52 protein-coding genes, 2 tRNA genes and 2 pseudogenes (1 of these 56 only partly in view) are annotated in these 56,607 nt (G+C 67.2%); 33 read left to right on the forward strand and 23 right to left on the reverse strand.

The genetic code is table 11. From position 1 onward, the window contains the following. Together GPY60_RS12440 and GPY60_RS12445 are read right to left on the reverse strand one after the other, a co-directional pair. Positions 1 to 366: pseudogene (locus GPY60_RS12440) on the reverse strand (hypothetical protein); the annotation flags it as partial. A 141-nt stretch (positions 367 to 507) separates the two neighbouring features. After that, on the reverse strand, positions 508 to 1,005 hold the full coding sequence (locus tag GPY60_RS12445; protein WP_156687986.1) for a MarR family winged helix-turn-helix transcriptional regulator: 498 nt from the start codon (positions 1,003 to 1,005) through the stop codon (positions 508 to 510). A gap of 175 nt (positions 1,006 to 1,180) precedes the next feature. Between GPY60_RS12445 and GPY60_RS12450 the strand changes: the two genes are divergently transcribed. From GPY60_RS12450 to GPY60_RS12475, 6 genes are read left to right on the forward strand one after another with little or no spacing between them, the layout of a single operon-like run. After that, positions 1,181 to 3,160: a DUF2232 domain-containing protein gene (locus GPY60_RS12450; RefSeq protein WP_156687987.1), complete on the forward strand. Its 1,980-nt coding sequence runs from the start codon at positions 1,181 to 1,183 to the stop codon at positions 3,158 to 3,160. After that, the gene (locus tag GPY60_RS12455; protein WP_156687988.1) at positions 3,157 to 4,008 is read left to right on the forward strand and encodes an energy-coupling factor transporter transmembrane component T family protein; all 852 of its coding nucleotides are present in this window, start codon (positions 3,157 to 3,159) and stop codon (positions 4,006 to 4,008) included. Before GPY60_RS12450 ends, GPY60_RS12455 begins: the two co-directional genes overlap by 4 nt. Before the next feature lie 50 nt (positions 4,009 to 4,058). Further along, complete coding sequence (locus GPY60_RS12460; RefSeq protein ID WP_156687989.1) at positions 4,059 to 4,511, forward strand: SRPBCC family protein; 453 nt, start codon at positions 4,059 to 4,061, stop codon at positions 4,509 to 4,511. After that, complete coding sequence (locus tag GPY60_RS12465; protein ID WP_156687990.1) at positions 4,504 to 6,306, forward strand: sulfatase-like hydrolase/transferase; 1,803 nt, start codon at positions 4,504 to 4,506, stop codon at positions 6,304 to 6,306. The genes GPY60_RS12460 and GPY60_RS12465 overlap by 8 nt, the downstream gene beginning before the upstream one ends. A 5-nt stretch (positions 6,307 to 6,311) precedes the next feature. Further along, positions 6,312 to 7,754: an amino acid permease gene (locus GPY60_RS12470; RefSeq protein ID WP_156687991.1), complete on the forward strand. Its 1,443-nt coding sequence runs from the start codon at positions 6,312 to 6,314 to the stop codon at positions 7,752 to 7,754. Next, complete coding sequence (locus GPY60_RS12475) at positions 7,751 to 8,629, forward strand: universal stress protein (protein WP_156687992.1); 879 nt, start codon at positions 7,751 to 7,753, stop codon at positions 8,627 to 8,629. The genes GPY60_RS12470 and GPY60_RS12475 overlap by 4 nt, the downstream gene beginning before the upstream one ends. A gap of 52 nt (positions 8,630 to 8,681) precedes the next feature. Here GPY60_RS12475 and GPY60_RS12480 read toward each other — a convergent pair whose 3' ends face one another. Genes GPY60_RS12480 through GPY60_RS12490 form a run of 3 tightly spaced genes read right to left on the reverse strand, consistent with a single transcriptional unit; the run spans position 8,682 to position 11,700 of the window. Beyond that, entirely contained in the window at positions 8,682 to 9,998 is a 1,317-nt protein-coding gene (locus GPY60_RS12480) for an ABC transporter substrate-binding protein (protein WP_156687993.1), read from the reverse strand. Positions 9,999 to 10,010: 12 nt separating this feature from the next. Further along, complete coding sequence (locus tag GPY60_RS12485; protein ID WP_156687994.1) at positions 10,011 to 10,835, reverse strand: carbohydrate ABC transporter permease; 825 nt, start codon at positions 10,833 to 10,835, stop codon at positions 10,011 to 10,013. Next, positions 10,822 to 11,700 carry a carbohydrate ABC transporter permease gene (locus tag GPY60_RS12490; protein WP_156687995.1) on the reverse strand — a complete coding sequence of 293 codons (879 nt, stop codon included), beginning with the start codon at positions 11,698 to 11,700 and terminating at the stop codon, positions 10,822 to 10,824. The genes GPY60_RS12485 and GPY60_RS12490 overlap by 14 nt, the downstream gene beginning before the upstream one ends. Before the next feature lie 46 nt (positions 11,701 to 11,746). On the opposite strand from GPY60_RS12490, the gene GPY60_RS12495 reads away from it, so the two are divergent. The 9 genes and pseudogenes from GPY60_RS12495 (at position 11,747) to GPY60_RS12535 (ending at position 18,829) form a co-directional block, all read left to right on the forward strand. Then, positions 11,747 to 13,264, forward strand: coding sequence for a TldD/PmbA family protein (locus GPY60_RS12495; protein ID WP_156687996.1), 1,518 nt, complete (start codon positions 11,747 to 11,749; stop codon positions 13,262 to 13,264). Continuing rightward, positions 13,261 to 14,634 carry a metallopeptidase TldD-related protein gene (locus tag GPY60_RS12500; protein WP_156687997.1) on the forward strand — a complete coding sequence of 458 codons (1,374 nt, stop codon included), beginning with the start codon at positions 13,261 to 13,263 and terminating at the stop codon, positions 14,632 to 14,634. The genes GPY60_RS12495 and GPY60_RS12500 overlap by 4 nt, the downstream gene beginning before the upstream one ends. Positions 14,635 to 14,674: 40 nt before the next feature. Continuing rightward, positions 14,675 to 15,502, forward strand: coding sequence for a carboxymuconolactone decarboxylase family protein (locus tag GPY60_RS12505; protein WP_156687998.1), 828 nt, complete (start codon positions 14,675 to 14,677; stop codon positions 15,500 to 15,502). 50 nt (positions 15,503 to 15,552) lie between these two features. Continuing rightward, positions 15,553 to 16,020 carry a nitroreductase family deazaflavin-dependent oxidoreductase gene (locus tag GPY60_RS12510; protein WP_156687999.1) on the forward strand — a complete coding sequence of 156 codons (468 nt, stop codon included), beginning with the start codon at positions 15,553 to 15,555 and terminating at the stop codon, positions 16,018 to 16,020. Between the two features lie 35 nt (positions 16,021 to 16,055). Then, positions 16,056 to 16,129: transfer RNA gene (locus GPY60_RS12515), tRNA-Ile, on the forward strand. Between the two features lie 1,155 nt (positions 16,130 to 17,284). After that, positions 17,285 to 17,821, forward strand: coding sequence for a PE family protein (locus GPY60_RS12520; RefSeq protein ID WP_156688000.1), 537 nt, complete (start codon positions 17,285 to 17,287; stop codon positions 17,819 to 17,821). A gap of 349 nt (positions 17,822 to 18,170) precedes the next feature. Further along, positions 18,171 to 18,250: transfer RNA gene (locus GPY60_RS12525), tRNA-Ile, on the forward strand. Positions 18,251 to 18,361: 111 nt separating this feature from the next. Next, a pseudogene (locus GPY60_RS12530) lies at positions 18,362 to 18,492 on the forward strand (helix-turn-helix domain-containing protein); the annotation flags it as partial. A 67-nt stretch (positions 18,493 to 18,559) separates the two neighbouring features. Next, positions 18,560 to 18,829, forward strand: coding sequence for a hypothetical protein (locus GPY60_RS12535; protein ID WP_156688001.1), 270 nt, complete (start codon positions 18,560 to 18,562; stop codon positions 18,827 to 18,829). Between the two features lie 539 nt (positions 18,830 to 19,368). Here the strand turns inward: GPY60_RS12535 and GPY60_RS12540 are convergent. From GPY60_RS12540 to GPY60_RS12550, 3 genes are all read right to left on the reverse strand, one after another. Continuing rightward, a complete protein-coding gene (locus tag GPY60_RS12540; RefSeq protein ID WP_156688002.1) occupies positions 19,369 to 20,751 on the reverse strand; it encodes an aromatic ring-hydroxylating oxygenase subunit alpha in 1,383 nt (460 codons plus the stop codon). Positions 20,752 to 20,770: 19 nt separating this feature from the next. Further along, complete coding sequence (locus GPY60_RS12545; RefSeq protein ID WP_156688003.1) at positions 20,771 to 21,676, reverse strand: SDR family NAD(P)-dependent oxidoreductase; 906 nt, start codon at positions 21,674 to 21,676, stop codon at positions 20,771 to 20,773. A 78-nt stretch (positions 21,677 to 21,754) separates the two neighbouring features. Next, positions 21,755 to 22,651 (reverse strand): enoyl-CoA hydratase/isomerase family protein, encoded by an 897-nt coding sequence (locus tag GPY60_RS12550; RefSeq protein ID WP_156688004.1) that lies wholly within the window; start codon positions 22,649 to 22,651, stop codon positions 21,755 to 21,757. A gap of 76 nt (positions 22,652 to 22,727) precedes the next feature. Here GPY60_RS12550 and GPY60_RS12555 point away from each other — a divergent pair, with 76 nt between their 5' ends. Genes GPY60_RS12555 through GPY60_RS12590 form a run of 8 tightly spaced genes read left to right on the forward strand, consistent with a single transcriptional unit; the run spans position 22,728 to position 31,459 of the window. Beyond that, the gene (locus GPY60_RS12555) at positions 22,728 to 23,159 is read left to right on the forward strand and encodes an SRPBCC family protein (protein WP_156688005.1); all 432 of its coding nucleotides are present in this window, start codon (positions 22,728 to 22,730) and stop codon (positions 23,157 to 23,159) included. A 42-nt stretch (positions 23,160 to 23,201) separates the two neighbouring features. Further along, complete coding sequence (locus tag GPY60_RS12560) at positions 23,202 to 24,512, forward strand: amidohydrolase family protein (protein WP_231639598.1); 1,311 nt, start codon at positions 23,202 to 23,204, stop codon at positions 24,510 to 24,512. Beyond that, positions 24,509 to 25,705, forward strand: coding sequence for an acyl-CoA dehydrogenase family protein (locus tag GPY60_RS12565; RefSeq protein WP_156688007.1), 1,197 nt, complete (start codon positions 24,509 to 24,511; stop codon positions 25,703 to 25,705). Before GPY60_RS12560 ends, GPY60_RS12565 begins: the two co-directional genes overlap by 4 nt. After that, positions 25,695 to 26,780 carry an acyl-CoA dehydrogenase family protein gene (locus tag GPY60_RS12570; RefSeq protein WP_156688008.1) on the forward strand — a complete coding sequence of 362 codons (1,086 nt, stop codon included), beginning with the start codon at positions 25,695 to 25,697 and terminating at the stop codon, positions 26,778 to 26,780. Before GPY60_RS12565 ends, GPY60_RS12570 begins: the two co-directional genes overlap by 11 nt. A 32-nt stretch (positions 26,781 to 26,812) precedes the next feature. After that, positions 26,813 to 28,906 (forward strand): CoA transferase, encoded by a 2,094-nt coding sequence (locus tag GPY60_RS12575; protein WP_156688009.1) that lies wholly within the window; start codon positions 26,813 to 26,815, stop codon positions 28,904 to 28,906. After that, a complete protein-coding gene (locus GPY60_RS12580; protein ID WP_156688010.1) occupies positions 28,896 to 29,126 on the forward strand; it encodes a hypothetical protein in 231 nt (76 codons plus the stop codon). The genes GPY60_RS12575 and GPY60_RS12580 overlap by 11 nt, the downstream gene beginning before the upstream one ends. Further along, positions 29,123 to 30,241, forward strand: a complete 1,119-nt coding sequence (locus GPY60_RS12585; protein ID WP_156688011.1) for a thiolase family protein — start codon at positions 29,123 to 29,125, stop codon at positions 30,239 to 30,241. The genes GPY60_RS12580 and GPY60_RS12585 overlap by 4 nt, the downstream gene beginning before the upstream one ends. A gap of 3 nt (positions 30,242 to 30,244) precedes the next feature. Further along, positions 30,245 to 31,459 carry a cytochrome P450 gene (locus GPY60_RS12590; protein ID WP_156688012.1) on the forward strand — a complete coding sequence of 405 codons (1,215 nt, stop codon included), beginning with the start codon at positions 30,245 to 30,247 and terminating at the stop codon, positions 31,457 to 31,459. A 154-nt stretch (positions 31,460 to 31,613) separates the two neighbouring features. Here GPY60_RS12590 and GPY60_RS12595 read toward each other — a convergent pair whose 3' ends face one another. The 3 genes from GPY60_RS12595 to GPY60_RS12605 are packed head-to-tail and all read right to left on the reverse strand — an operon-like array spanning position 31,614 to position 35,385. Next, entirely contained in the window at positions 31,614 to 32,903 is a 1,290-nt protein-coding gene (locus GPY60_RS12595; RefSeq protein ID WP_231639600.1) for a phosphotransferase, read from the reverse strand. 47 nt (positions 32,904 to 32,950) lie between these two features. Next, positions 32,951 to 34,171: a CaiB/BaiF CoA transferase family protein gene (locus tag GPY60_RS12600; protein WP_156688014.1), complete on the reverse strand. Its 1,221-nt coding sequence runs from the start codon at positions 34,169 to 34,171 to the stop codon at positions 32,951 to 32,953. 11 nt (positions 34,172 to 34,182) lie between these two features. Then, positions 34,183 to 35,385, reverse strand: coding sequence for a cytochrome P450 (locus tag GPY60_RS12605; protein ID WP_231639603.1), 1,203 nt, complete (start codon positions 35,383 to 35,385; stop codon positions 34,183 to 34,185). A 108-nt stretch (positions 35,386 to 35,493) separates the two neighbouring features. Here GPY60_RS12605 and GPY60_RS12610 point away from each other — a divergent pair, with 108 nt between their 5' ends. From GPY60_RS12610 to GPY60_RS12635, 6 genes are read left to right on the forward strand one after another with little or no spacing between them, the layout of a single operon-like run. Then, positions 35,494 to 36,732, forward strand: coding sequence for a CaiB/BaiF CoA transferase family protein (locus tag GPY60_RS12610; protein ID WP_255457233.1), 1,239 nt, complete (start codon positions 35,494 to 35,496; stop codon positions 36,730 to 36,732). A 14-nt stretch (positions 36,733 to 36,746) separates the two neighbouring features. Then, positions 36,747 to 37,931, forward strand: a complete 1,185-nt coding sequence (locus GPY60_RS12615; RefSeq protein WP_255457234.1) for a CoA transferase — start codon at positions 36,747 to 36,749, stop codon at positions 37,929 to 37,931. Continuing rightward, positions 37,928 to 38,380 carry a VOC family protein gene (locus tag GPY60_RS12620; protein ID WP_156688017.1) on the forward strand — a complete coding sequence of 151 codons (453 nt, stop codon included), beginning with the start codon at positions 37,928 to 37,930 and terminating at the stop codon, positions 38,378 to 38,380. Before GPY60_RS12615 ends, GPY60_RS12620 begins: the two co-directional genes overlap by 4 nt. A 38-nt stretch (positions 38,381 to 38,418) precedes the next feature. Beyond that, a complete protein-coding gene (locus GPY60_RS12625) occupies positions 38,419 to 39,618 on the forward strand; it encodes a cytochrome P450 (RefSeq protein WP_156688018.1) in 1,200 nt (399 codons plus the stop codon). 2 nt (positions 39,619 to 39,620) lie between these two features. Further along, complete coding sequence (locus GPY60_RS12630; RefSeq protein ID WP_156688019.1) at positions 39,621 to 40,664, forward strand: acyl-CoA dehydrogenase family protein; 1,044 nt, start codon at positions 39,621 to 39,623, stop codon at positions 40,662 to 40,664. A gap of 2 nt (positions 40,665 to 40,666) precedes the next feature. Continuing rightward, positions 40,667 to 41,806 (forward strand): acyl-CoA dehydrogenase family protein, encoded by a 1,140-nt coding sequence (locus GPY60_RS12635; protein ID WP_156688020.1) that lies wholly within the window; start codon positions 40,667 to 40,669, stop codon positions 41,804 to 41,806. 9 nt (positions 41,807 to 41,815) lie between these two features. On the opposite strand, the gene GPY60_RS12640 is transcribed toward GPY60_RS12635, so the two are convergent. Beyond that, positions 41,816 to 42,034: a hypothetical protein gene (locus tag GPY60_RS12640; protein WP_156688021.1), complete on the reverse strand. Its 219-nt coding sequence runs from the start codon at positions 42,032 to 42,034 to the stop codon at positions 41,816 to 41,818. 117 nt (positions 42,035 to 42,151) lie between these two features. Between GPY60_RS12640 and GPY60_RS12645 the strand changes: the two genes are divergently transcribed. Continuing rightward, positions 42,152 to 43,447 (forward strand): amidohydrolase family protein, encoded by a 1,296-nt coding sequence (locus tag GPY60_RS12645; protein ID WP_156688022.1) that lies wholly within the window; start codon positions 42,152 to 42,154, stop codon positions 43,445 to 43,447. A 20-nt stretch (positions 43,448 to 43,467) separates the two neighbouring features. Here GPY60_RS12645 and GPY60_RS12650 read toward each other — a convergent pair whose 3' ends face one another. Genes GPY60_RS12650 through GPY60_RS12665 form a run of 4 tightly spaced genes read right to left on the reverse strand, consistent with a single transcriptional unit; the run spans position 43,468 to position 47,268 of the window. Further along, a complete protein-coding gene (locus GPY60_RS12650; RefSeq protein WP_197283655.1) occupies positions 43,468 to 44,961 on the reverse strand; it encodes an adenylate/guanylate cyclase domain-containing protein in 1,494 nt (497 codons plus the stop codon). Next, positions 44,958 to 45,905, reverse strand: a complete 948-nt coding sequence (locus tag GPY60_RS12655) for an SMP-30/gluconolactonase/LRE family protein (protein ID WP_156688023.1) — start codon at positions 45,903 to 45,905, stop codon at positions 44,958 to 44,960. The genes GPY60_RS12650 and GPY60_RS12655 overlap by 4 nt, the downstream gene beginning before the upstream one ends. Beyond that, the gene (locus GPY60_RS12660; protein ID WP_156688024.1) at positions 45,902 to 46,447 is read right to left on the reverse strand and encodes a nuclear transport factor 2 family protein; all 546 of its coding nucleotides are present in this window, start codon (positions 46,445 to 46,447) and stop codon (positions 45,902 to 45,904) included. Before GPY60_RS12660 ends, GPY60_RS12655 begins: the two co-directional genes overlap by 4 nt. 5 nt (positions 46,448 to 46,452) lie before the next feature. Beyond that, entirely contained in the window at positions 46,453 to 47,268 is an 816-nt protein-coding gene (locus GPY60_RS12665) for an SDR family NAD(P)-dependent oxidoreductase (RefSeq protein ID WP_156688025.1), read from the reverse strand. A gap of 155 nt (positions 47,269 to 47,423) precedes the next feature. Between GPY60_RS12665 and GPY60_RS12670 the strand changes: the two genes are divergently transcribed. Then, positions 47,424 to 48,281, forward strand: coding sequence for a mycofactocin-coupled SDR family oxidoreductase (locus tag GPY60_RS12670; RefSeq protein WP_156688064.1), 858 nt, complete (start codon positions 47,424 to 47,426; stop codon positions 48,279 to 48,281). A gap of 13 nt (positions 48,282 to 48,294) precedes the next feature. Here the strand turns inward: GPY60_RS12670 and GPY60_RS12675 are convergent, their stop codons facing one another. Further along, positions 48,295 to 49,092, reverse strand: a complete 798-nt coding sequence (locus GPY60_RS12675; RefSeq protein ID WP_231639607.1) for an enoyl-CoA hydratase/isomerase family protein — start codon at positions 49,090 to 49,092, stop codon at positions 48,295 to 48,297. Then, the gene (locus GPY60_RS12680) at positions 49,089 to 50,312 is read right to left on the reverse strand and encodes a cytochrome P450 (protein ID WP_231639609.1); all 1,224 of its coding nucleotides are present in this window, start codon (positions 50,310 to 50,312) and stop codon (positions 49,089 to 49,091) included. The genes GPY60_RS12675 and GPY60_RS12680 overlap by 4 nt, the downstream gene beginning before the upstream one ends. Positions 50,313 to 50,380: 68 nt before the next feature. On the opposite strand from GPY60_RS12680, the gene GPY60_RS12685 reads away from it, so the two are divergent. Together GPY60_RS12685 and GPY60_RS12690 are read left to right on the forward strand one after the other, a co-directional pair. Further along, entirely contained in the window at positions 50,381 to 51,193 is an 813-nt protein-coding gene (locus GPY60_RS12685; RefSeq protein WP_156688026.1) for an enoyl-CoA hydratase-related protein, read from the forward strand. Between the two features lie 2 nt (positions 51,194 to 51,195). Beyond that, on the forward strand, positions 51,196 to 52,398 hold the full coding sequence (locus tag GPY60_RS12690; protein WP_156688027.1) for an acyl-CoA dehydrogenase family protein: 1,203 nt from the start codon (positions 51,196 to 51,198) through the stop codon (positions 52,396 to 52,398). A gap of 2 nt (positions 52,399 to 52,400) precedes the next feature. Here the strand turns inward: GPY60_RS12690 and GPY60_RS12695 are convergent, their stop codons facing one another. The 5 genes in view from GPY60_RS12695 to GPY60_RS12715 are tightly spaced (at most 6 nt apart) and all read right to left on the reverse strand, a layout consistent with a single transcriptional unit that may run on beyond the window. Beyond that, positions 52,401 to 53,159 (reverse strand): enoyl-CoA hydratase/isomerase family protein, encoded by a 759-nt coding sequence (locus tag GPY60_RS12695; protein WP_156688028.1) that lies wholly within the window; start codon positions 53,157 to 53,159, stop codon positions 52,401 to 52,403. Continuing rightward, the gene (locus GPY60_RS12700) at positions 53,156 to 53,956 is read right to left on the reverse strand and encodes an enoyl-CoA hydratase/isomerase family protein (protein ID WP_156688029.1); all 801 of its coding nucleotides are present in this window, start codon (positions 53,954 to 53,956) and stop codon (positions 53,156 to 53,158) included. Before GPY60_RS12700 ends, GPY60_RS12695 begins: the two co-directional genes overlap by 4 nt. Positions 53,957 to 53,962: 6 nt before the next feature. Further along, positions 53,963 to 54,814, reverse strand: a complete 852-nt coding sequence (locus tag GPY60_RS12705; RefSeq protein ID WP_156688030.1) for an enoyl-CoA hydratase/isomerase family protein — start codon at positions 54,812 to 54,814, stop codon at positions 53,963 to 53,965. Further along, the gene (locus tag GPY60_RS12710) at positions 54,811 to 55,044 is read right to left on the reverse strand and encodes a lipoyl domain-containing protein (RefSeq protein ID WP_156688031.1); all 234 of its coding nucleotides are present in this window, start codon (positions 55,042 to 55,044) and stop codon (positions 54,811 to 54,813) included. Before GPY60_RS12710 ends, GPY60_RS12705 begins: the two co-directional genes overlap by 4 nt. Further along, positions 55,041 to 56,607, reverse strand: the 3' portion of a protein-coding gene (locus GPY60_RS12715; RefSeq protein ID WP_156688032.1) for an alpha-ketoacid dehydrogenase subunit alpha/beta. It continues 452 nt past the right edge of the window; 1,567 of the gene's 2,019 nt are visible here — the last part of the coding sequence; its start codon lies off the right edge, out of view; the stop codon is at positions 55,041 to 55,043. Before GPY60_RS12715 ends, GPY60_RS12710 begins: the two co-directional genes overlap by 4 nt.

The raw sequence follows: 56,607 nt of genomic DNA on the forward strand, positions 1-56,607 counted from the left end.
CGTCGGACGGCGTCTTTTTTTCCACGCAAGCGACCGGATCCGACGCTGCTCCGTCTCTCGTGGGCCCGGAGATGTAAAAAAGAGTCGCGCCCGTACCTCGCCGCGCGGGACCCGCGAGCCGTTGACGAAGATGCCGTCGGCCCCGCTGTCGATGGCGGCCCCCTGCCTGCCGGTGAACCTCAGCACCACGTCGGTGCGGGGTGCCGGCGGCGGCGGTGGACCGCCGTTGCCCAGGCGCTCGAGGCGGATGTCGCGGCCGGGGCCGTAGCCCACCAGCACGTCGCGGCCCGGCGCGAACGCGAACCGCGTCTGCCCGATCCACACCGTCAGGGGCGCGCCGGGGAAGGCGGACGCCTCGGGCCGCATGCCGCCACCTCTCGTCACTGGTCAAACCACCTTGGTCGCGCCTTCGGGCGCAAAGCGCCTCGAAGGTCTTGAGAAGCCTCGTTTTTCTTGAGATTAAGTGTCTACCCGCTGGGGTCGTTCATCCACGGGGCCTCGCGGTCGTCACAGGGTGTTGCGACGCCCCGCCGCCGAAGCGTTGTCGAGCACCCGGCGCAGCACCACCACCGCGTCCGTCAAAACTTGGCGCTCGGCCGGGTCGAGCTGCGCCAGCTGCGGCTCGATCGCGGCGGCGCGGTCGGCCCGGACGGCGTCCAGCGTGCGCACCCCCTTGTCCGTGATGCGGATCCGGACCGCCCGGGCATCGCCGGGGTCGACGGTGCGGGTGACCAGGCCCGCGTCCTCGAGCCGCCGCACCTGTGTGGTCATCGTCGGCTGGGAACAGTGATCGACGCCGGCCAGGTCGCCGATGCGGGCTTCGCCGTGGGCCTCGATCGTGGCGAGCAGCCTGGCCTGGGCCGCGGGCAGCGGCATCTGGATGCGCTGGGTGGCCAGCCGGTTCAGGCGCGCAACCACAGCGAGCAGGTCAGCACCGAGCCGCGGCTCGGGTTGTGTGCTCGCCGCGTCAACGACCTCGCTGTGGTTGGCGGCGGATACGTCCATGCTTCCATCGTTGCATAGCTTTGCTATGAGAGGCCTGTGACGGGCGTGACCGCGCAACGCAGCTCGCCCGGTGTGCTGCGGGGACAACGCCCTACGGCCTGGCAGAATCGGTGAAGTGATCGTGCCCGCCCCTGTACCGTCGCGCCGCCGCCGCGGAGCGTTGCGGCCGAGCGAGATGGCGCAGGCGTCTGTGATGGCGGCGTTGTGCGCGGTCACCGCGATCATCTCCATCGTCGTCCCCTTCGCCGCCGGCCTGGCGTTGCTGGGCACGGTGCCGATGGGACTGCTGGCCTACCGTTACCGCTTCCGCGTCCTCGTCGCCGCGACGGTAGCCGCCGGGATGATCTCCTTTCTCATCACCGGAATGGGTGGCCTTCTGGCGGTCGTCCACGCTGCTTACATCGGCGGACTCACCGGAATGGTCAAACGCAGGCGCCGCGGAATGCCCACAGTGATCGTCGCGAGCCTGATCGCCGGCGTCATCTTCGGTGCCGTCTCCGTGGGCGCGCTGGCGGTGCTGAGCCGACTGCGGCACCTCATCTTCAAGGCGATGACGGCGAACATGGAAGGCATCGCCAACGCCATGGACCACGCGCACCTGCGTGGCGCCGCCGGTTTGCGGCGGTGGTTCACCGCGGCGCTCGACCACTGGCCCTGGGTCTTCCTCGTCTACTTCGTCATCTCGGTCCTGATCGTGTCGCTGATCGGGTGGTGGGCGTTGTCGCGGGTGCTGGAGCGCATGCAGGGCGTTCCCGACGTCCACAAGCTTGACCCGCCGGTGACGGATGCAGGCCGGCCGGTCGGGCCCGTGCCGGTGCGGCTCGACCGGGTGCGCTTCCGCTACCCGGGCGCCGGGCAGGACGCCCTGCGCGAGCTCAGCCTGGATCTTCGGGTCGGCGAACACGTCGCGGTCACCGGCGCCAACGGTTCCGGCAAGACCACGCTGATGCTGATCCTGGCCGGGCGGGAGCCGACGTCGGGCACCGTCGAACGTCCCGGCGCGGTCGGCCTGGGCAAGCTGGGCGGCACGGCCATCGTGCTGCAGCACCCCGAAAGCCAGGTGCTGGGCACCCGGGTCGCCGACGACGTCGTGTGGGGACTGCCGCCGGGCACGAACGTCGATGTCTCCCAACTGCTTGCCGAGGTCGGCCTGGAGGACATGGCCGAACGCGACACCGGCAGCCTGTCCGGCGGTGAGTTGCAGCGTCTCGCGCTCGCCGCGGCGCTGGCCCGCGAACCTGCGCTGCTCATCGCCGACGAGGTGACCAGCATGGTCGACCAGGACGGGCGCGACGCCCTGCTGGCCGTGCTGTCGGGGCTCACCACGCGGCATCGCACCGCCCTGGTGCACATCACCCACTACAACAACGAGGCCAACTCCGCGGACCGCACCATCAACCTCAGCGATTCACCCGACAACACCGAGATGGTGGAGACGGTGAGCACGCCGTTGTCGTCGGTTGCGGTCGATCATCGTTCGCAGGCGCCGGTGCTGGAACTCGTCGACGTCGGCCACGAATACGGCGTCGGGACGCCGTGGGCCAAGACGGCGCTGCGCAACATCAGCTTCGCGGTCGAGCAGGGCGACGGCCTGCTGATCCACGGGGGCAACGGCTCGGGGAAGTCGACGCTGGCCTGGATCATGGCCGGCCTCACGGTGCCCACCACCGGGGCCTGCCTTCTGGACGGCCGGCCCACGCACGAACAGGTGGGCGCGGTCGCCCTGTCGTTTCAGGCGGCGCGGCTGCAGCTCATGCGCGGCCGCGTCGACCAGGAAGTCGCATCGGCGGCCGGCTTCTCGCCCCGCGAGGAAGATCGGGTGGCCGCCGCGCTCGCCGTCGTGGGGCTCGACCCCACCCTCGCCAAGCGGCGCATCGACCAGCTCAGCGGCGGTCAGATGCGCAGGGTCGTGCTGGCGGGCCTGCTGGCCTGCTCGCCGCGGGCGTTGATCCTCGACGAGCCGCTGGCGGGTCTGGACGCCGCCAGCCAGCGCGGGCTGCTGCGCCTGCTCAAGGATCTGCGCCGGGAGCGGGGCCTGACGCTCGTGGTGATCTCGCACGACTTCGCCGGCGTCGACGACCTGTGTCCGCGCATCCTGCATCTCAGCGACGGAACGCTGCAACCGGTTCCGGCGGCGGCGGGGGGCGTGGCGTGACGGCGACCTCCGCTCCACAGCGCGGCAAGGCCCGGCGGTCTCCGCGGCCGGTGGTGCTCCTGGTTCCCGTTCCGGTCGCCTCGCCGATTCACGACTTGTGGGCCGGCACCAAACTGTTGGTGGTGTTCGGAGTTTCGGTGCTGCTGACGTTCTACCCGGGCTGGGTGACGATCGGCTTGGTGGCGGCGCTGGTGTTGGCTGCGGCCCGCATCGCGCACATCCCGCGCGGCGCGCTGCCGTCGATCCCGCGGTGGCTCTGGGCGGTCCTCGCCGTGGGCGGCATCACCGCGGCGCTGGCCGGCGGCAGTCCCAAGGTCTCGATCGCCGGCCTGGAACTCCAACTCGGGGGGATGCTGAACTTCCTGCGGCTCACCGCCCTGTCGATCGTGCTGCTCGGGCTTGGCGCCATGGTGTCCTGGACCACCAACGTCGCCGAAATCGGGCCCGCCCTGGCCTCTTTGGGCCGCCCGCTGCGTCCGCTGCGGGTCCCGATCGACGAATGGGCGGTCGCGCTGGCGCTCGCGCTGCGCGCCTTCCCGATGCTCATCGACGAGTTCCAGGTCCTCTACGCCGCCCGGCGGCTGCGACCCAAGCGAATACCCCGGAGCCGCAAGGCCCGTCGGCGACGGCATGCGGTGGAACTCATCGACCTGCTGTCCGCCGCGATCACCGTGACGCTGCGCCGCGCCGACGAGATGGGCGACGCCATCACCGCGCGCGGCGGCACCGGTCAGCTGTCGGCCAACCCGACGCGACCGAAACTCGCCGACTGGGTGACGATGGCGATCGTGATCGCGACCAGCGGCCTCGCGGTGACGCTCGAGACGCTGCTGCACGCGACGCAGTAAACGCGGCAAAGAAGTACGCGGGCCGCCCGCCTCTCGCGTAGCTTGAGCAGGTGGCCGACATCCAGTGCTCGCGTACCGTCGCGGCTCGCCCGCAGGAGGTCTGGGATCTGCTTGCCGACTTCGGCTCGGTCAGCTCGTGGGCCGACAACGTCGACCACTCCTGCATCCTGTTCAGCGGTCCCGGCGGCGGGCCCGTCGGCACCACGCGGCGGGTCCAGGTCAACCGCGACGCGCTGGTGGAGCGCATCGTCGAATTCGACCCGCCGCGCGCCCTCGCCTACGAGATCGAGGGCCTGCCCCGCCGTCTGCGCCGGGTCACCAACCGGTGGACGGTGGACCAGGCCGGCGCCGACGCGGCCGTGGTGACGCTGACGAGCACGGTCGAGATCGGGCCCCGAGCAGCCCAGCGGCTGGCCGAACGCGCGCTGTGCCGCCTGCTCGCCCGACAGTCCGCGGTGATGCTCGCCGGGCTCGCCGACCGATTGGAGAAAGCCCGTGTCTGACCGGCCCGACGTCGTCATCGTCATGACCGACGAGGAACGGGCGCTGCCCCCGTACGAGGCGCCCGACGTGCGCGCGTGGCGCGATCGAATCCTGGCCGGGCGCAAGTGGTTCGACGATCACGGCGTCAGCTTCGCCCGGCACTACACCGGGTCGCTGGCCTGCGTGCCCAGCCGCCCGACCATCTTCACCGGGCAGTACCCCGACCTGCACGGCGTCACCCAGACCGACGGCCTCGGCAAGACGGCCGACGACTCCCGCATGCGCTGGCTGCGCCGGGGCGAGGTGCCCACCCTGGGTAACTGGTTCCGCGCCGCGGGCTACGACACGCACTACGACGGCAAGTGGCACATCTCGCACGCCGACCTCGTCGACCCCACCACGGGCCGTCCGCTGGCGACCAACGACGACGACGGGGTGGTCGACCACGCCGCGGTGCGCCGCTACCTCGACGCGAACCCGCTTGAGCCGTATGGGTTTTCGGGGTGGGTGGGGCCGGAGCCGCACGGGGCACTGCTGGCCGACGCCGGGGTTCGGCGCGACCCCCTGATCGCCGACCGTGTCGTCGCCTGGCTCACCGACCGCTACGCCCGTCGCCGCGCCGGCGATCCCGACGCGCTGCGCCCGTTCCTCCTGGTGGCCAGCTTCGTCAATCCCCATGACATCGTGCTGTTCCCGACGTGGGTGCGGCGCGGCCCGCTCAAGCCGTCGCCGCTCGACCCGCCGCACGTGCCGCCGGCGCCCACGGCTGACGAGGACCTGTCGACCAAGCCCGCCGCGCAGATCGCGTTCCGCGAGTCCTACTACTCGGGTTACGGCCCGGCGCCGGCGATCCAGCGGACCTACGAACGCAACGCGCAGCGCTACCGCGACCTGTACTACCGCCTGCACGCCGAGGCCGACGGCCCGATCGACCGGGTTCGGCGCGCGGTCACCGAGAGCGGTTCGCAGAACGCGGTTCTGGTGCGCACCGCCGACCACGGCGACCTGCTGGGCGCCCACGGCGGTCTGCACCAGAAGTGGTTCAACCTGTACGACGAGGCCACCCGGGTCCCGTTCGTCATCGCCCGCATCGGCGACGGGGCGACCCAGGCGCGCGTCGTGACCGCGCCGACGTCCCACGTCGACCTCGTTCCGACGCTGCTGGGCGCCGCCGGCGTGGACGTCACCGCCGTCGCCGCCACGTTGGCCGAATCGTTCTCGGAGGTCCACCCGCTGCCGGGCCGCAACCTCATGCCCGTCGTCGACGGGGCGCCCGCCGACGAGGAGCGTGCCGTGTACCTGATGACGCGCGACAACGTGCTCGAGGGCGACACCGGCGCGTCGGGCCTGGCGCGCCGGCTCAAGCGGACGGTCAATCCGCCGGCGCCGCTGCGCATCCGCGTCCCCGCCCACACCGCGTCGAACTTCGAGGGGCTGGTGCTCCGCGTCGATCACGTCCCCGGCGGTGACGGCCATCTATGGAAACTGGTGCGGACTTTCGACGACCCGAGCACCTGGACCGAGCCCGGGGTGCGGCATCTGGCGGCCAACGGCTTGGGTGGAGAGTCGTATCGGACCTCCCCCCTTGACGACCAGTGGGAGCTCTACGACCTCACCGCCGACCCCGTCGAGGCCGTGAACCGCTGGACGGATCCCGACCTGCTCGAGCTGCGCCAGCACCTGCGCATGCAGCTGAAGCAGGCGAGGGCCGCCTCGGTGCCCGAACGAAACCGGCCGTGGTCCTACGCATCCCGCCGGCCGCCGCAACCGACGCCGTCCCGGCTCGGTCGCTGGTGGCGCGCGGTGCGCGGGTAAAGCGCATGGCAGCAATGTCCACCGGCCTCGCCGAGCAGATGCTGCGGCGCCGCCCGGTCGAGCGCATCGACGGGAAAGCCTCGGGTGAGGGCGATCTCAAGCGCAGCATCGGCACGTTCCAGCTGACCATGTTCGGGGTCGGCTCGACCATCGGGACCGGCATCTTCTTCGTCATGTCCCAGGCCGTGCCGGAAGCCGGCCCCGGCGTGATCGTCTCGTTCCTGATCGCGGGCATCGCGGCCGGGTTGGCGGCCATCTGCTACGCCGAATTGGCCTCGGCCGTGCCGGTTTCCGGCTCCTCCTACTCCTACGCGTACACGACGATGGGAGAGGTCGTCGCGGTCGACGTGGCGGCGTGCCTCCTGCTCGAGTACGGGGTGTCGTGCGCCGCGGTCTCGGTCACCTGGAGCGGGTATCTCAACAAGCTGCTGAGCAACCTGTTCGGATTCGCCCTGCCGCACGCGTTGTCAGCCGCGCCATGGGACGCGAACCCCGGCTACGTGAACCTGCCCGCGATCACGTTGATCTGGATGTGCGCCGTGCTGCTCATCCGCGGCGCCAGCGAGTCGGCGAAGGTCAACGCGATCATGGTGGTGATCAAGCTCGGCGTGCTGGTGATGTTCGTGGTCATCGCGTCGACGGCCTTCGACCCCCACCAGCTCAAGGATTTCGCGCCCTTCGGCGTCGCGGGCATCGGCTCGGCGGCCGGCACCATCTTCTTCTCCTACATCGGGCTGGACGCCGTGTCGACCGCGGGTGACGAGGTGAAGAGCCCGCAGAAGACCATGCCCCGCGCGATCATCGCCGCGCTGGTCATCGTCACGACCGTCTACGTCCTCGTCGCGGTCGCGGCCCTGGGCACCCAGCCGTGGCAGGCGTTCGCCGGGCAGGAGGAGGCCGGGCTGGCCACCATCCTCGAGAACGTCACGCACGGCAAGTGGGCCAGCACCATTCTGGCTGCCGGGGCGGTGATCTCGATCTTCAGCGTGACGCTGGTGACCATGTATGGGCAGACCCGCATCCTGTTCGCGATGGGGCGCGACGGCCTGCTGCCGCACCGGTTCGCGCGGGTGAATCCGCAGACGATGACGCCGGTGAACAACACGGTGATCGTCGGCGTCGTGGCCTCCGCGATGGCGGCGTTCATCCCGCTCGACAAGCTGACGGACATGGTGTCCATCGGAACGCTCACCGCGTTCACGGTGGTCTCACTCGGCGTGATCGTGCTGCGGGTGCGCCAGCCGGATCTGCCGCGGGGATTCCGGGTGCCGGGCTATCCGGTCACGCCGGTGCTTTCGGTGGCGGCGTGCGGATATATCCTCGCCAGCCTGCACTGGTACACCTGGATCGCGTTCGGCGGGTGGGTCTCGGTGGCCCTGGTCTTCTACTTCGTGTGGGGGCGCCACCACAGCGCGCTCAACCGGGCGTCTCCGGGACGGACGCCATGACCGTCGTCGTCGGCTACCGGGCCGGCAACGTCGGGTTGTCGGGCCTTTACCTGGCCGTCCGCGTCGCGCGGACGCTGCACACGTCGCTCACGGTGGCGACCATCGTGCCCAAACCCTGGCTGACGCCCGCGGTCGCGGGCGCCGACGCGGAATACGAGCAATGGGCGGAGGGCCTGGCGGCCGAGTCGGCGAAGGAGGCCGCGCGTCACCTGCAGGGCATCGGCGACGGTGTCGACGTCATCTACCTCGACCGTGCGCAGCGGTCCGTGTCGGGCGGGCTGATCGAGGTCATCGAGGACGTCGAGGCCGAAGTCCTCGTGCTTGGTTCGCTGCCCAGCGGGGGACCCGAGCAAGTGGTGATCGGGTCGACCGCCGACTGGCTGCTGCACGCCTCGCCCGTGCCGGTCGCGATCAGCCCCCGCGAATACCATTCGGCCACTGGGCCGTTGATGCGCCTGACGTGTGCCTACTCGGCCACCCCGGACACCGTCGACGTGGTGAAGCGCTGCGTCGAGTTCAGCCGGCGCTGCTCGCTGCCCATGCGGGTGATCACCTTCGCCGTGCGCGGCAAGACGATGTATCCGCCCGAGGTGGGACTCGACGCCGAGGACTCGATCGTGCAGGCGTGGGCGTCGCAGGCGCGGGAGATCCTGGAGAGTCTCAAGACTGACCGGGTCGTCGGCGAAGACATTGAGCTACAGGTGGTTACGGGCCGCAGCTGGAACCAGGCGCTCGCGAACGCCGACTGGCGCGATGGCGACATCTTGGCCCTGGGCACCCGCCCGCGCGGCGACATCCGCCGGGTGTTTCTGGGTTCGCGCAGCGGCAAGATCATCCGCGAGAGTCCGGTGCCCGTGTTGGTGCTGCCCGGCTGAGCCCGTGGTGCCGTGCCGAGCGTGAAGCCAGCTTCACGGTCGCGGCAGAACGTTAGCGTTGGGCCGCAGCGTTCGCCGCCGCCTGGGCCTTGCGCAGCGTGCTCGCGACATCGCCCCGGCCCAGGAACATCTCGTCGAAATACGGCTGCAGGGCCGTATTGCCGGCGGCGAAACCGGCGCCGCCCGGCGCGGGGATGCGAGGGCCGTTCAGCACGGCGAAGAACGGCTTCACGTCCACACCCCGCGCGGCCCAGTAGTCGAAGTAGACCGGCTGCGCGGCCAACACCGCGGGGATGGCCGCGCCGTTGCGGCCCAGGTATTCGTTGCCTTCGGTGCTGCCCATCCAGGCCAGCACCTGGCGGACGGCGTCGGGGTGCCGGGTGGCCGCATTGCCCACGGCCGCAATGCCATTGGTCACGCTCACGCGACCCGCCGGACCCGACGGCATCATCGCCACGCCCCACCGGAAGCGGGCGTCGCGGGCGACGGGCGCCAGGTTGTAGGTGCCGGACTGAAAGAGTGCCATCCGGCCGGCCAGGAATTGGTTGCGGGAGAAGTCGCCGTTGTCGTTGGTGTCCGAGGCGGGCGGCGCGACGTGGTCGTCGTTGATCAGCCCGACCAGATAGCGGAACGCCGTGACGGCCCCGGGATTGTCGAAGGCGAACTCGTCGCCGCGCTGGAACACCCCGCCCGCCGAGCCGATGTAGTTCAGGTAGATGCCCTGGGGGTCGTTGGCCGCGTTGTAGCCCCATTGCCGGACGCGCGTGGCATCGAAACGCGGTGTGCTTGCCGGGTTCCCGTCGACGTCGATGGTCAGCCTGGCGAGCGTGGCGCGCAGGGTGTCGTCGGCGCCGGGGCTCCACTTCAGGTCGTCAAGCGCGCCTGGGTCGACGCCGGCGGCCGCCAGCAGGTCGGCGTTGTAGTACAACGCGATTCCGGCGTCGGTCAGCTGCGGCACACCCCACAGCACGCTGCCGCGGGTGAACTGGTCGACCACGGCGGGCTCCCAGTCGCGGGCGCCGGCGATCTTCATCAGCCGGTCGCTGTCGGCGTACCCGGCGAGGTAGGCGTTGGACATCCAGAAGATGTCGTCGGCGCTGCCGCCGGCGACATCGGTGCGCAGGGTGTCGAAGTATGTGGAGTAGGCCACGAGGTTGACGTGCACGTCGATGTCCGGATGGGTGCGGGTGAACGCCTCGAACGACTGCCGGTACGCCGCGGCGATCTGGTCGGCCCAGATGCGAACCGTGACAACGGTCTTGCCGCGTGGCGTGCCGGAGTAGTCGAGCAGCATCGCCGTGGCGCCCAGCAGCGCGCCGACGAGCGCGACCGCCAGGGCCGCCAGGGTCGAGGAGCGTGGCCTAGTCATTGCGGGCGCCGCTCATTTGAGTCCCGAGACGACGATCGAGGCGACGATGTGGCGCTGGAAACCCACGAAGAGCGCGATCAGCGGCACGATCGCGACGGTCGTCGCCGCCATCACCAGTGTCCACTGCGAGTTGAACCGCGATTGCAGGTCCGCCGTCGCCACCGTCAGGACCCGCCACTTGTGCCCGCTGGTGATCACCAACGGCCACATGAAGTTGTTCCATTGCGACACCACCGTGATCAGCGTCAGGGCGGCCAGCACCGGCCTGCTCGACGGGATCACCACGTGCACGATCACGTCCAGCGTGTTCGCACCGTCGAGGCGGGCGGCGTTGATCAGATCGTTGGGGATGATGCGAAAGTGCTCGCGCAGCAGGAATATTGCGTACGGCGAGCCGAACACGAAGGGCAGCACCAATGCCCAGAACGTGTTGCGCAGGCCCAGCTGCGCCATCATCAGATACATGGGCACCACCGTCACCGTGCCCGGCACCATCAGGGTGGCGATGTAGACCCAGAACAGCGCGTCGCGGCCGGGAAACTCCAAGCGGGCGAACGCATATGCCGCCAGCACCGAGAACGTCAGCTGGCCCACCAGGATGACGGCGGTCATCAGCGCCGTCACCGCCGCCGCCCGGCCGAAGCCCGCCCCGGCCAGATCGGTGTAGTTGGCCAGCGTCGGCGGCCGCGGCAACTGCAGCGGCGTCCCCGTCGCGAACTGGTGGGAGGAGGTGAACGACGTCAGCAATCCCAGCAGGAAGGGCACCAACGTGACGAGCGCGCCGACCACCAGGCCGGCATAGATCCTAGCGTTCGCCAGGCGGCTAGACGAGGTCATAGCTGATCCGCCGCCGGAAGTACCACTGCTGAACGGCGGTGACGCCGATCAGGATGACGAACAGCACCACCGCCATCACCGACGCTCGCCCGATGGCCGCCGACCCAAACGCCTCGGCGTAGATGCGGTGCGCGACCAGATCGGTGCTGCCGGCCGGTCCGCCGCCGGTGAGCGCGTAGACCATGTCGAAAACCTGGGCCGCGCTGACGATCCCGGTCACCATGACGAAGAACGTCGTCGGTCGCAGCATGGGTAGCGTGATGCGCCGGAACCGCTGCCACGCCGTGGCCCCGTCGGTGCGGGCGGCTGCGTAGATGTCCTCGGGGATGGCCAGCAGGCCCGCCAGGAACGACAGCGAGGTGTAGCCGACGTTGGTCCAGACGACGACGGCCGACACCAGAGGCAGGGCGAAGCTCGGATCCGACAGCCAGCCGATGCTGTGTCCGAGCACCGTGCTGACGGCGCCGTCGGTGGGCGCCAGGATCCAGCGCCACAGCACCGCGATCGCCAGCGGGGCGCAGATCCACGGCAGCACGTAGAGGGTGCGGAACAGTCCGGTGGCCGGCAGGTTGCGGGCCAGCATCGACGCGGCCAGGAGGCCCAGCGCCGTCTGCGCCGGGACCACGATCGCCACGAAGGCGGCCGTGACGAGCAGCGAGTTGCCGAACCCGGCGTCGGTGAGCACCGATCGCCAGTTGGCCAGGCCGACGTAGTGCAGCGGACCGAGCAGGTCCCAGCGGTAGAGGCTGAGCCAGACCACCACCAGGATCGGCAGCAGCAGGAACGCGACCACGCCGAACAGGCTGGGCGCCAGCAAGGCGTAGCCCATCGCGGGGGAGCGGGGCTGTCGGGCGGCGCCGGCCATGGAGGTATTAAAGCGGGCCGCGGCGGGCTGTCGATACGGTGGAGCGGTGACAGCGAACCGGGGAATCGACGCCGACTTCGTCGACCTGCCCCGCCACGAGCTCGCCGACGCCGCGTTGTCGGCCGCCAGGGCGGCGGGGGCCAGCCACGCCGACCTGCGCATTCACCGCCTCGTCGCCGAGACGATCCAGCTGCGCGACGGCGAGTTGGAGACGTCGGTGGTGAGCCGGGAGGTCGGGCTGGCGGTGCGGGTGATCGTCGACGGAACCTGGGGATTCGCCTCCCATGCGGAGTTGGCGCCGGGCGTCGCGGCCGAGACGGCGCGCCGTGCGGTCCAGGTGGCGACGACGCTGGCGGGGTTGAACAACGAACGCGTCGAGCTCGCGGACGAGCCGGTGTACGCCGACGCGACGTGGGTCTCGAGCTACCGGATCGACCCGTTCGGCGTCCCCGCGGCCGACAAGATCGCCGTGCTCGAGGAGTACTCCGGGCGCCTGCTCGGCGCCGACGGCGTCGACCACGTGTCGGCGGGTCTGCACGCCGTCAAGGAGCAGACGTTCTACGCCGACACCTTCGGGTCGTCGATCACCCAGCAGCGGGTGCGGGTGCTGCCCTCGCTCGAGGCGGTGACCGTTGACGCCGCGGCGGGCACCTTTGACTCGATGCGCACGCTGGCCCCGCCCATGGGCAGGGGCTGGGAGGCGCTGGCGGGCGACGAGGTGTGGAACTGGAGCGACGAGCTCGCCCAGTTGCCGGTATTCCTGGCCGAAAAGGTCAAGGCGCCCAGCGTAACGGCGGGCCCCACGGACCTGGTGATCGACCCCTCGAACCTGTGGCTGACCATCCACGAATCGATCGGCCACGCAACGGAATACGACCGCGCCATCGGCTACGAGGCCGCCTACGCCGGGACGTCGTTCGCGACGCCCGACAAGCTCGGCACCATGCGCTACGGCTCGCCGGTGATGAACGTGACGGCCGACCGCACCGTCGAGCACGGCCTGGCCAGTGTCGGTTACGACGACGAGGGCGTGGCCGCGCAGAGCTGGGATCTGGTGCGCGACGGGATGTTCGTGGGCTATCAACTCGACCGCGTCTTCGCCCCGCGGCTGGGACAGTCCCGCTCCAACGGCTGCTCCTACGCCGACTCCGCGCATCATGTGCCGATCCAGCGGATGGCCAACGTGTCGTTGCAACCGGCGCCCGAGGACATCTCGACCGCCGACCTGATCGGCCGGGTCGCCGACGGCATCTACATCGTCGGCGACAAGTCCTGGTCGATCGACATGCAGCGGTACAACTTTCAGTTCACCGGCCAGCGGTTCTTCCGCATCCGCGACGGCCGCCTCGACGGCCAGTTGCGCGACGTCGCCTACCAGGCCACTACCACCGACTTCTGGAATTCGATGGAGGCGGTGGGTGGCCCGTCGACCTGGCGGCTGGGTGGGGCCTTCAACTGCGGCAAGGCGCAGCCCGGACAGGTCGCCCCGGTGAGCCATGGCTGTCCGTCGGCCCTGTTCCGCGGTGTCAACGTCCTGAACACCCGGACCGAGGGCGGCCGATGATCCGCCCACAGCACGTCGTCAACCTGGTGCTGGACGAGGCGGCGAAGCTGGGCGGAGCCGACGACACCATGGTGCTGGTCACCGACAAGGTCGAGGCGACCCTGCGCTGGGCGGGCAACTCGATGACCACCAACGGTGTCGCGGTCAACCGCAACATCACGGTGATTTCGGTTGTGGGTCAAGGGGAAAGCGCCCGCATCGGCACGGTGGTGTCCGCGGAGGTGGACCCGCGGGTGATTCCCGGTCTGGTGGCCGCGTCCCAGGAGGCGGCGCGATCGGCGCCGGAGGCCGGCGACGCGGCGCCGCTGTTGGCCGACAGCGGGACGCCCGCCGACTGGGACGCGCCCGTGCCCGGCACCGGTCCGCTGGTGTTCGGTGGCCTGACCGACTCGCTGGGCCGCGGGTTCGGCGGCGCCGACCGGCTGTACGGCTTTGCGCACCATAGCGTTTCGACGACGTTCCTAGCGTCGTCGACCGGCCTGCGGCGGCGCTACACGCAGCCGACCGGTGCCGTGGAGATCAACGCCAAGCGCGGGGAAGCTAGCGCATGGGCGGGCATCGGAACGCCGGATTTCGTTGATGTGCCCGTTGATTCGCTGCTCGACGAGCTGTCGATGCGGCTGGGCTGGGCCGACCGGCGCGTCGACCTGCCCGCGGGACGGTACGAGACGATCATGCCGCCCTCGACGGTGGCCGACATGATGATCTACATGGCGTGGTCCATGGCCGGCAGGGGCGCCCAGGAGGGCCGCACCGCGTTCTCGGCGCCCGGCGGCGGGACCCGGGTGGGGGAGCGGCTCACCGATCTGCCGCTGACCTTGTTCTCCGACCCGATGGCGCCGGGCCTGGCGTGCACCCCGTTCGTCGCGGTGAGCTCCTCCTCGGAGACTGTGTCGGTGTTCGACAACGGCATGGAGATCGGCCAGGTGGAGTGGATCCGGGACGGCGTGATCAACGCGCTGGCCTATCCGCGCTGCAGCGCCGCGAAATTCGACGCCCCGGTCGCCGTGGCCGCCGACAACCTCGTGATGACGGGCGGTGCGGCCGACCTCGCCGACATGATCGCGGGCACCGAGCGGGGCCTGCTCCTGACGACGCTGTGGTACATCCGCGAGGTCGATCCCACCACGCTGCTGCTCACGGGCCTCACCCGCGACGGTGTGTACCTCGTCGAGGACGGCGAGGTGACTGCGGCCGTCAACAACTTCCGGTTCAACGAAAGCCCGCTCGACCTGCTGCGACGCACGACCGAGGCCGGGGTCAGCGAGAAGACCCTGCCGCGCGAGTGGGGCGACTGGGCGACCCGCGCGGCGATGCCGTCACTGCGGATACCGGACTTTCACATGTCGTCGGTGAGCCAGGCGCAGTAGCCGATTGCCTTGCCGACCGGTGCGTCCTAGCGTGTGACGCATGCTGACGCGGTTGGTGGGGTTGTCGCCGGGGGACGGGCGCGCCTCGGCGCTGGTTCGGCGGGTGTGCGCCCAGACGCTGTCGCTGCCGCCGCTGCCCGCCCCCGTCGAGGTCGGCGAGCCGGAGTCCGAGGCCGAGGCCGCCATCGCCGAGTTCGCCGAGCAATTCAGCGCCGACGTCTCGGCCATCACCGGCAAGCACCGCTCCCGACTGTGGAAGGCGTTGGGCGACAGCATGTTCGGTGTAGTAGTGCTCATGTACATCGCCGACTTCGTTCCGCGGGTGCGCGCCGGGCTGGAGGCGCTCGGGGTGGGCTCCGAGCACCTGGACTGGGTGAACGGGCCAATCTCCTGGGATCACATGAGCGATCCCTCGGACCTGGTGTTCAACGACTTCCTGCCCGCCGTGGCCCGCATGCGTGATTTGGACCCGGTCACCTCGGAATTGGTGCGGTTGCGGGGGGCGGCGCAACACAACTGCCGGTTGTGCAAGTCGCTGCGCGAGGGCACGGCGCTGGACGCCGGGGGCTCGGAGGCGCTGTACGGCGACATCGAGCGTTTCGAGACGTCGGCGGCGCTCGACGGCCGCGCTAAAGCAGCGCTGCGCTACACCGATGGGTTAATTTGGACGCCTGCGCACCTCGTCGCCGATGATGTCGCCGAGGTGCGCTCGGGGTTCTCCGAGGCCCAGGCCGTGGAGCTCACCCTCGACGTCATGCGCAACGCCAGCAACAAGATCGCCGTGTCGCTCGGCGCCGACGCCCCGCGCGTGGAAAGCGGCACCGAGCGGTACCTGATTGGCGCCGACGGACAGGTGGTGTACAGCTGATGGCACAGAATCCGCCGTTGCGGCGATTCAGCAAGTACCGCGGACGGCAGATGGGCGTGATCGAGGCGCTGATCGAACGCCTGGCTATGAGCGGCCCCGGTCGTTTCTTCGGGCTGCACATGGCGCCGCAAGTCGACAAACTGCTGATACCCCGGACCAACGGTCGGCTGAGCGCGTTCGGGATCGACAGGGTCGGTCTCGTCACGACGACGGGGGCCAAGTCCGGGCAGCAACGCGTGCAGCCGCTCGTCCTGATCGAAGACGGTGACGGACTTCTCGCCATCGGCTCTAACTACGGACGCGAGAAACACCCCGGTTGGAGCGCCAATCTGCTGGCCCATCCGGACTGCACCGTCGAATTCAAAGGGCCGCCCAAGCCATATCGGGCGGAATTGCTCACCGGTGAAGCGCGCGCCGCCGCGTGGGAGACGGCCGTCGACGTGTACGCGGGGTACGAGAACTACCGGGAGCGTTGCGCGCCGCGGGAGATCCGGGTCTTCCGGCTGCGGCCCGTATGAGCGGTAGGCGCTAAGGTCGACGTCGAGTAATCGCTGGGGCGGTAGCTCAGTTGGTTAGAGCCGCGGACTCATAATCCGTTGGTCGCGGGTTCGAGCCCCGCCCGCCCCACAACCGAAAAATGAAGCACGCTAAGAACTTTCGGCGTTCTCGGGCAGCTCAAAACGTGTGACAGAAGTAAACTTCTGTGTTTGCGTCATCATTGCGTCATCAATCACTTGCTTTAAATCGCCGCCAGCTAACTTTCGACGCTGTAGCGGCTCAGGCCACCAGACCCACCGCGCTGGCTGTCCACCTAGGCGCACCATCTAGAAAAATCTCCAAGCCGCTAGGCCCCGCGTGTAGTTTCGCGCCATGAAGAGGTTTCAAAGCAGGCTCACATTGCTACTCGCTGTGTCGCTGACCGTTGTTGCGGTTCCTGCCTGCTCTACGACCTCAAAACCAGCGAAGGCCCCCACATCGATTACAACGGCGCGGCCAGCGTCACTGGCCGATTACAAACCAAAGCTCACGGCGCTTAACGCTTCGAAACCGTGCGCCTACCTGATGCAAGGCGGGCCAATACTAGTTGCGCCGACGCAACCAACGCCAAGATCGCGCTAGCGGCTCAGATTGATCCCTGCTGAAGAACATGCCGACTTCTTCCAACGTGACGAATGCGCTTGTCCAGACAAGTCAAATCGCCAACGCGAGCTATGAGTGGAACCAGAAGGGTTGCGACATTCCCTACCCGGACGTGTTGACTTGCTCTACCCCCGCGATGACAGTGGAGACTTATTTCTCCGGATTGACGCAGCTGGTGTACGCCATCACTGGCTGAGTGATGTTTCTTCTGCCCGAAGGCAACACATCACGAACGCTTTGCACGGCAGACCCACAAACCCGCCGATATCAGAGCCAGCGCCACAAGGGTCACAGACCAAGGCCGGGTGGATACAGCGCCGGTTTACCTCTCTTCGCAGAAGAGCGCAGAACGGTTGATTGCTGCTGTTTTCCCCAACCTGAGCATTACCCACCCTGGTAGCAGGCTTCTTAACCACCAGAGCGGGCGATTGCAACGTTGCATTTGAGTCCGCGTTAGGGCGGGAAAACTCTCGACGACTTGCAACCCGCGCAAAGGGTGAATAGTCCTCTTTTCCCAACCGCAACCCACCCGCCCTGGTTGCGGTCAGATTCAGGGACTTTTGGCACTAGGAGTGGCTAGGCGTCGCGTCCTAACTTGCCGTCCAAGCAAGCGAACGGCGCTTCCAACGGAAAAGGAGAGAGATGTCTGCGGTGATCGCGACGCCAGAGTTGATCGCGCAAGCGGCAACGGACGTGGCGAGTATTGGTTCAACAGTCAACGCGGCGCACATGGTGGCCGCTGCACCGACTGTTTCCGTGCTGCCTGCGGGTGCCGATGAAGTGTCGGCGGGTATTGCGCATCTGTTCTCCGGTTACGCCCAGGACTTTCAGGCGCTAGCCGGGAAAGCGGCGGCGTTTCAGGATCAGTTCGTGCAGCACCTGACTGCTAGTGCAGGCGCGTATGCCAGCGCCGAGGACGCCATCGCCTCGTTGCTGCAAGGGTTGAATGCGAACCCGTGGGTGGCTGCTTTCATTCATCCCGACAACTTCCCCCTGGACTCTCCATATTTACTGCCGGTCGCGCTGGTTCAGGCGTTAATTTTTATACCTCTTATAGTAGCTTTTATAGTAGCTTTCATCCTACTTTCAGTACCAGTTTTCCTTATTTCGCTACCTTTCACGCCAATTGTTTGGCTATTTATTTATTACCTTTTTACAACCGGACAATTACACTGGTGATCGGCTGACGTATCACCGCAAAAACCGCGCCGAAAACCGGTACGCCAAATCTTTGCCCCTGGCGCTCACCGGCTTGCCCTACACCTGAAGAGGAACAAAGCGCGGCCTTGCGGTATCGGTGGGCGTTGCCGGAACAGGATCAGCCACTACCGCAACACCAACCGAAACCCTATTCAATTGGATCGGTCGTCTGCGTCATCGCCGCGTCATCACGCGAGCGAAGATCGCCGCCGTAGCTGTTGACCTGCGGGTTAGCTAGAATTCGGCGTTTTCTAGCCTGTTCTAGACCGAACCATATTGCGACACAAGGCGTCTTAGAAGCGATCCTTTGGACCGCAAACCCAATAGAACGTTTGCAATCGGACCCGCCAGCAACGCTTGTACGGACTCATAATCCGTTGGTCGCGGGTTCGAGCCCCGCCCGTCCCACTTCAGCCTGTATGGCCTCACTGATGCTCGACATTTCAGCTTCGGGTGATGCCTGACAGTGTTTCGGCTGATGGTTGACAGTGACTTCGGTTGATCCTTGACACTCCCTGAATGAGGGAGTTGAGCGTGGCCGAGCAGAGGTATCAGGCCGTGTTGGCGGTGATCAGCGATGGGTTGTCGGTGTTGCAGGCCGCAGAAAGACCGGGGTGGCGCGGCAGACGCTGCACCGGTGGTTGGCCCGACGGCTCTGCCGCAACAGATAACAGAACACCTTGCGCCTAATTGAGCAGTCTGCGTCATCCTTGAAATATGCGCCAGATTTTCACCGTCGCGGCCGCCCCGGTCGCCTTGGCGGCGATGCTCGCGGTCGCCCCAGCTGCCAGCGTGGCGAATCTCCCGCTCGGCTTCGACGCCGCGATCCACACCGCTCCCCTTGATCCGTGTGACCTGGACCCGAACTGCAATAACCCCGGCTACCCAGGCGGCGGTAATTCCGGCAACATCCCGGGCGACGTTGACCCCGTCCCCGGCAACGATAATTCCGCTCCAGGGACGTTAACCGTAACCCCGCCTCCGTGACCCACCAAAGCGTATTTTGCCTTCTCGCGGTCAACCCAAAACCGACACCTTCAACCACCCGGAAGAAGCGTGAGCCGCATGTTCGGCGGATGGTTGGCGACGGCCGGCTCACCCGGTATGGGGAGGTGAGGGAGCTTGACGGTCTGCGGCAGCCGGAGCGCCGCGGGTGCGCGGTCGATTCTCAGGCCGCCGAGGTCGGTGCGGCCCGGTGCTGGCACTGGACGACACGACGCAGTGGGGCGCAGCGGGGGCTGTGAGCAAACCTGTTGCGGCCGAAGCTTATTCGGCGACGATGAGCGATTTTGACGTTTCTCAACGCTTGTGGTTCGTCCTAGCAGAACCGCGAAGCGTTGCCTGCCACAATTTTTTGATAATTAGTGCGAACGGATGAAAACCACCGCGTTCAAATCCGTTGGTCGCGGCGGAAGCGAGGCCACCGGACCAGCCAGGGGAGGCCACTCACTAAATACCGCTCGACAGTGCCTCGTTCAGGTGGACAGCTTCCGCATCGGCGGGGGTCCGGCGTACCCGCTCGGGTCCTATCGGCCGTCGGCAGTGAAAAGAAATCTGTCGGCGATCGCGTGTTCGTTGCGGATCGACATTTCCTGCGCGGTGTTCAACCATAGCCCGTCGAACCCGGCCGAGTGCATGCCGGCGTGGATGTCTGCGATGTTCCGCAAGTCCTGCGACGGCAACTCGCCCCAGCCGTCGTGATCCTGCCAACGCTCAAAGACCTGCCATTGCGTCTCCGGCACTTCGCCGGGCGCGAAGTGCTCCAGCGAGAACATCTCGAAGGTGCATCGGTTCGGGTCCTCGGCGTCGGGCAACATGCGGTAGCCGAGCAGGCACGATTTCTCAACCAGGATGACCATGGTGGGGAATACGTGCCAGTCGCCGTTTCCCGCGAAGTACTCCTCCATCGACATGCGCGGGAAGTCAACGCCTTCGGCACGGGCGAGTTCCTCGCACATCTGGTGGTACAGGAGAAACGGCGGAGTATCGCCGGGTTCCATCGCTGCCAGCTTCTGCGCGGCGCGGTAGTCCCGTTCGGTGACCAGCGACCCGACCTCCAGATACTGGTACTTCATCGAATTCGCGAACACCTCCGGTCGCGCCGCCTGCTCCTGGCGGCCCTTGTCGCGGCCGGCGTGCTCCGGACGCTGCGTATAGACGAACCGGGAGTGGTTCTTGTATGTGATGGTCGGGGTGTAGGGAGCGTAGGCGTACTCCTGCGGCGACGCCGGTTCCGCCGACGGCCGCGGGCCCTGCGCCGATCGCATCGTCTGCGGATGGGTGCCGGGCGTGTGATAGCCCTCGATGAAGGCATCGATGACGGTCTTCCAATTGGCTGGCAAGAAGGTGCGCTTGCGCCACCGGTACCGCATGTCCTGCAACCGAAACGGCGACAGCGCGGTCGGCAGCGGATCCAGCCAGTCGAGCAGATCCGGTGGGTCGTCGGCCATGCTGACGAACACCCAGCCGCCCCACGTCCCGACGGCGACGGGACGCAGGCCCCATTGCGGGCGCGGACGCGGCGCGAATTCGTCGCGACAGGGGACGAAGGAAGACCGCCCATCCAATTCGTAGCGCCAGCCGTGGAATTCGCAGCGCAACTGTTTCTCGGGCGAGCAACCGCTGCCGCGAACGACTTTCATCCCGCGGTGGGCGCACGTGTTATGAAATGCCTTGATGCTCCCGTCCTTTTGGCGTACCACGGCGATGGACTGCCTGCCAATCGTATATTCGTAGAAGCAGCCGGCGTTGGGGACTTCTTCTTCGCGACACGCAGGCTGCCAGACCCGGGTGAACAATCGCTTGAGCTCGAGGTCCAAGAATTCCGGGTCGATGTACCGGCTCTTGGGCACGAATGTCTCGCCGCAGGCGAACTTTTCGGGCACCCGCTCGGTGGCAAGTTCGGTCATTGTCGCACTCTTCGTCGGCTCAGCTGGACGGTGGCTTGTCGAAGATGTTGGGGTACAACACCGCTTCCTTGAACGACGTCTCGATCTCGGCGAATGCGGTCGGGATGTCCCACGTTCCCGATGCCGACACGATCTCCCGTTCGACGACGGGGTTGGACATCAGGCTGATCCGTCCGTTCCCGGCGAAGATGACGCGCCGATTGAGCCAGTCGGACTGCTCGCTGGCCAGATATACGACCGGGGGCACGCAATTCTTCGGCGACAGGCGAACGTTGGCGTCCGAGTAGTCCATGCTGCCGCCGCCCTTGATGCCCTGCGTCATCCGGGTGCCGGCGATCGGCGCAATGGCGTTCGAGCGCACCCCGTAATTGCGTAATGCGTTGGCGCACGAGAATGTCAGGCCGACGATACCCATCTTGGCCGCGGCATAGTTGGGCTGACTTGGCGCGCCCTGCAGCCCCGACATTGAGGTGAAGGTGATCAGCCGGTACTGCCCGCCGCGGTTTTCTCGCCACCAGGCGGCCGCGTGACGCGTGACGTTGAACGTGCCCTTGAGGTGGACCGAGACGACCGCGTCCCAGTCCTGCTCGCTCATCTTGAACACCATGGCGTCGCGTAGGATCCCTGCGGCGTTGACCACGACGTCGAGGCCCCCGAGCGTTTCGGCCGCGCGGTTGATGAGGTCTTCGCAAGCCGCGAAGTCGGTGATGTCGGTGGTGTCGGAGAAGGCCTTGCCGCCCTGGCTCGTGATCGTTGCGGCCACGCTTTCGGCAGGACCCGTGTCATGGCCTGTTCCGTCGACACTGACGCCGGCGTCTGACACCAGAACCGTCGCGCCCTCGGCTGCCAGGCCCTCGGCGACCGCCGCGCCGATACCTCGCCCGGCGCCGGTGACCAGCGCGGTACGTCCGTCAAGCACACCCATCGTCAGTCAGCTCCCATCCCGTCTGGCTAGCATACAGAACAACCTTACAAGATCTGTATAGCTGTTTATTAACGAAGCTTATTCGAACCCCCACTCCGCATAACGGCGCTCCAGCTCGGCCATCGCCTCCCGGCCGCCGCGAGCGCCTCGCTCCTTCATGAAGTTGAACTCGTCATCGCGCCACACGAGGTTGCTGAACACGGTGTGGCCCATCGGGACCCAGTCACCGAACTGCGCCATCCCTACGGCGTGCCAGAACGCGATCAGAGCGTGCTTTCCCACCATCAGGCCGTCGGCCGAGTGGTGAGCAATCGCGCGGGCGTAACGCAACGCTTCGTCGCGGAGCCGCTCGGCGGGCACCACCGACGCGGCCACCCCCCACTCGCGCAGTTCTTGTGCGGTCACCTTGCGGCCGGTGATCATCGCCTCGTAGCCGCGGTTGGGCCCCATCTTGAGCAGCGCGAGCGGCATGGCCGTGGAGAACCCGGCGAACCCGATACGGGCCTGCGGCCGGGCTAGGTACATGTCGTCGGAGACGACCATAATGTCGGCGGCCAGCGCCAGATTCATCCCGGCGCCCAGCGTGGCACCCTCGCAGCCGGCGATCACGGTCTTCGGAAACTCCAGCCAGTTGGTCAGGTGCCGGTGCAGGCGCCGGGCGTTGCCCAGGCGCGCGGTTTGCGGCAGTCGCTCGCCCTTGCGCAGTCCCGCTTCTTCCACCGGCAGCCTGCGCACGTCGTCGCCGCTACAGAAGTCCTTGCCCTCGGCAAGCAATATGACCACCTTGACGTGGTCGTCGTCTTCCGCGCGGTCCAGCCGCTCCTTGAAGAGTTGATGCATTCCGGGCGACAGGATGGCGTTGCGCCGCTCGGGACGGTTGATCGTGATCTGTGCGATGTGCGGTTCGACCACCTCATAGCGGACCCAGTCATCATCGACCTCGAATTCGCCCTGAGCGGCGGAGTCGGTGGCCATACGCCCTCCTTCGCGCGGTGGCAGTACATAAGTACACTAGTCGATCAACTGTCACATCTGGTGATACGGTCAGCGAATGCCAACATTCACGGTCACCAAGCGGCTCGCGGCGCCACCGGACGCGGTGTGGGCCGTCCTCGCGGACTTCGGCAACGTCGACTGGATCCCCGGACCCAGCGATGTCAGGGTCGAGGGCGAAGGGCCCGGCATGCGGCGGTTCATCGCCGCAAGCACCGAGAAGCCGGTCATCGAGACCCTCATCTGGATCAAGCCCGACGAGCGCGCGCTGTCGTACGAGATCGCCAACAATCCGATGCCGGTCAGCCGCTTCGTGGCGGTGAACACCGTAACCGCGGGCGAGGATCCCGCTCGGGAATCAATCCTGATCTGGGATATCGACTACGAACCCATCGGCGACGACGCCGCCGCACGCGATGCCATGGAGTCTGTCTACGGCTTGATGGCGGGCTGGGTGCAGGACTTCGCCCGAGCGCGAGAATCCGCATAGAACACTTAGACAGAAAGTGTCTATTAGTTTAGGATTATTCGAGTGATTGATCCTCTCGATCTGGTACTGATCAGCGTCGACGACCACACCGTGGAACCGCCCGACATGTTCGTCGGCCGGGTGCCCAGCCGCTTCGCCGAGGACGCCCCGCGCATCGTCGAGGACGCCGATGGCGTGTGTTTCTGGGTGTACGACGGCCTGCAGCTGCCGAACATCGGGCTCAACGCGGTTGCGGGCCGGCCGAACGACGAATGGGGATTCGAGCCGTCGCGATTCAGCGACATGCGCGCCGGGTGTTACGACGTCGACGCACGGGTGAACGACTTGGATGCCTCCGGTGTGCTTGCCTCCCTGTGCTTTCCGTCGTTCCCCACCATCTCCGGCGCGCTGTTCACCTACCGTGGAGACCGCGACGTGTCCGAGGCGATGGTGCGCGCCTACAACGACTGGCACATCGAGGACTGGTGCGGCCGGCATCCCGACCGGTTCATCCCGATGGGGATCCTGCCGTTGTGGGACCCGGCCCTGGCGGCGGCGGAAGTGCGGCGCCTGGCGGGGCGGGGCTGTCGCGCGGTGACGGCTCCGCAGCACATCGGCAGCTACGGGCAGCCTCCGTGGCAGGATCCGCACTGGGATCCGCTGTGGCAGGCGATCTGCGAAGAGAACACGGTGGTGAACATCCACATCGGCACGGGCGGCGGGTTACCCGTGCCGTCCGACCTGACCACCTATCTGGCCTACAACTCGATGCTGCCGATCGACACCCAGCGCTTCGTGGCCGACCTGTTGTTCTCACCGATCCTGAAGAAATTCCCGTCCATCAAATTCTCGCTGTCGGAGGGCGGCATCGGGTGGATTCCCTTCCTGCTGGAGCGATTCGAGGACATCTACTCGCGCCAGCGGGCCTGGACGGGGGACGACCTGGGTGATGGGCTGAGCCCCAGCGACGTGTATCGCCGCAACTTCATGTCGTGCTTCATCCGCGACCGGGTCGGGATCGAGATGCGGGAGCGCATCGGAGTGGAGACCATCTGCTGGGAGATGGACTACCCGCATTCGGACAGCAGCTGGCCGGACGCGCCCGAGCAGCTCGCCGCACAGTTGGAGGGCTGCACACCCGACGAGGTCGAGGCCATCTCCTGGCGTAATGCGGCTCGCGCCTTCGGCTACACCGGCGTCGAGCGGCGGGGCAGGGAGAACTGCACCGTGGCAGCCCTGCGGGGCAGAATTGCCGGCCTCGATCTGTCGGCGCCGAAGGTCGATGCCGGCCGTGCACCCCGGGCCGGCGCCACCGCGATCACATACGGCGACATGAAGCTACGGATGGCGTCGATCCTTCGTGGTGGGGCGTGACCGAACCGGATTACGGCGTCGTCCTCGGTGAGGCCGATCGGCAGTTCCGCGACGAGGTTCGCGCCTTTCTGGCGTCGGCACTGACGGCCGACGTCCGTGGCCCCGGGCGCGACGAGGCAGACCGGCTGCACCGAATGCGGCTATGGCAGAGTCGGCTTCACGACGCCAGCCTGGCCGCGATCTCCTGGCCCGTGCCATTCGGGGGTCGCGGCGCCACTCCCGTGCAGCAGCTCATCTTCAACGCCGAAATGGCCGCCGCGCGTGCGCCCGAGCCCATCAACCGCAGCGCGGTCAATCAGCTCGGCCCCACCATCATTCAATGGGGCACCGACGAGCAACGCCAACGGTATCTGCCGAAAATCCTCTCGGGCGAGGAAGTATGGTGCCAGGGCTTCAGCGAGCCCGACGCGGGCAGTGACCTCGCCGCCCTGAAGACCAGGGCCGAACTGTGCGACGACGAGTTGATCATCAACGGCCAGAAAATCTGGACCTCTAAGGCCCAGTACGCGGACTGGATCTACATCCTGGCGCGCACCGATCCGGCAGCGGACAAGCACCAAGGGATCAGTTACGTCCTGGTTCCGCTGAGCGCGAGCGGGATCGAGGTGCGCCCGATCCGCCAGGTCACCGGACAGGCCGAGTTCAACGAGGTGTTCTTCGATTCGGTGCGGGTGCCGCTCGCCAACGTGCTCGGCCCACTGCACGGCGGTTGGCAGGTGGCCAAATCCACGCTCGGCTACGAGCGCGTCGGACAGAGCCGCACCCACCGCATCGAACGGCGGTTGGGAATCCTGGTGCGGATGGCCCAGGAGCAGGGAGCGCTGGGGCAGGGGGCCCGCGGCGATGACGGCTACGTGGCTGACCGGATCGTCGGTTTCGCCGCACGAGTTGAGGCATTGCGTCAAATTGCGGCACAGGCAACGGCCGCCGGCGTCCGTGGTGAAAGTCCCGGACCCGAAGCGTCGGTCGCCAAGCTCTTGACCTCGGAGGTCGACCAGGCGATGGCCAACTTCGGGCTCGACCTCGCCGGACCGGGCGGAACCCTGGAACGCGGCTCGGTGGGGACGGCCAAGAACGGCAACGTCGCACAGAGCTACCTGCTGATGCGGGCCGCCACATTCGGCGCGGGAACGTCGGAGGTTCAGCGCAACGTCATCGCCGAGAAGATGCTGGGGTTGCCCCGTGACCCATGACGGCCCGTCATCGTTGAGCGACATCGCAGAAAGCGCAAAGGAACTCGCCCGACTGCGCGCGTCGGCTGACGACATCCTCCGGAGGGCATGGTCGCCGCAGGCGTTTCGCGCTCTGCTCGATGGCCCGGGTGCGGTGTTCGACCCGAAGCTGTGGCAGACCATCACCGAAGCCGGATGGGCCGACGTCCTGGTCAGCGCGACCGGCGGCGGGGGAGGGGGTGGCCTTCGCGAACTGTGTGTCCTCGCCGAGGCCGTCGGCGCCGCATCGGCACCCGTCCCGCTCGCTGCTGCTGCGGCGGCAGGGTGGTGTGAGGACGGGTGCGCCGACGGCGTCAGCCTCTTGTTGCTCGAGCGCGGTGAGCACACCGAGGCGGGGGTCTCGGGGGTATGGCCGCTCGTGCCGTACGGCGCGGTCGCGACCAGGCTGCTGGTCTGCGCGGGCACGGGTGAGGCCACGGTTCTGGGCGCGGTCGAACCCACCGCACCCGGCGTGCTCTGTGAACCGGTGACCCCGCTCGACCACAACCCTGCGGCGCGAATCACGTTCGACAACGCGCCCATTCGGGTGATCGAGACGGGTGAGTGCGCCGGACGTCGCCACCGTCAGGCGGGTCTGCGGAGTTGGCTTGCTCAGGTGGCCGAACTGGTCGGCATTGCGTCGGCCGCGAATGACGCCGCAACCGAGTATGCGAAGCTGCGCGTCGCCTTCGGTCGCCCCATCGGCGCCTTCCAGGCGATCAAACACCGCCTGGTCGACCAGCGGTGCGCTATCGAAGTGGGGCGCGCACTCGTCAACCGGGCCGCCGACGCCTGCCAGCAGCAGCATCCCGATGCCGCGGCGCTCGTCTCGCTCGCCGCCTTCTGGGGCATCGACGCGCTGCGCGCGGTACCTGAAGGCGCCACCCAGGTCTTCGGCGGAATCGCCTACACGTGGGAGCACGACGCGCACATCTACCTGCGCCGCGCGGCCAGCGCGGCGGCGAACCTGGGCACCCGCGCCTACCACCGCGAGGTGGCCACGCGGTGGCTGACCGCTCGTCACCCGGCGACCGAGACCCGGGGGGGCGTGACGTGAACGCAACGGGCCAAACGCCTTTCCTCTCGGGTGTGCGGGTGCTTCAACTTGGTGACGGCATCGCCGGTTCGGCCGCCACGGCGCTGCTGGCCAGCCTCGGTGCGGAAGCGACGAAGGTGGTTGATGCCGACGCACCTCATCGGGCGGGTCCCGTGATCGTCACCCCGGCCGGACCGGTCGCGGCCGTGGACCTCACTCTCGATCGCGGCAAGCGGATCGTCCACCCACCGACGGACCTCTCCGCATTGACCGACGAGTACGACCTCGTGATCGTCGACCACGGGCGTGCCGTCACGCCACCGGCCGCCGACAACGCAGTCGTCGTCACAGTCAGCCCGTTCGGCCTCGATGGGCCTCGGTCGTCGGAGCCCGGCGGCGAGCTCGTCGCCCAGGCGGCCGGCGGTCTGCTGGCCACCATCGAGGGGTCCGACGGTGCGCCCGTACCGGCGCCGGGCTACGTGGCCCTGAAGGCGGCGGGAGCCGTCACGGCGCTGGCGGCATTGCATGGCCTCGATCGGCGCAACGAGAGCCACGGGCCGGTGCTCGTCGACGTGTCGGTGCAGGAGGCGGTCGCGTTCACCGCGGCACTTCCGGAATGCGCCCACGTGCTCTATGGGTGCCCCGGAAGGGCCGGCAGCGGGCGTTATCTCGCGCCGTCGGGACTGTTTCCCTGCCGCGACGGCCTGGTCCGCATCACCGCAGTCGAGAACCACCAGTGGCGGGGTCTGCTTGCGGCGCTCGGCCATCCGGGCTGGGCCGACGGTCTCGACGAACGCCAGGCCCGCATCGACCACGCCGATCTGATCAACCAACACGTAACAGCCTGGGCGGCAACGCACGACAAGGAAGAGTGCGCGGCAACGCTACAAGCCAACGGCGTGCCGTCGACACCGGTGAATACCGCTAAAGAGATCTTGGCCTCACCGCAGTTCGCCTTCCGCGGCACTCTCTCGACGACGCCGCTCTGCGGCGTCGAAGTCCCCGTGCTCGAGTCGCCGTGGCTCACCCACGTTGGACAACGGTCGGATCACACTCGCACCGGCCGCCTGAGCGACGTACGGATAGCCGAACTGACCCACGTCTTAGCCGGGCCGATCGTCGGTGCGCTGCTCGGTGCGATGGGGGCCACGGTGCTGCGGCTCGAAGATCCTCAGCGGCTCGACATTTACCGGCGGACTGGTCCGTTCGCCCGGGGTAAGCCCGGTGTCAACCGCGGTGCGTATTTCGCGGTGGCCAACCACTCCAAGCAAAGCCTGTTGATCGATCCTGCGCGCACCGTGGACGACGTCGCCGCGGCGTTATCCGACGTTGACGTCCTCATCGAGAACGTCGGCAGTGCGCGCCTCGCCAAACTCAAGGTGGATCCGGCCGACATGGCCCGTTCGGGGAGGCTCGCACTGCGGGTCTCCGGCTTCGGCTCGGAGGGGCCCATGGCCGGGTACCGGGTGTACGCCAACAACGTTCAGGCTTATGGCGGGTTGGCCGGATTGACGGTCGGACCGGATGGAGCTCCGGCGCGGCTCGGCACCGTGATCGCCGACCCGTTGTCCTCGGTCGTGGGCGCAGCCGTGATCGCGGCGTGGGCCGTCGGGCCCGCGCGTGACACCGGCGCCATCATCGACCTCTCCATGGCCGAGGTCGTCGCGTCCACCGTGGCCGAGTTCGTCGCCGCAGCCGCGGGGAGCCCCGACACCGGAGATTCCCGGCATCGCGGCGTCTATCGCGCCGCCGACGGCCGCTGGGTCGCCGTTGAAGTCGTGGAGCCCGATGAGTGGAAATGCCTGGCAGAGTTCTCTGGAGTATCGAATGATTCGGGGCATCCAGCGATCGTCGAGAAGCTGACGGGCCTGGTTGCCGCCGCGTCGGCCGACGATGTCTCCGCGCGACTGAACGCGTTGGGTTTGCGCGCCGCGGCGGTGCAACGGGCCGAGGACCTCGTTGTCGATCCGCATCTGGCGGTTCGCGGATTCTTTCCGGAGATCGCTCATCCAGACCCGGACATCAGTCCCGCCCGTCTCGTTGGGTTGCCGTGGCGATTCCACGGTCAAGGACCCGTCCCGCTCATGCCGCCACCGGCCCTGGGCAACGCGACTGCGCACCAAGGAGGCATGACCAATGTCCGCTGATCGTCCCGCCACCGTGTGGGCGTCGACCTTCGTTCCCGGGAAGTCACCGATCCCCGGGTACGGCCAGGACGGCTACAGCGTCGCCTGGGTCGACACCCCCGACGGGCGGTTGCAAGTGCTGGTATCCGGGCGTCGTCCGGCGCCCGGCACCGTCGGCCGACTCGTCGACAAGACGTTGGAGGACAACATCATCGTTCTGTTCGAGGCGCAATCCGAATGACAGGGACGCACGTCGCCGGTATCGGCGTCACACCGTTTGGCAAATTCGCCGACACCGCGCTGGCGACGCTCGGCTTCCGGGCCGCCGAGGCGGCACTTGCCGACGCGGGTATCGGCTATGACGCTGTCGGCGAGGTGTTCACTTCGTCCTCGATGGCGCCGCCCCAGACCGGCCTCAAAGTCGCACTCCGCCTGGGCCGCACAGGGGTTCCGGTCACCGCCGTCGAGAGCGCCTCGGCGGGAGGCATGGTGGCCCTGCGACACGCCGTGTGGGCGGTGGCCTCCGGTCGTTGCGACACCGCGCTGGCGATCGGCTACGAGAAGACCACCGCGCTGGAACCCGGCGGCGTGGTGCCGGCGGCGGTCGACTTTTGGGACCGCTTCCCACCGCAGGTCCACTACGCGATCGAGGCGGATCGGTGGCTGCATGAGACCGGTTGCGGGCCGGAGGTTTTCGGAGCCGTCGCGGCCAAGTCGTACAACCAGGCGCGGCTGAATCCGCTCGCGGCGCGGCGCAACGACGACGAAGTAACGGTTGACCAGGTCATGGCTGCGCGGATGGTCGCCGAGCCGCTCACCAAGATGATGTGTCACGCGTCCGTCGATGGTGGTGCGGCGATCGTCGTGACCGCCGGGCAGCGTCCCCGGTCCGTGGCGGTCAACGCGATCGAGCAGACGAGCTGGCCGCGAGATCAGGCCTGGCCGCTCGCCGGTCCGTGTGTCGGGCCGCCGTCACAGATCACGCTGACCGCTCGGCGCGCGTTCGAGGCGGCGCGGGCAACGCCGCACGACGTCGGATTGGTCTCCCTGCATGACATGTGCGCCAGCGAGGAGGTCACCGCGCTGATCGCGCTCGGCCTCGTGGAGGGCCGGGAGGTGGCCGAGCTGGCCCAGACGGGCGGCCTGGGATCCAAAGGCAGGCTGCCGACCAACACCGACGGCGGCTGCCTTGCTCGCGGCCACGCGTTCGGTGCGACCGGACTGGCCCAGGTCGCCGAGGTGGTGGGTCAGCTTCGCGGAGAGGCGGATTCGCGGCAAGTCGCCGACCCTCGCGTCGGGCTGGCGCAGGCGATGGGCGGCGGCGGCTCCTGCGTCGTCGCCGTGCTGGGTCGGTGATCGATGGTGGCTCTCAGCAATCCCGCGCAGTTCTTCGGCGCCGACGCGCTTCCGGATCCGTATCCGCTGTATGACCGGATGCGCGCAGAGGCGCCGGTGCATCGCATCGGAAGCTCGGCGTTCTACGCCGTGTGCGGTTGGGATGCCGTGATGGAGGCCGTCGAACGCGTCGACGATTTTTCGTCGAACCTCACCGCGACGATGGTCTATCACGATGACGCGACGGTCACCCCATTCGAGATGGCTCCGCCCGGCGACCCTTCTCACGCCTTGGCCACCGCGGATGATCCGGTGCACGCCATGCACCGAAAGATCTTGCTACCGCACCTGTCCGCTAAGAGGGTCCGCATCATCGAGGAGTTCGCCGCCCATACCGCCGACCGGTTGTGGAACGAGCATCTGCGCGGCGACCGGATTGAATGGATGAGCGCGATGGCCAACCGACTCCCGATGATGGTGGTGGCCAGACTGCTGGGCCTTCCCGACGGCGACGTCGACAAACTCATTCGCCTCGGCTACGCCACCACGACGCTGCTCGACGGCATCGTCACGGAGACTCAGCTCGCAGCGGCCCGAGCCGCGGCGATAGAACTGTCCGGCTATGTCGTGGAACATTTCGAAAAGGCAAGTGTCGAAGCCGAACACGGCCTGATGGCTGACCTGGCCCAACGCTGCGCTACTGGCGAGTTGGAGCAGCACCCGGCGCTGACGATGATGCTGACTCTGTTCAGCGCCGCCGGCGAATCCACTGCATCACTTCTGGGCAGCGCGGCATGGATTCTCACCGACCGCCCCGAAATCCAAAGGCAGCTTCGTAACAATCCCGAACTGCTGGGCGCCTTCGTCGAAGAGGTACTGCGCTACGAGGCGCCGTTTCGTGGCCACTACCGCCACGTGATGCGCGATGCCACGCTCGGCGGAGTCGAGGTGCCCGCCAATTCCCATCTGCTGCTGATGTGGGGAGCGGCCAATCGCGATCCCGCGCACTTCGAGGCGCCAAACGAATTTCGCCTCGACCGCAGCAACTCCAAGGGACACGTGACCTTCGGTAAGGGAGCGCACTTCTGCCTGGGGGCCGCCCTGGCCCGCCTAGAGGCCCGAATCGTGTTGGGGATGCTGCTCGAGCGCACCAAATGGGTGGAAGCGATTGACGTCGGAGACTGGTTGCCCAGCATCCTGGTCCGGCGACGGGAGCGTCTCGAGTTGGCCGCCCGTTAGCGGTCGTCAGCCGATTCCGCCGAGTGCGGAGATCCGCTCCCAGTCGCGACCGAGTTCCACGATGAGCGCCACGGTGCGTTGTGCGAACGCAGTTCGACGGTCCAGGAGCCGGTGTGGTCGGTGCGGTGGAAGCCGATGAGCGGGTTGTGCGGGGTCAGCGGCCGAGCAACTGCGCCAGGGGTACTAGCGGCCGCACGCCCCCAGCGCGATTGAGAACTGGTTCCAGCAAACGCATCTGCCGCATGATGCGGCGGTGGAACAGCCGTATGAGTTCGGCGTCCATGTGCTCGGGCGCTCGCAGCACGAATGCCTCCAAGGCCTCATCGCCTGCACGCCAGTCGGTGTATCGGGAGCCGAGCAGGCGTTCGACGTCGTCGAGGTTTTCGGATTCGATCGCGGGACCGTGCCGGCACACGCCGGCAACGTAGCGCGCGGTTTGCGCCGTTTGATGTCGGCGAAAGCGCTCAATCTCGGTCTCGGCGGGTAATTCCTCGATGATGGGTGCCAACGCGTCGACAAGGCCGCTCTGGCGGACATCCGGCGCCTGCGGGAGTCGGTAATCGTCGAGGGCGACGCCCTCGACCGCGGCCATTGCTTCGACGGCGTTGAGCGAGCATTGCTGAAACCACTCCTCATACTGCAGCAGGTCACTCATCGGAAATGGGTTGTGCAAGATCATCACCAACGAGAGAGGCGTGGTGAGCGAGAACTGCGCGGTGTGGAACTCGACCACCGGCAGGTCCAGTTCTACGCCGGAAACCTCCTCATAGCGCCGGAACGCGCGCTCGAGGTCACCGAAGGGCTCGGAGATGTCCCGCAGGCGCAGTCCTGCGAGGTCATGTGCGGTGTCGCCGAGGTAGGCCAGTTCGACGTCGAGCAGTCCGGTCACACGACCATCGGCGAACATGAACTGTCCGGGATCGCCGAGGACGAAGCGCGGGTCGAACCGGTGCGCGGGAACGTGGCGGCGGATCCAGCCGATGCCGAATTCCAGAAACGGCTCCGGGTGTTTCTTGGTGGACCGATACCTCGCGACGGACTCTTCGAAGCTCGACAACGCGTGCTGCCGTGGGTCTTTAGGTAACTTGAGTCCGACAGCGGAGAATTCACGTGGATCCAGCCGATGGATCCGCGCAAGGATTTCCATGTATTCGTCGATGACCGAGATGCGCTCTGCTGCGCTCGGCGAGGTTGACAGATTGGTGGCGCCGGGCAGGCGATCCATCACGATGGCCGGTGGAGCGTCAATCCGACCGTGAATGTGTGGAACTGGAATCCCCTGCTTCTCAAGGGCTTCGATGACATTCGCTTCCCGATGAGTGGACAACGAGAACTCCATGCCCTCGCGGTCGCCACGCACATACAGCGGCATGATTGTGCCGTCGCGTTCGACGTCGGCGAACCAGGCCGGACGCCAACGTGGTTGGCGCTCGAAGGCCCGCACGGGCCCTAGGTGACTCTCGAGCCAGCTTCGTACCGCCTCATCGGGTGTCACGCGATGGTTCCGCCGTCCTTGAGGACGATGATGTCGTCCCAGTCCTTACCCAGTTCGAGTAACAGCGCTTCGGTATGTTCCGCGAACTCCGGCGACGGCCCGAGCCGCAGCGGGGTCTCGTCGAACAGCACGGGGCTGGCGACCAATTCGTACGACTCGGTGCCACCATCAACGGATACGATGCCGCCGTTGGCACGCACCTGAGGGTCGGTTGCCACCTCGGCGGTGTTGAGCACCGGCGCCCACTGGCCGTCGAAATCCGCGAGCGCCTTGCGCCAGTGGTCGAGCGGCTCCGCAGCGATCACCTCGCGCAGCACGGCGGTGGCTTCGCCGGCGTTCTTGGCGAGCAGCTCATGGCTGGCGAACCGATCGTCCGCCGCGAGTTCGGGAACCCCTACCCGCGCACAGAAGTCGGCGAAGTATCGAAACGCCTGCAGCATCGACAATCCGAGGAACCTGTCGTCGCGAGTGCGGTAGAAGCCGGTGAGCGGGTTGTGCGGTGTGACGTTGGCGCCGGCCGGGTTGGCGACCCACGGCTCGCCGCTGACCAGCGCGGCGTTGACCGCGACGCCCATCGCCCAGACACCCACGCCGAGCAGTGAGATGTCGACCGTCCGCGCCACCCCGGTGCGCTCACGTTCGAAGAGTGCGGCGGCGATCCCGCCGGCGATCGTCATGCCGCCGATCGAATCGCCGTAGGCCGGACCAGGCTGCGCGACAACCCCGTTCAGGTCGCTGGGGGTGGTGCTGGCCGCCCCGGCGGCCCGACTCCAGAACCCCGTCATGTCATAGCCGCCTTTCCGGCCGTCATCGCCGAGGGGGCCGTAGGCGCTGCCGCGCGCATAGATGATGTCGGGGTTGGCCGCGCGCAGGTCGTCGACCTCGATCTTGAGCTTCGCGCGCGCATCGGGCAGGAAGTTGGTCAGGAACACGTCACTGGTTCGGGCGATCTCCATCAACAGCTCGTGGCCGTCGGGGGTCGAGATATCCAGCGCGACGGACCGCTTCCCCCGGTTCGCGTGTTCCATCACGGGATTGCGCGGACCTTCGATCGTGATGTTGCCGAGTTGCCGCAGGCCGCGTTGCGAATCGCCGGTGCGGGGATGCTCGATTTTAACGACGTCGGCGCCCCAGTCGGCCAGCACGGCTCCCGCGGCGGGGACGAACGTCCATTGCGCGACCTCCAGGACGCGCACGCCGGCCATCGGTCCGCCCATCAGTGAGCCTTTCAGCGGTAGTCGAGCACAACAGGCAGGTGGTCGTGCGTGTGCACCAATGTCGACACGCGGGGCACTCGGTCGCCGACCACGTGAATACCCTTGGCGCGCCGCGCCACTTCCTCCAGGAGCAGACGAGCTTCGCGTCGAGCCAGGGCGGCGCCCATGCAGAAGTGCTCGCCGACTCCGAAGCCGAGGTGGTTGGCGGCGTCCTGGCGGTGGATGTCGAATTGTTCGGCCGTCGGGCCCCAGTGCTCCTGGTCACGGTTCCCGGAGGCATAGGCGAGCAGCACCCCGTCGCCTTCCTTGATCTCCGCGCCGCGCAGGCGAACGTCGCGGGCCGCCTGGCGGGCCATGCTCATCACCGGCGTCCAGTGACGCAGCACCTCCTCTACGGCGTTGCCGCTGAGGTCGGGGTCGGCGAACAACACCGCGGATTGGTCGGGATGCGTGTCGAGACAGTCCGCGATTCCGGCGATGAGGCTCTGCGTCGTCTCGCTGCCGGCGGCGAGCAAGGTGAGCGCGTAGATCATCACCTGCATCTCGTTGAAGGGCTCCCCGTCGATTGTCACCTCGGTGAGCAGCGTGAGGAGGTCGTCCTGCGGACGTTCCTTGCGTTCGGCGACGAGGCCCATCAGGTAGGGACCGATGTGTTCGAAGATGAACGCGTAGTCTTCGTCGCTCGCGGCGCCGCCACCGACGTTGGCAATCGTGGTGGCCCAGCCCGCGACTTTGGGCCAATCCTCTTCGGGGACTCCCAGCAGGTAGGCGAACACATAGACGGGGATGGGCTCGGCGACCCGTTGAATCCAGTCGAATTCGCCGTCCGGTAGGTCGTTGAGCACGTCGTTGACGACCTGGCGCACGCGGGCCTCCGTCTTGGCGACCGCGGCCGGTGTGAACCGCACGCCAACGGCTTTGCGGTGTATCCGGTGCACCGGCGGATCCATGAACATGATGCCGCGGTTCCCGTATCCTTGGGGGTCGCGGCCCTCCCGGTGCGCGATCAGGTCCATCATGATGCCGATGCGCTCCGACTTGAACTTCTCGGGCCGCGCCGAGATGCTCTTTATGTCTTCATATTTGGTGATGACCCAGAACTTGCCCTCGTCGTACCAGTGGACGGGATCGTGCTCGCGCAACTGAGCGAATGTGGCGTTCGGGTCGCCAAGATAGAACGCCGGCTCGTCGAACCGGGCCGCTGTGATCGTCACCATAAGACTGAACAATAGAACATTGACTGTCAATCTGCGAGCAGGCTTCCTCCGGCTGCGCACCGAGTGGCATGATTGGCAGAAGAACAGAATCTGTTTTATTGTTGCATGGTGAGCGCCGGTCTATCCCATCTCCGGGTGTGTGATCTGGGCGGTCAATTGGCCGGTGCCGGGGCGACGAAGATCCTGGCGGCCTTCGGCGCCGAGGTCATTCGAGTCGAAGACCCCGTCACGCGCGGTATGTGGGACGCGTTGCGCGGCGTGGGCCCGTTCGTCGACGAGCGCCGGGGTGTGAATCTGGGGGCCGGCTTCAACAACCACAACGTGGGCAAGCTCGGCGTGACCATCAATCTGCGTGTCGAGGCCGGCAAGGAGCTGCTGCGTGAGCTGATCGCCGTCTCCGACATCGTCTGCGAGAACTTCGCGGCCGGCGTGCTGGACAGGATGGGTTTCGGCTACGACGAGCTGCGCCGGATCAAGCCGGACATCATCTACGTCTCCAACTGCGGCTTCGGGCACAGCGGACCGTACCGCGACTTCAAGACCTGGGGCCCGATCGTCCAGGCGCTGAGCGGGCTGACCTTCACCGCCGGACTGCCCGACCACGAGCCCGCTGGATGGGGCTACTCGTACATGGACCACATCGCCGCCTACTACATGACGACCGCGATTCTGGCGGCCCTGCATCAGCGCGAACGCACCGGCGAGGGCCAGCACATCGACTTGGCCACGGTGCCGGCGGGAATCGCCATGCTGCCCACCGAGGTGCTGGACTGGACCGTCAACGAGCGGCCCGCGCGCCGGCCGGGGCTCCCGGACGGTAACCACGCCGACTTCGGTGAGATGGCCCCGCATGGGATTTACCCGTGCCTGGGCGAGGACCGCTGGCTCGCCATCGCCTGCCGCGACGACCGGGATGTCGCCCTGCTGTCCAAAGTCATCGACGAACCGCGACTGACGGACGACCGGTTCGCCACCCTGGAACAGCGGTTGCTCGGCGCCGACGCACTCGACGAACTCGTCAGCGCGTGCACCCGGACTCGCGAAGCGTCCACGCTGTCAAGCGAACTCTGCGCGGCCGGGGTTCCGGCGAGCGTCGTCAAGTCCCCCCGGGAGCGGATCGACGAGGACCCGGACCTTGCAGAGTGGGGACTCTTCCCTACCGTGGCGCACCCCGAAATCGGGTCGGTGCGCGTCGAAGGGATTCCCCTGCGGATGTCGGCCTCGCCGTGGGCCATTTCGCGGGCCGCGCCGTGTCTGGGCGAACACAACCGGACCGTGCTGGGCGGCCTGCTCGGGCGCAGCGATCAGGAGTTGGAGGAATTGAAAAGGCAGGGTGTGATCTGAACGCGCTGAGCGGGATTCGGGTCGTCGAGATCAGCGGCCAGTTCACCCCCGTCGGGGGAAGGCTGCTCGCCGAACTCGGCGCCGAGGTCGTCGTCGTCGAACCTCCCACCGGATCCTCACATCGGTCGCGGCCGCCGTTCGCCCACGACAACACTGGGCCGAATACCAGCCTGCGATGGTGGAGCGGCAACGTAGGCAAACGGTCGGTGACCGTCGATCTCGACACCGCGCAGGGCGTCAACGCACTGGGGCGCCTGATCGCCGGCGCCGACATCGTGATCTCCGCCGATGGCCCCGTCGGCGATGTCCGGCGCCCATCCCTGATCTGGGTGGCGGTCAGCCCCTTCGGGCTGGACAGCGTCCGCGCCGACCAACCGGTCACCGACCTCACGATGCTCGCCGGCGGGGGTCCGGTTTGGAACTGCGGATACGACGACCATTCTCTGCCGCCGATCCGCGGCGCCGGCGAGCAGTCGGCCAACATCGCCGGCCTGTACTGCGCGATCGGAGCGCTGGTCGCCCTGGCGCACCGCGACCAGACCGGCGAGGGTCAGCTCGTCGACGTCAGTGTCAACGCCGCCTGCAACGTCAGTTCGGAGCAGACCACCTACCACTGGCTGGTCAACAACGAGACGTGCGTCCGGCAGACCGGCCGGCACGCGTACTTCACGCCGAGTCAGCCGACCCAGGTCCGATGCGCGGACGGCGCCTACGCCACCACCGGCGTGCTGCCCCGAAAACCGGTGGAATTCGCGAAGCTGCTTGATTGGCTCGGGGACCTCGGCCTCACCGACGAGCTTCCCGAAGCGGTGTTCTTGGAGATGGCCGCCTCTCGCGACGAGCCGGTCGACATCGCGATGATCGGTGCCGACGACGAAACCACCGCGATACTGACCGCGGCCCGCGACGCGATCACCTTGATCGCCTCCCGCATGCCGGCCAACGAGTACTTCCTGGAGAGCCAGCGACGCGGGTTCCCCGCCGGAGCGGTGCTGTCACCCGACGAGGCCTTCGAGAACGAACACATCGCCGCCCGCGGATTTCAGGTGCCGGTCCACCACCGCGAACCGGGGGAGACCTTCCGCTATCCCGGCACGCCATACCTGTTCAGCGCCAGTCCTGCAGGCGGTCCGGCACGGCCACCCCTGCTCGGGGAACACAACGCGCTGCTCGACGAACTCGCCGACGACACCGCATGACCGACCGCCTCACCCACATCGGGCTGTGCGTCAGCGATCTCGGGAAAGCTGTCGAGTTCTATTGCTCAGCACTTGGATTCGAAGAGTGCGGTCGGATGCGGGTAGACGGGCCGGACACGGCACAGCTGCTGGGGGTGGTGGGGCTGGTGCTTGACCTTGTATATCTGCAGCGCGATGGATTTCGGCTCGAGTTGCTCAACTACGTGGCCCCGGGCGTTGACGGAAGTGACGGGCCTCGACAGATGAACGCGGTGGGCTTCACGCACCTGTCTTTCCGCGTCGACGACCCGGACGCGTTCGTCGCAGGTATCGAGCGCTTGGGTGGCCGCGCTCGACCGGAACGGACGGTGACGTTCGGGGGCGGCAATCGGGGACTGATGGCCACCGACCCCGATGGGAACTGGATCGAATTGATCGAACGAACGCCGCCCAAGCAACTGAGCAATTAGTCACTCAACGTCCGATTGTTCACCACGATGATAGAGTCATGGCCGTGCCAGCGACCAGCGAGTTGATGTATTCGCCGTTCTCCAAGGCGATCTTCGACGATCCGTACCCGGTGTACCGGAGACTGCGCGACGAGGCGCCCGTCTACCGGGATGCCGAGAACCGCTGGTGGGTCCTGTCCAGATTCGACGACGTATCGCAGGCTCTCCGCGATTGGGAGACCTTCTCGTCCAAGCGCGGTCCGGCGCCGGAGAACCCGGACAACGACGGACGCAAGTACTCGGTGATCTCGATGGACCCGCCCCGCCACGACCGCATTCGCGGGGTTCTGAAGAGTTTCTTCACGCCAAAAGCGGTCGCAGCCATGGAATCTGCCCTGCGGGAGGTGGTCAACACGCACCTCGACCGGCTACGGCCGGGTACCACCGTCGACGCGATGGAGGCCTTCGCGTTCTCGGTGCCCACGGACGTGATCGGTGACCTCCTCGGCGTGCCGCACACCGACCGTCAGCAGCTGCGCGTCTGGTGGGAGGCCTTCCTCACCCGGGAAGAAGGGCAGGTCGCGATGCCGGCCAAGGCCATCGAGGCCAACCGTCTGATCAGCCAGTACATCGGGGACCTGATCGAGCGGCGCCGCACCGACCCGGGCGACGACCTGATCAGCGTCGTGCTGCAAGCCACGTTCGACGACCCCGAAGCCGGCGGTCACCGCTCCCTGACCGCGCACGAAGTGCTGATGTTCTGCAATCTCCTGTCGGCCGCCGGCTCGGAAACCACGCAGAAGCTGATCTCCAACGGCCTCGTCGCGCTCGCCGAACACCCCCAGGAGTGGCATCGCATCGTGAAGGATCGCAGCCTCATTCCCGCCGCGGTGAACGAGGCGCTGCGCTACGACACCCCGAGCCACTGGGTGGCCCGCACCTTGACCCGGCCCATCCAGCGGCACGGCGTCACCATGGACGCCGGCGACTGGGTGCTGCTGCTCCTGGGCAGCGCCAACCGCGACGAACGGCGCTACCACGACCCCGACCGCTTCATCGTCGACAGGCCGCGCGGCACCGACGTGTATTTCGGGTGGGGGATTCACATCTGTCTGGGGCAATGGTTGGCGCGCCGGGAGGCGCAGCTGGTGTTCTCTTACATCGCCGACAAGTTCCCCGACTACGCCATCGGGGCGCGCGAACGCGTGCTGACCGCGACGGTGCGTGGATATACCAGCGTGGAGATGACCCTGCGCTGACCATGGAGATCGCGTTCACCGACGAGCAGCAACTGCTCCGCGACACCGCCGCGCAGCTGGGGGAGAGCGTCGCCGTCACCAGCGCGGACGCCATCCCGACCGGCGAAGCGCTCGACGCCCAGTGGCGCCGCCTGGTGGATCTCGGTGTGCCAACGCTGCGTTGCCCCACCCTGTGCGGACTCGAGGCGAGCGGCGTGGAAACCGTCATCGTGATCGAAGAACTCGCCAAAACCCTCAGCGCCGTTCCGGTTATGGGCCAGGCGGTGCTGGCCACCGAACTCCTCGAGGCGGCCCGGGCCGAGAAAGAACTGGAGCTCGTCGCGGAAGGCAGCCTTCGGCTCGCGCCGGTGCTGCGCCCCGACCTAACGGGATTCGGCTCAGCTCACCGACCCGGGGTGGCATTCGACGCCGCGGGCGCCACCCACGCACTACTGGCGACCCACACCGACGGACATCGTCGGCTTGTGTGCGCACCGCTGGGCGCCGCCGACCACCCTGCTCTGGACCTGACCCGGGAATTCCGTTGTTTACCAGTCGATTCGGCCGCCTCCGCGCAGGTGATCGGAGATCCCGTCGATGACGAACGGTGGCGGCGGGTGGAGTCGTTGGCGATGACCGCCGTCGCCGCCGACTTGGTCGGCATCATGCAGGGCGCCCTGGACGATGCGGTCTGTTACGCGGGTGAGCGGGCTCAGTTCGGTGTGAAGATCGGCTCGTTTCAGGCCGTGGGCCATCTGCTCGCCGATGCCCTGGTGCAGGTCGAGGGCGCCCGGAGTTGCCTCTGGCACGCCGCGTGGGCGACCGACCACCTGCCGGCCGACGAGGCACGCCTGTCGGCGATGACCGCGAAGGCATACGCCTCCGCCGCGGGCCGAGAGGTGGTGGAGGCGACGGTTCAGGTGTTCGGTGGCATCGCGATCACCTGGGAGCACGTTTCGCACCTGCGGTTGCGCCGGGCTCTCTTGGACCGGCGATTGTTCGGCGACGAGACGGTGCACTACGAGGCCATCGGCGCGCTGCGGCTGGCGAACCGGGAGCTCGCTTAGCGATGGACTTCAACGACAGCGCACCCGAAGCGCAGTTCCGCGCCGAGCTCAGGCGGTGGCTGTCCGACCACGCCGCCGACGCAGCCATCCCCGATGATCCGGCTGCTCGGGCTGACGCCCAAAATGCCTGGCATCAAACGCTTTACGAAGCCGGATACATCGGGTTGTCCTTCCCCGTCGAGTATGGAGGACATGGCAAGCCGCCGGTCTACGAGGCAATCCTCAACGACGAGCTCGGGCGGGCCGGGTCCGCGCCCATCGAGGGCGTGGGTCACCTCAGCAACGCGTTGCGCCTGTTCGGGACCGACGAGCAGCGCGACGCGTTGCTGCCCGGCCTGTTGTCCGGCCGCGTGCGCTGGTGTCAGGGCTTCTCTGAACCCGAGGCCGGATCCGACCTCGCCGGGCTCAAGACCCGGGCCGATCTCATCGACACCGACGGGCGTGAGATCTTTCGCGTCAACGGCCGCAAGATTTGGACGAGCTTCGGTGCGGTCGCCGACTGGTGCTTCCTGCTGTGCCGCACCGAGCCGGACGCGCCGAAGCACGCGGGCATCTCCGTGTTGCTGGTGCCGATGTCGACGCCCGGCATCGAGGTGCGCCCCATCATGAACGCCGCACGCAACCGTGAGTTCACCGAGATCACCTTCGACAACGTGGAGGTACCGGCGATAAACCTGCTCGGCAAACGCGGGGACGGCTGGTCGATCGCCAACCAGTTGCTTGCGTACGAACGCGGTCCCAGCGATATCAACTGGATCGGCCGGCTCAAAACCCAGTTACTGCGCCTGGAGGAGGACGTACGCGTCGGCTGGCTCGAAGACTCCCCGTCGGCTCGGGCCCGGCTGGGGCAGGCCTACGTCGAGTTGCGAGCGCTGCAGATCAAGGTCATGAGATCGCTCACGGAGCGCCAAAACGGCAAGCTTCCCGGGCCCGAGGGGTCGGTCGACAAACTGCTCATGACGCGTGCCGACCAGTTCTTCGCCCATGCCATGATGGACCTTTCGGCCAGTGGCCCGCTGCTCACCGAAGGCCTGGAATGGGACATCTACGTGTGGTCACGCGCCGCCGGCATCTACGGCGGAACCGCCCAAATCCAGCGCAACATCGTCGCCCAACGGGTGCTGGGTTTGCCGCGCGCCTGAGCGGGCCAGTCAGCCCTGCCGTTCCGCCGTGAGGTACTTGTAGGCCTCTTCGAGCCCTTTGAGTCGTCGGATCAGGGTCTCGTCCTTGCCGTCCAACGTGCCGAGTTTGGCTTTCACCTCGACTATTTCCGCGGCGAGGCGTTCGGCCGCCTCACCCTTGGTGAGCAGGTCCTGGTCGGCCCAGTCGTCGTGCGGGATGCGCGACGGTGGCGGTTCGGGCTGTGTCATGGTTCTCCTTGATGCGGCCTGGTCGTTTGAGCTCAGGCCACGTCCGGCGCTATAGTCAACTAGTCATAATCTGTTCACTTGTACCGTATCGCACGACTTCGAGAAACGACTCCCACCATGCCGCTGCAACCTTCTATGAAGCTCCTGTCCGTCGACGACCACCTGATCGAGCCACCGCAGGTCTGGGCGGACAGGCTGCCAAAGAAGTTCCTGGAGGACGGACCCCGCATCGTCGAGTTTCCGCGCGACGGGGCCCCGCCCGTGCAGCAATGGGTGTACGAGGGCAGGCCCTATCCCAACATCGGGCTGAATGCGGTCGCCGGCAAGTCGCCGGAGGAGTTCGGTGTCGATCCAATCCGCTACGCCGACATGATCCCCGGGTGCTACGACCCGAAGGCCCGGCTGGCGGACATGGACATCGACGGCGTGCACGCCATGCTGTGCTTTCCGTCCTTTCCGCGCTTCTGCGGCACCGTGTTCCTGGAAGGCGAGGACAAGGAACTCGCCCACCTGTCCGTCCAGGCGTGGAACGACTTCTCGCTCGACGAGTGGTGCGCCACCGACCCCGCCCGGTTCATCCCGATGGCGATCACCCCGCTGTGGGACCCGGCCCTGATCGTCGCCGAAATCGAGCGGGTGGCGGCCAAGGGGGCAAGAGCGATCGGGCTGCCGGACAACCCCACCAACCTGAAGCTGCCCAGCTACCACACCGCTTACTGGGAGCCGGTGTGGTCGGCGCTCCAAGAGACGAACCTGACTGCGGTGATGCACTTCGGCAGTGGCGGATTCCCGCCCCAGACGGCGCCCGAGGCGCCCTTCGCGGTGATGATCACGTTGATGGGTACCACGTCCATGGCCGCGGCGACCGAGCTGATCTTTTCGCCGGTGTTCCACAAACACCCGAACCTCAAAGTCGCATTCTCCGAGGGCGGCGTGGGCTGGATGCCGTACCTGGTCGAGCGGGCGGACTATGTCTGGCGCAAGCACAAGTTCTACCAGAACATCCACCCCACGGTCGCGCCGTCGGAACTGTTCCGCCGCAACATCTCCGGATGCTTCATCGAGGACGAGGTCGGCATGTCGATGCGCCACCAGATCGGCATCGACAACATCACCTGGGAATGCGACTACCCGCACTCGGACTCGTTCTGGCCAAAGAGTCGGGCGCGCGCGGAGGAGATGCTCGCGGACGTGCCCGACGAGGAGGCCGCCAAGATCGTCGAACTCAACACGCGGCGCTGGTATGCGTTCCCGGAGGACGGCTTCAAGTCCTGCACGGCGGATGCCGGATGGCGCCCGAATGGCGGCAACGCACCCGATTACGACTACGACGAGGTGATGGCCGGCCACGGCGGGATCGGCTTGGAGGCCTTCCTGAATAAGATGGAAGAGCAGAAGTCCCATAAGATCTGACCGGTCCGCGCGCACGCGGCTCAATCGAGCGGGACGGCGATGTCGGTCGAAGTGGTGCGGCCGCGTAGCACCTTGGAGTCGATGACCCGCCACCGCCGCGACTCCTCCTGATTGGCCATGACCACTGCCGCGGCCGACACGGCGACGCCGGCCGACAGCTTGGCGATTTCGGTGAGCCGCGCCGCCTCGTTGACCGGGTCGCCGATCACCGTGTATTCGTAGCGGCCCGGATGGCCGACGTTGCCGGCCACCGCCATGCCGGCCGACACTCCGATGCCGGCCCTGATCGGCGCGCCGGGTGGATTCAGTAGCGCGTTGAGTTCACGCGCTGTGGCCAACGCGTGGGCGGCGCTGTCGGCATCTTCGAAAGGAGCGCCAAAAATCGCCAGTGCGGCGTCCCCTTCAAACTTGTTGATCAGACCACTGTTTCGTTCCACGACATTCACCACCACTGCGAAAAATTTGTTGAGCGTCTCCAACAACTCGGGTGGTTCCACTGTGGCGGCCAGTCGTGTCGAGCCGACGAGGTCCACAAATAACACCGCCACCTCGCGGTTGACACCCCCCATCTCAATCTGGTCACCGGCGGCGAGTTGCTCGGCCAAACGGGCCACCTCGTGGCCGACGTGGCGGCCGAACAGGTCGCGCAACCGTTCGCGTTCGCGTAGACCAGTTGCCATGGTGTTGAAACCGGCCTGCAGTAGCCCGAGCTCCGAGGCGTCGAAAACGGGCACCGATACGTCGAAATCGCCACGCCGCACCGTTTGCATGCCGCGCGTCACTTCGTCGATGGGATCGGCTATGGCCGACCCGTTGAACGCCGCGACCACTAAGCCGCACGCCACCGTGCAACTGTCGAGCACCAGTACGGTGAGGGCGAGCCGGTGCGCCGGATAATCCACGGCCAAGGCGCTGGCGGCGACCAGGATACCCATCAGCAGCGGAGCACCGGTTCCGATCAACCAGGCGCTCATGGCACGCAGCCGGAGGCCTGGCCCTTGAGGCTGTGTCGGCGGGTGATCGGTGAGCAGCTTGGCCGTTGTCGGCCGTAGCGCGATCTTGCACATCCAATACGACAGTGCGGTTGTCACGATGGCGCCCAGGATCATCGACACGCCCAGCGTCGCCGCCAGCCACGGTGTGCCGAGGTTGATCAGGACGAAAACGACGCTGGCCGTGGACCACACCGCCCCGTGGACGACGGCCATCCTCCTCGGTATGGCCAAGACGACCCGCCGCGCGGTCGCGTCGCTCGCGCCCGCCGGCAGGCTCATCCACAAATAACCGCAGATCGACGCACAGGGAAGGCTGACGGCGCAATAGCAGAGCGCCACAACGATGTTGAACCGCAACACATGTTGTTGGGCGAGCGCCGTGCCCGTCGGCAGGCCCCACAGGGCCAGTGCGGCGATCAACGCCGAGCCGACAATCGTTGGGATGACCGCCCCGGAAATGAGCAGGGGTCTTCCGGCGGGAGCGAACGGCGAACGCAGCCCGCGCCGGACCCGCTTCACGTCGACGCCTGCGCAGCGCCCGAAACTTCCCGCCAGTGTTCGACCGCCACCAATCGTCCCGATGAGGCGAGCGTCATGAACAACGTCTCGCCATCGGTGCTGACTGCGACGTTGGTCGTCATTGGGTCGTCGGCGGGAATCGCGCCCAGCAGTTCTCCGGTCGGGGAGATGACGGTGACACCGCCGGTCCCGAGGGTCGCGACGATGATTCTGCCGGCCGCGTCCACACAGAGCCCGTCGGCACCTCCGACGTTCAGGGGACCACCGCTGGGCACCGTTGCCAGACCGCGCGCCCGGGACACCTCTCCGGGCCCGTCGAGAGTGAATTCCCAGACCCGTCGCGTGCGCGTCTCGGCCACGTAGAGCAACGCCCCGTCGGGGGACAGGGCCACGCCATTGGGCATCTCGAGTGGGTAGACGATCTCGCGAAGCCCACCGTCGACGGTGCCGTAGAGCAGCCCGGTCATGCCGCGGTTCCGGTTGTGCGTGGTTCCGCCGTCGGTGACATAGAAGCCGCCATCGCCGTCAACGCAGATGTCGCTGGGCCGCATCAGCGGCAGCGTGCTGCCTGAAAGCGTGATGAATTCGGTGTACAGGATGCTGACCTCACCGCCGGCTTCGATCAGCTGCAGCGCGGGCACTACGGGGTGGTCGGGCGCCCCCATTGGCCGGAAAAGCGTTGCGCAGCCGACGAAGTCGTAGGGCCAGGGGCCGAGCCCGAAGCTGGAACCGCCGTTCTGACAGACCACCAACCGACCGTCCGGAAGCCGGGCCACCCCGTTGGGGCCGCCGCCGGTCTCGGCGCCGGTCTCAGTGACGCCGTCGGGGCGGACGCGGGTGATCCTGCCGGCCGCCATCTCCGACACGACGACGGACCCATCGTCGAAGGGAACCGGGCTCTCGGGAAACAAAAGCCCTTCGGCCAGGCAACGGCCAGCGCTCACGGCCGTTCCTCGTCGCTCCGCGTCACCGCGTTGCTCTGCCACCACTCCGTGAAGACCGGGTCGGTCAGCGGCAGGTCACCAACCCCGGTCTGGTTTCGTGGCCAGAAGGCAGCCTCTTGTGCCAGGGGCGACGCCCGGCGGTTCACGCCGTAGAACAGGCGATGCCTTCGGTGCAGGAAAAGCCAACGGCTGCCATAACGTTCGTAACGGTCCTCGTACTTGATGAGCTGTTCGACGAACCCCTCGGCGTGGGTCTGCGCGAAGCACTGGGCCCAGACCTGCCCGCGGGCGCGGTCCTCGGTGTCCAGCTCCACGAGGTGGTTGGCGACAAGGATGACCGCGAACACGCTGGCGTCGAGGCTGGCCGACATCAGCCGGCGCAGCGCTTCGCGCCCCTCACCGTGGTCGCCGAACCGGGCATGCGGGACGAACAATTCGGCCATCGCATCGACGTCGCGCGCTTCGATCGCGGCGGCGTAACGGTAGGGCAGCTGACGAATCTCCTCCTTCGCCAACAGTTCCCGGACTTGCGCGTCATGCATTGTGGCTATGGGACCGGGGTCGGCGGGCCGAGGATGTAGCGTCCGGATTGCGGGTGGTGATACCAGCCGCCCGCCGCCGAGGTCCCACCGTCGACGTGCAGCGTCTGCCCGGTCACGTAGGCGCTGAGGTCGCTGGCGAGGAATATTGCCGCCCCGGCCATCTCGTCGACGTGGCCCGCGCGGCCCATCGGCACCATCAATTTGGCGTTCTCGACACCGTTCGGTGCCATCTTCTCCAGGCTCTCGGTGAGCGTGAAGTCGGGTGCGAGCCCATTGACGCGGATGTTGTGCGGCGCCAGTTCCAGGGCCGCGGTCTTGGTGAAGTTGACCACTCCCGCTTTGGCCGCGGCATAGGCGGCGAACCCGGGCGCGGCCCGTACCGCCTCGATGGTGCTGATGTTGATGACGCTGCCGCCCCGCCCCGCCTCGACCAGGGCCCGCGCGATGCGCTGCGTACAGAGCAGAACCTGAGTCAGGTTGATCCGGATCAGGGCGTCCCAGCCATTGGGAGAGGTGTCCAGCAACCCGGACCAGAAGACCCCGCCCGCATTGTTGACCAGGATGGTCGGAACGCCCAGTGCGTCGACGGTGGTGGCCAGCGCCGCGTCGACCTGTTCGGCGTCGCGTACATCGGTGACACACGCGAGGCCGCCGATGCGGGCGGCCACCTCCGTGGCGCTCGGCTGGTCCTTCTCCCAGATGGCCACCCGCGCGCCGAATTCGGTGAAGGCCGCGGCGATGGCGCTGCCAATCCCACCGCCCCCGCCCGTGACGACGGCGACCCGGCCGTCCAGCGATGCGGCGTTCCGGTGCAGCGTCATTCACTTCTCCTCACGCCCATCGGACCGCGTTGGGAAGGGATATCCACCATGTGACCGCGAGTGACAGATTAACACTCAGTGTTCTATTATCCAATGAAGTGGTGGCGGCCACGGTGTTGTGTGGCGTGCCGCCGAATCTGACGATGGAGGAGCAGATGCAGCGACTGAGCGGCAAGGTCGCCGTCATCACCGGCGCGGCGCGCGGCCAAGGCCGCAGCCACGCCATCCACCTGGCCGACGAGGGCGCCGACATCATTGCGCTCGACATCTGTGCTGACATCGACACCAACGGATACCCGCTGGCGACGCGCGCCGACCTCGACGAGACGGTCAACCTCGTCGAGAAGTCGGGCCGGCGCGCGGTGTCCGCAGTTGTCGATGTTCGCGACCGCGCTGCCCTGAAGAAGGCGATCGACGAGGCGGTCGCGGAGTTGGGCGGCCTGCACGTAGTGGTGGCCAACGCCGGAATTTGTCCGCTGGGCAACGACGTTCCGTCGCGCGGTTTCACCGACGCGTTCGACGTCGACTTCATCGGCGTGGTCAACGCCGTCCATGTGTGCTTGGAGCACCTCGGGGCCGGCGCCTCGATCATCGTCACGGGATCCATCGCCGGTCTGGTCGACCAGAAGGATCTGGCCAGCGGCGGCGGCCCGCAAGGCCCCGGCGGCGCGGGCTACGGGCTCGCCAAGAAGATGCTGCGTGAGTACACGAAGGGACTGGCCCTGTCGCTGGCTCCGGAACAGATCCGGATCAACACCGTGCATCCGACGAACGTCAACACCGATATGCTGCACAACCTTCCGATGTACCGAACGTTCCGTCCGGACTTGCCGGAGCCGACTCGCGCGGACGCCGAGATCGTCTTCCCGGTGCTGCAGGCGATGCCCGTGCCGTGGATCGAGCCGGAGGACGTGTCGTTTCTGGTGGTGTACCTCGCCTCCGACGAGTCGCGTTACGTCACCGGTCAGCAATTGTTCGTCGACGCGGGCGCGGGTCTCAAACTGGGGCTGTAACTGTCGGGCAAGTTCAGCGTCCACGAAAGTTCGGGTCGCGTCGCTCGCTGAAGGCCGCCATGCCCTCGGCGACGTCGTCGGTCGCGGCGACCTGCTCCACCAACAGCGCCTCGGTACGGAAGGCGGCATCGCGGTCGACGTCGAACGCCTGATTCAGCATCGCCTTGGCCGCCGCGAGCGCACGGGTGGGCCCCTCGGCGAGGCGATTGGCCCAGGCCGCTGTCTCGGCTTCCAGGTCGTCGGGGGCGACGACCTTGTTGACCAGGCCGAGGTGTTCGGCCTCCGCCGCGGACAGCTCCCCGCCGAAAAACAGCAGCTGCTTTGCGACGTTGAACGGGACCTTGCGCGCGAGCAGATAGGCGGCACCCCCGTCCGGCGCGAGCCCGCGCCGCGCGAAAAGCTCGATAATGCGGGCACTTTCGGCGGCCACGATGAGATCGCAGGCCAGCACCATGCTGGCGCCCACCCCGGCGGCGATCCCGTTGAGCGCGCACAGCACCGGTTTCTCGCAGTCGAGCAACGCGGACACCACCGCCTGAGACCCGGTGCGCAAGATGCGGGCGGCGTCGCCCGCAACGCGGTCCTTCTTGGGCTGCATCCCGGGATCCCGGAGATTCGGTCCCGTACAGAAGTGCTTGTCACCGCGGCCGGTGAGCACCACCGCCCGGACGCCTGGCTCGTCGGATGCCGACCGCAGGTGTTCGATGAGGGCTTGCTGCACCGCCCGCGTCACCGAGTTGCCGGCCTCGGGGCGGTCCAAGACCAACCAGAGCACCGCGCCCTCGGTGCGGACGGCAAGCCCGGGGGTCACAGCCGCATCGGCACGCTGGCCGGGCCGCGCACGGAATTGGTGTGCACGTACGTCACCGCGCCTTCGTCGACGTCCCAGGTGGGGAACCGCTTCAGCGTCTCCTCCAGAGCAATCCGGGTCTCCAGGCGGGCCAGCGCCGCGCCCAGGCAGAAGTGCGATCCGTGCCCGAAGCTGATGTGCCGGATCCCCGTGCGCTCGACGTCGAGGACGTCGGGGTTGACGTATTGGCGTTCGTCGCGGCCTGCCGACCCCGTCAGCAGGGCAACGCGCGATCCCGCCGGGATGAGCGTGCCGTTGTAGGTGGCATCGCGTTTCGTGTAGCGGCCCTGTACGGGCGACGGCGCGTCATAGCGCAGCAGTTCCTCCACGGCGTTGCCGATCAGGTCCGGCCGGTCGACCAGCTTGGCCCGCTGGTCGGGGTACCGCGCCAGCGTCAGCGCGGCCCATCCCAGCAGGCGCGCGACGGTCTCGTTGCCGGCGACGTTGATCATCGCGATGAACATCAACACTTCACCGTCGTCCAGGCGACGAGTCTTGCGGCCCGCCTGGACCAGGTCGGAGGCCATCAGGCTGCCGACGATGTCGTCGGTCGGTGTGGCCCGCCGTCGCTGAATCTGATCCGCGTAGTAGGCGAACAGCTTCGCGTTGGCCTGCTGGCCCTCCTCGCTGAGCTGGGTCGTGCCCTCGTCGCGGTGTAGCTGGGCATCCGACCACTCACGCAGGTTGTCGTGGTCTTCCTCGGGAAAGCCCAGCATGGAGCTGATCACCATCACCGGGAGCTTCATCGAGAACTCGCGCACGTAGTCAAAGCCGCCCGTCCCCACGAACGCATCCAGGTAGTCACAGCAGAGCGAGCGCACCCGGTCCTCGAGCTGAGCAATCTGGGTGCGAAAGAATGTGCGATTGACCATCTTTCGCAGTGCGGTGTGATCGGGTGGATCCATCATGATCATCGCCCGCGGCGACGGCCACGGCTCGTCGGTGATCGCATCGAGGGTGAGCCCATGCGACGAGGAGAACGTCTCGGTGTCCAACGACGCCTCCATCACGTCGCCGAACCGGCTCAACGCGTAGAAGTCGTAATGCGCGTTGTAGTACGTTGGCGCTTCGTCGCGCAGCCGTTTCCAGACCCCGTACGGATTCTGGTGCAGCGCGCGGTCGAACGGATCCCAACGTAACTCGATCGTCGTCATCGGCACCGTCCTCTCGTCAAAGAACACTATTACATTATCTGTATAGTTGCACCATCGGCGACGATGTGCTTGCCCGGTCTTGAGGAGGATTAGCGATGGAAACGCGAGAACTCGAGCACGTGATCTACCAGAAGGACGGCCCCATTGCGCGGATCATCCTCAACAACCCCAACGCCGCCAACGCACAGTCCTCCGAGATGGTCCACAGCGTCAACGAGGCGCTGGACGACGCGCAGTACGACTATGACATCAAGGTCGTGATCATCAAGGCCAACGGCAAGGGATTCTGCTCAGGCCACATCCCCACCGGCGCGTACCCCGAATTCATGGCCGAACTGCAGGCGTCGGGGAAGGTATGGCGTTCAGCGGCACAACTGTTCCTGTGGCCGGTGCTGAAATTGTGGGAATTCCCCAAGCCGGTGATCGCCCAGGTGCACGGGTATGCGATCGGCGGCGGCACGACATGGGCGCTGATCCCTGAGATCACGGTGTGTTCCGAGGACGCGTGGTTTCAGATGCCCTTGGTGCCGGGGTTCGGTCTGCCGGGCGCCGAGACCATGTTCGAGCCGTGGGTGTTCATGAACTACAAGCGGGCCGCCGAGTACCTCTACACCGCGCAGCGGTTGAGCGCGGCGGAAGCGCTCGAGTTCGGCCTCGTGAACCGGGTCGTCCCCGCCGACGAGCTCGAGGCCACCGTCGAGGACCTGGCCGCACAGATCGCGAAGGCGCCCCTGATCACGTTGCAGGCCGTCAAGTCCGGCGTCATCCGCGCGTGGGAGACGATGGGCTTTCGGACTCACCAGCAAGCGAGTAACGACCTGCAGGCGATGGTGACCGGCAGCAAGGAGTTCCAGGAATTCATCGCGGAGCTCATGAAGAAGGGCTCCAAACCGACTGAACGCATTTAGCCATGCCACTAAAGCCCATCATCAGATTCGGCGGTGACGAGAGCACCGAGACCCTGCGTGCCTCAATCCGCGGGTGGCTGGCTGACAACCTCCCCGACGAGTTCCGCCGCACCGCGGCCAATCCCGACTACCTGCCGCGCGACGCTCACGAACGTGCGGTCGCGTTCTGCAGGGCGTTGCACGAGCGGGGATGGTTCGTGCCGCATTGGCCGGCCGAGTACGAGGGCGGCGGACGCGGGATCGTCGAACAAGTGGTTATCCGTGAGGAGCTCGCATATGCGGGCGCCCCGCTGGTGAACACCAACGGCGTGAACATGTTGGCACCGGTGCTATTCAAATACGGGACACCCGAACAGAAGTCGGAGCACCTGCCCGCCATCGCGCGCTCGGAACGCATGTGGGCACAGGGCTATTCGGAACCGGAGGCCGGTTCGGACCTGGCGTCGCTGCGCATGACGGCCCGGCGAGACGGAGACGAGTACGTCCTGGATGGGCAAAAGACGTGGACGAGCAACGGCGTGCTCGCGGACTGGATCTTCGTCCTGGCCCGCACCTCGCCGGTGGCCGACAAGCACCAGGCCGGAATCTCGTTCTTCCTCGTCGACCTGCAAAGTCCGGGCATCACGCGCCGGCCGATCCGGTCGATGACCGGTTATCCGACCTTCGCCGAGGAGTTCTTCGACGGTGTGCGCGTGCCCGCCGCCAACCTCGTGGGGGGCGAGGGGGAGGGCTGGACGGTCGGGAAGGCGCTGCTGGCCGCCGAGCGGTCGAATATCACCAGGGCGGCCCAGGCTCAGCGCTACCTCGACGAGCTGATCGACTGGTGTCACGCGCAGAAGGGCTCAGCGCACGACCCGCTGTCCGATCCGGCCAACCGCATCGCGTTGGCCCGCGCCGTCGAACGCGTCGAGGTGGGCCGCGCCCTGTCCTACCGGGTAGCTCACCTGCAGGCGGCCGGCGCGCTGGACCCCGCGCTGCCGTCGTTGTCGAAGCTGTATCACTCCGAGCTGACCGCCGAACTGCGCGGACTCGGAGCCCAAATCCTCGGCCCGGCCGGCGAACTCATGCCGGATGACCCCGGCGCCGTGCTCGACGGGCACTTCTCCGAAGGCCTCTTGTTGTCGTTGCTCCACACGATCGGCGGCGGCACCAGCGAGATCCAGCGTGACCTGATCTCGACGGTCGGCCTGGGCATGCCGCGCTGACGTCAGGAGTAGGCGGCTCGTCCTGCGGCGGCCGCCGAACGTTGCTGCGCCACGGTCGCCATCGCCAGTTCGAGCGGATGAAACGCGGCGAGCTGAGCGGCCTCGGCGGAGCTGATGAGGCGCTTGGTCATTTCGACCGCCCCGGCGTCGGCTCGCGCCAGGTCCCCGGCGATGGCTTCGGCACACGCGATCGCCGAACCGGGCTCCACTACATCGGTGACCAGTCCCAGGCGCTCGCCCTCGGCCGCCGACAGGCGGGCTCCGCGCAGCAGCAGCGAAGCCGCGCGGTGCCTCCCCAGCTGCTGGGTCAGGCGCCAGGCCAGCCCGCCGTCGGGAACCACGGCGCGGGCCACGAACGGGGCGGCGAAGTAGGCGTCGGACGCGCACACCACCAGGTCGCACGCCAGCGCCAGGCTCCATCCGAGGCCGACAGCGGCGCCCTCGACCGCGGCGATGGTCGGCACCGGCACCGCCTTGAGTTGCTCCATCACCCGTTGGGCATGTTCGACGCGCCCGGCCGGGCCCAACGGGCCACTGCCGTGGGCCGGCCCCGTCTTCAGATCGCCACCCGCGCAGAAGAATCCGTCCGCCCCCGCCAGCACGACGCCGCGAACGTCATCCGCGACGACGCTGTGCAGGACGTCCGACAGTTCGGTCCACGACTCGTAGCGCAGGGCATTGCGCTGTCGCGGCCGGTTGAGCAGCACCACGGCGACGCCGTCGCGGTCTTCCCGACGGATCAGCGGATCGCTGACTGTCACTGTCGCCCGAGGAACTTGTCGATGGCGGCGCGATGCTCGGGTGTGGTGAAGCACTCTGTCTCGGCCGAGATGCCGTATTCGAGGATGCCGGTGATCGCGCGCTGGGCGTGCAGATTCAGCGTCCGCTTGGTGTCCTGTACCGCCCTTGGCGGCAGCGCGGCGAGTCGGTGGGCCACCTTGAGCCCCTCCTGCTTGATCTCCGCGTGCGGTACGACCCGGTTGGCCAAGCCCAACTCGACGGCCTTGTCGGCCTTGATGCGTTCGCCGAGCATCAAATACTCCTTGGCCTTCAGCAGGCTCATCAGCAGTGGCCACAAGACAGATCCACCGTCACCGGCGACCAGTCCGCTCGCGACGTGGGTGTCGGCGAAGAAGGCGCGGTCGGACATCAGGACGATGTCACACAACACCGCGATGCTGCACCCGAAGCCGACCGCGGGCCCGTTGACGGCCGCGACCACGGGCAGCGGAAAGTCGATCATGTCGCGGACGATGCGGCGGGCGTCGCGCATGCCGGCGCGCCGCGTCACCGGGTTGTTGACGTGGGTTTCCAACCACTCCACGAGGTTTCCGCCGGCGGAGAAGTAGTCGCCCGTGCCGGTGATGAGCACCGCGCGTGCTTCGGGATCCTCAGCAAGATCAGCCCATAGCCTCGTGAATGCCGTGTGCATTGTGTTGTTGACTGCGTTGGCGTCGTCAGGGTTGTTCAATGTCACGATCCGAACGGGACCGTCGGTGGCCACGAGGATCTCCTCGCACCCGGTCAACTCCGACGTGCCTTGCGGTAGCTCGGTCATGGGCGGTCAGCCATCCTCGCGCGGCGCCAGCCACGCGGATCGTCTGGTCTGAACGAACGCGTCGCGGTCATGGCTGACCGCCCAATCCGGCGATCGCTTCTGCAGGAATGCCGTAAAGGCCTCGATTTGTTCGGCGGTTCCGATCGACGACCAGTAGCCCGTCACGTCGACGGGCGGGAGCGCGCGCGCCATCTCGCGTTTGACGGCCGCGCGGGCGACGGGGCCAGTCTTTCGGACTCGCTCGAGCAACGCATCGACTTCCGACCGCAGGGAGTCGTGCGGGACAACTTTACCAACCAGACCGAGTCGCTCGGCTTCGGTCGCATCGACCCAATCATTGCCGTAGATAAGGTGATTGGCCCTCAGCGTGCCCAGCCGCTGCGGCAGGCGGGCGGCGACGAACGCCTCATACACGCCGCGGGTCAGGTCCGGGACCCGGAACCGGGCGCGGTCGGACGCGACGACGAGGTCGGCAAACAACGTCATCACCAAGCCGCCGCCCATGGCGATGCCGTTGACGGCGCAGACGACGAGTTTCGGTATCTTGCCCAGTGTTTCGAATGGCGTGCCGTCGTAGGACTCGGTGAACGCGTCCCAGCTGCGATCCGGATTCTCCACGGCGTTCATGTCGCCGCCCGCACAGAACACATCGCCCGTCCCGGTGATCACCAGGAAATTCAGGTCCGGTTCGTCGGCGACGATCATCGCGGCCCGCTTGATCCCGTGATAACCGTCGGCGGTGACGGCGTTCCGCTTCTCCGGTCGGTTGATGGTGACGGTCAGGGTGTCGCCGTCGATGCGCCCCTTGAGCTCGGCGGCGCAGAGGTCGACGTCGACGGAATCCGGTAGCGCGCTCACTGCGCCTCGATCACGGCGAGCAGTTCACCGACGTCATAGCTTGCCCCGGCGCTGATCTTCCAGGTGACGAGGCCACTGGCGGGCGCCTCGATGTCCATCTCGACCTTGTCGGTGGCGATCTGGTAAAGCGGATCCCCTTCGGAAACCTGGGCCCCGTCGGCCACGTAGATCTGAGTGACCTCCGCTTCGGTGATCGCGTCGCCCGGCTTCGGCATCCGCACCTCCGTCACACGATCCCCCTGATCGCTTCGACCAGTCGCGCGGCGTCCGGGCGGCAGGCGGCTTCCAATGTCGCCGCCCGCGGCACGGGCGTGTAGGTGCCGGCCACGCGCTGGATGGGGCTCGCCAGCACGCCGAAAAGATCCGTTCCGACGGCCGCGGCGATTTCGGCTCCCGGGCCGCAGAATCCGACGGATTCGTGGGTGACGACCAGCCGACGGGTTCTGCGGACGGATTCGAGGACGGTGGCCAGATCCAACGGCACCAGCGTGCGGAGATCGACCACCTCCACCGAAACGCTCTGCGCGGCAAGCTGGTCGGCGGCGTCGAGCGCGGCGTGCACCAGGCTGCCGTAGGTGCAGATGGTGACGTCGGTGCCGGCGCGTTTGACGTCGGCCTGCCCGAGCGGGATCACGTAGTCGGTCGTCGGGACGGGGCCCTTGCCGCCGCCGTAGTAAAGCTTCATCGACTCGATGAACAGGCAGGGATCGTCTTCTCCGAGGCAGGCGTTGAGCAGCCCGACCGCGTCGGCGGCGGTGCTGGGCCAGACGACCTTGATGCCGGGTGTGTGCATCGCCCACGCCTCGAACGCTTGCGAGTGCTGCGGGCCGGCCGCCGTCCCCACCATGGCGCGGATGACCATCGGTGCGCCCTGCCGGCCGCCGGACATGTACCGGATCTTCGCGGCGTGGTTGGCGATCTGATCCATGGCCACGCCGAGGAAGTCCACGAACATGAGCTCCGCCACCGGCCGGAGGCCGCCCAGCGCCGCACCCACGGCGGCCCCGATGATCGAGGATTCGGCGATCGGGGTGTCGCGCACCCGGTGGCTGCCGTACTTCGTCGACAACCCGGCGGTGATCTTGAACATGCCGCCCGACGGGTCGGCAATGTCCTCCCCGAGGAGCACGATCGAATCGTCGGCCGCCATCGCGCGGTCCAGGGTGCGGTGAATCGCCTGCACGAGGCCCAGGGTCTCCGTTTCGCCCTGGGGAATCGCGGCTCGCTCCGTTACCGGCGACGCGATCTCGATGCCGTCCGCGGCGAACACGTCGCGGGTCAGTTCATCGGCATCGGGGGGGTCGGCGTCGCGCGCGGCGGCGAAGGCCGCGTCGATCTCGGCGACCAGCTCCGCATCGATGCGGTCGAGGTCGGCCTCGTCGGCCAGGCCCTCCTCGACGAGCCGCCGCCGATACCGGGCGAAGGGCGGGTCGGCGCGCCTGGCGGCCAGTTCGTCCGGGTCGGCATACGGCATCTGGTCGCCGAAGTAGTGCCCCTGCAGGCGGTAGGCGACGGCTTCGACGAACGACGGGCCGGCCCCGGAGCGAGCCCGCTCGGCCGCCTCGGACACGGCTTGGTACACCGCGTGCGGGTCCGTGCCGTCGACCGTGACGCCGGGCATCGCGTAGCCCGCGGCCCGGTCGGACAGTCGAGCCGTTCGGGTGTACCCGGCCACCGGCGTGCACTCGGCCCAGGCGTTGTTCTGGCAGAAGAACACCACCGGAAGCGCCCACAGCGCCGCCATGTTCATCGCCTCGTGGACGTAGCCGATGCTGGTCGCCCCGTCGCCGAAG

The organism is Mycobacterium sp. Marseille-P9652 (assembly GCF_902652685.1).
Classification (GTDB): domain Bacteria; phylum Actinomycetota; class Actinomycetes; order Mycobacteriales; family Mycobacteriaceae; genus Mycobacterium.

Bases quoted from the DNA above. Each gene is read 5' to 3' on its own strand.
- GPY60_RS12445 (WP_156687986.1), bottom strand. From the start codon at position 1,005: ATGGACGTATCCGCCGCCAACCACAGCGAGGTCGTTGACGCGGCGAGC.
- GPY60_RS12450 (WP_156687987.1), top strand. From the start codon at position 1,181: ATGGCGCAGGCGTCTGTGATGGCGGCGTTGTGCGCGGTCACCGCGATC.
- GPY60_RS12470 (WP_156687991.1), top strand. From the start codon at position 6,312: ATGGCAGCAATGTCCACCGGCCTCGCCGAGCAGATGCTGCGGCGCCGC.
- GPY60_RS12475 (WP_156687992.1), top strand. From the start codon at position 7,751: ATGACCGTCGTCGTCGGCTACCGGGCCGGCAACGTCGGGTTGTCGGGC.
- GPY60_RS12480 (WP_156687993.1), bottom strand. From the start codon at position 9,998: ATGACTAGGCCACGCTCCTCGACCCTGGCGGCCCTGGCGGTCGCGCTC.
- GPY60_RS12485 (WP_156687994.1), bottom strand. From the start codon at position 10,835: ATGACCTCGTCTAGCCGCCTGGCGAACGCTAGGATCTATGCCGGCCTG.
- GPY60_RS12490 (WP_156687995.1), bottom strand. From the start codon at position 11,700: ATGGCCGGCGCCGCCCGACAGCCCCGCTCCCCCGCGATGGGCTACGCC.
- GPY60_RS12500 (WP_156687997.1), top strand. From the start codon at position 13,261: ATGATCCGCCCACAGCACGTCGTCAACCTGGTGCTGGACGAGGCGGCG.
- GPY60_RS12505 (WP_156687998.1), top strand. From the start codon at position 14,675: ATGCTGACGCGGTTGGTGGGGTTGTCGCCGGGGGACGGGCGCGCCTCG.
- GPY60_RS12510 (WP_156687999.1), top strand. From the start codon at position 15,553: ATGGGCGTGATCGAGGCGCTGATCGAACGCCTGGCTATGAGCGGCCCC.
- GPY60_RS12520 (WP_156688000.1), top strand. From the start codon at position 17,285: ATGTCTGCGGTGATCGCGACGCCAGAGTTGATCGCGCAAGCGGCAACG.
- GPY60_RS12535 (WP_156688001.1), top strand. From the start codon at position 18,560: ATGCGCCAGATTTTCACCGTCGCGGCCGCCCCGGTCGCCTTGGCGGCG.
- GPY60_RS12540 (WP_156688002.1), bottom strand. From the start codon at position 20,751: ATGACCGAACTTGCCACCGAGCGGGTGCCCGAAAAGTTCGCCTGCGGC.
- GPY60_RS12545 (WP_156688003.1), bottom strand. From the start codon at position 21,676: ATGGGTGTGCTTGACGGACGTACCGCGCTGGTCACCGGCGCCGGGCGA.
- GPY60_RS12550 (WP_156688004.1), bottom strand. From the start codon at position 22,651: ATGGCCACCGACTCCGCCGCTCAGGGCGAATTCGAGGTCGATGATGAC.
- GPY60_RS12555 (WP_156688005.1), top strand. From the start codon at position 22,728: ATGCCAACATTCACGGTCACCAAGCGGCTCGCGGCGCCACCGGACGCG.
- GPY60_RS12580 (WP_156688010.1), top strand. From the start codon at position 28,896: ATGTCCGCTGATCGTCCCGCCACCGTGTGGGCGTCGACCTTCGTTCCC.
- GPY60_RS12585 (WP_156688011.1), top strand. From the start codon at position 29,123: ATGACAGGGACGCACGTCGCCGGTATCGGCGTCACACCGTTTGGCAAA.
- GPY60_RS12590 (WP_156688012.1), top strand. From the start codon at position 30,245: ATGGTGGCTCTCAGCAATCCCGCGCAGTTCTTCGGCGCCGACGCGCTT.
- GPY60_RS12600 (WP_156688014.1), bottom strand. From the start codon at position 34,171: ATGGGCGGACCGATGGCCGGCGTGCGCGTCCTGGAGGTCGCGCAATGG.
- GPY60_RS12610 (WP_255457233.1), top strand. From the start codon at position 35,494: ATGGTGAGCGCCGGTCTATCCCATCTCCGGGTGTGTGATCTGGGCGGT.
- GPY60_RS12620 (WP_156688017.1), top strand. From the start codon at position 37,928: ATGACCGACCGCCTCACCCACATCGGGCTGTGCGTCAGCGATCTCGGG.
- GPY60_RS12625 (WP_156688018.1), top strand. From the start codon at position 38,419: ATGGCCGTGCCAGCGACCAGCGAGTTGATGTATTCGCCGTTCTCCAAG.
- GPY60_RS12630 (WP_156688019.1), top strand. From the start codon at position 39,621: ATGGAGATCGCGTTCACCGACGAGCAGCAACTGCTCCGCGACACCGCC.
- GPY60_RS12635 (WP_156688020.1), top strand. From the start codon at position 40,667: ATGGACTTCAACGACAGCGCACCCGAAGCGCAGTTCCGCGCCGAGCTC.
- GPY60_RS12640 (WP_156688021.1), bottom strand. From the start codon at position 42,034: ATGACACAGCCCGAACCGCCACCGTCGCGCATCCCGCACGACGACTGG.
- GPY60_RS12645 (WP_156688022.1), top strand. From the start codon at position 42,152: ATGCCGCTGCAACCTTCTATGAAGCTCCTGTCCGTCGACGACCACCTG.
- GPY60_RS12660 (WP_156688024.1), bottom strand. From the start codon at position 46,447: ATGCATGACGCGCAAGTCCGGGAACTGTTGGCGAAGGAGGAGATTCGT.
- GPY60_RS12665 (WP_156688025.1), bottom strand. From the start codon at position 47,268: ATGACGCTGCACCGGAACGCCGCATCGCTGGACGGCCGGGTCGCCGTC.
- GPY60_RS12670 (WP_156688064.1), top strand. From the start codon at position 47,424: ATGCAGCGACTGAGCGGCAAGGTCGCCGTCATCACCGGCGCGGCGCGC.
- GPY60_RS12685 (WP_156688026.1), top strand. From the start codon at position 50,381: ATGGAAACGCGAGAACTCGAGCACGTGATCTACCAGAAGGACGGCCCC.
- GPY60_RS12690 (WP_156688027.1), top strand. From the start codon at position 51,196: ATGCCACTAAAGCCCATCATCAGATTCGGCGGTGACGAGAGCACCGAG.
- GPY60_RS12700 (WP_156688029.1), bottom strand. From the start codon at position 53,956: ATGACCGAGCTACCGCAAGGCACGTCGGAGTTGACCGGGTGCGAGGAG.